This window comes from Geobacillus proteiniphilus, from assembly GCF_001908025.1.
In the GTDB taxonomy this organism is placed as follows: Bacteria; Bacillota; Bacilli; order Bacillales; family Anoxybacillaceae; genus Geobacillus; species Geobacillus proteiniphilus.
Genome location: NZ_MQMG01000006.1, coordinates 1 through 56,812 on the forward strand (window position 1 = coordinate 1; position 56,812 = coordinate 56,812).

General features: G+C 52.8%; 57 protein-coding genes and 2 pseudogenes. 21 read left to right on the forward strand and 38 right to left on the reverse strand.

All coding sequences use genetic code 11. The features are described from left to right. Positions 1 to 411: hypothetical protein (locus tag BRO54_RS20235; protein WP_204378352.1), on the forward strand; the 411-nt coding region annotated here is incomplete at its 5' end. 169 nt (positions 412 to 580) lie between these two features. On the opposite strand, the gene BRO54_RS03415 is transcribed toward BRO54_RS20235, so the two are convergent. Next, complete coding sequence (locus BRO54_RS03415) at positions 581 to 1,459, reverse strand: nucleotidyltransferase-like protein (RefSeq protein WP_074043151.1); 879 nt, start codon at positions 1,457 to 1,459, stop codon at positions 581 to 583. Positions 1,460 to 1,833: 374 nt separating this feature from the next. Between BRO54_RS03415 and BRO54_RS03420 the strand changes: the two genes are divergently transcribed. Beyond that, positions 1,834 to 2,187, forward strand: a complete 354-nt coding sequence (locus BRO54_RS03420) for a YgzB family protein (RefSeq protein ID WP_074043152.1) — start codon at positions 1,834 to 1,836, stop codon at positions 2,185 to 2,187. Between the two features lie 25 nt (positions 2,188 to 2,212). Here the strand turns inward: BRO54_RS03420 and perR are convergent, their stop codons facing one another. The 7 genes from perR to BRO54_RS03455 all read right to left on the reverse strand — a co-directional run bounded on the left by perR (position 2,213) and on the right by BRO54_RS03455 (position 7,687). Next, a complete protein-coding gene (gene perR / locus BRO54_RS03425; RefSeq protein ID WP_020279379.1) occupies positions 2,213 to 2,671 on the reverse strand; it encodes a peroxide-responsive transcriptional repressor PerR in 459 nt (152 codons plus the stop codon). A 224-nt stretch (positions 2,672 to 2,895) separates the two neighbouring features. After that, positions 2,896 to 3,372, reverse strand: coding sequence for a thioredoxin-dependent thiol peroxidase (bcp, locus tag BRO54_RS03430; protein ID WP_074043176.1), 477 nt, complete (start codon positions 3,370 to 3,372; stop codon positions 2,896 to 2,898). Between the two features lie 65 nt (positions 3,373 to 3,437). Next, positions 3,438 to 3,842: a potassium channel family protein gene (locus tag BRO54_RS03435; protein ID WP_074043153.1), complete on the reverse strand. Its 405-nt coding sequence runs from the start codon at positions 3,840 to 3,842 to the stop codon at positions 3,438 to 3,440. Positions 3,843 to 4,011: 169 nt separating this feature from the next. Then, positions 4,012 to 4,965 carry an L-lactate dehydrogenase gene (locus BRO54_RS03440; RefSeq protein ID WP_074043154.1) on the reverse strand — a complete coding sequence of 318 codons (954 nt, stop codon included), beginning with the start codon at positions 4,963 to 4,965 and terminating at the stop codon, positions 4,012 to 4,014. Between the two features lie 144 nt (positions 4,966 to 5,109). After that, complete coding sequence (locus tag BRO54_RS03445) at positions 5,110 to 5,895, reverse strand: ABC transporter permease (protein ID WP_033024738.1); 786 nt, start codon at positions 5,893 to 5,895, stop codon at positions 5,110 to 5,112. A gap of 3 nt (positions 5,896 to 5,898) precedes the next feature. Continuing rightward, a complete protein-coding gene (locus BRO54_RS03450; RefSeq protein ID WP_074043155.1) occupies positions 5,899 to 6,690 on the reverse strand; it encodes an ABC transporter permease in 792 nt (263 codons plus the stop codon). After that, positions 6,683 to 7,687, reverse strand: coding sequence for an ABC transporter ATP-binding protein (locus BRO54_RS03455; RefSeq protein ID WP_074043156.1), 1,005 nt, complete (start codon positions 7,685 to 7,687; stop codon positions 6,683 to 6,685). Before BRO54_RS03455 ends, BRO54_RS03450 begins: the two co-directional genes overlap by 8 nt. A gap of 366 nt (positions 7,688 to 8,053) precedes the next feature. Between BRO54_RS03455 and BRO54_RS03465 the strand changes: the two genes are divergently transcribed. The 3 genes and pseudogenes from BRO54_RS03465 (at position 8,054) to BRO54_RS19120 (ending at position 11,607) form a co-directional block, all read left to right on the forward strand. After that, complete coding sequence (locus tag BRO54_RS03465; protein WP_074043157.1) at positions 8,054 to 9,340, forward strand: glutamate-1-semialdehyde 2,1-aminomutase; 1,287 nt, start codon at positions 8,054 to 8,056, stop codon at positions 9,338 to 9,340. A 126-nt stretch (positions 9,341 to 9,466) separates the two neighbouring features. Further along, on the forward strand, positions 9,467 to 10,546 hold the full coding sequence (locus BRO54_RS03470) for an FUSC family protein (protein WP_074043158.1): 1,080 nt from the start codon (positions 9,467 to 9,469) through the stop codon (positions 10,544 to 10,546). 178 nt (positions 10,547 to 10,724) lie between these two features. Further along, positions 10,725 to 11,607 (forward strand): annotated as a pseudogene (locus BRO54_RS19120) (IS982 family transposase). A gap of 178 nt (positions 11,608 to 11,785) precedes the next feature. On the opposite strand, the gene ntdP reads toward BRO54_RS19120, so the two are convergent. From ntdP to fabL, 4 genes are all read right to left on the reverse strand, one after another. Then, the gene (gene ntdP, locus BRO54_RS03485; RefSeq protein ID WP_013146310.1) at positions 11,786 to 12,319 is read right to left on the reverse strand and encodes a nucleoside tri-diphosphate phosphatase; all 534 of its coding nucleotides are present in this window, start codon (positions 12,317 to 12,319) and stop codon (positions 11,786 to 11,788) included. A 134-nt stretch (positions 12,320 to 12,453) separates the two neighbouring features. After that, positions 12,454 to 12,663 (reverse strand): YgaB family protein, encoded by a 210-nt coding sequence (locus tag BRO54_RS03490; protein ID WP_013146311.1) that lies wholly within the window; start codon positions 12,661 to 12,663, stop codon positions 12,454 to 12,456. A gap of 227 nt (positions 12,664 to 12,890) precedes the next feature. Further along, positions 12,891 to 13,082, reverse strand: a complete 192-nt coding sequence (locus BRO54_RS03495; protein WP_011229970.1) for a gamma-type small acid-soluble spore protein — start codon at positions 13,080 to 13,082, stop codon at positions 12,891 to 12,893. Positions 13,083 to 13,140: 58 nt separating this feature from the next. Further along, the gene (fabL, locus tag BRO54_RS03500) at positions 13,141 to 13,890 is read right to left on the reverse strand and encodes an enoyl-[acyl-carrier-protein] reductase FabL (protein WP_033024732.1); all 750 of its coding nucleotides are present in this window, start codon (positions 13,888 to 13,890) and stop codon (positions 13,141 to 13,143) included. A gap of 60 nt (positions 13,891 to 13,950) precedes the next feature. On the opposite strand from fabL, the gene BRO54_RS03505 reads away from it, so the two are divergent. Next, positions 13,951 to 14,175, forward strand: coding sequence for a hypothetical protein (locus tag BRO54_RS03505; protein ID WP_033024730.1), 225 nt, complete (start codon positions 13,951 to 13,953; stop codon positions 14,173 to 14,175). Here the strand turns inward: BRO54_RS03505 and mutY are convergent. From mutY to BRO54_RS03525, 5 genes are all read right to left on the reverse strand, one after another. Next, positions 14,172 to 15,272, reverse strand: a complete 1,101-nt coding sequence (gene mutY, locus BRO54_RS03510) for an A/G-specific adenine glycosylase (protein ID WP_074043159.1) — start codon at positions 15,270 to 15,272, stop codon at positions 14,172 to 14,174. The two genes, BRO54_RS03505 and mutY, sit on opposite strands and share 4 nt — an antisense overlap. A gap of 105 nt (positions 15,273 to 15,377) precedes the next feature. Further along, positions 15,378 to 16,643 carry an L-lactate MFS transporter gene (locus BRO54_RS03515; RefSeq protein WP_014194917.1) on the reverse strand — a complete coding sequence of 422 codons (1,266 nt, stop codon included), beginning with the start codon at positions 16,641 to 16,643 and terminating at the stop codon, positions 15,378 to 15,380. A 16-nt stretch (positions 16,644 to 16,659) separates the two neighbouring features. Then, positions 16,660 to 17,451, reverse strand: a complete 792-nt coding sequence (gene fdhD / locus BRO54_RS03520; protein WP_020755981.1) for a formate dehydrogenase accessory sulfurtransferase FdhD — start codon at positions 17,449 to 17,451, stop codon at positions 16,660 to 16,662. Further along, positions 17,390 to 17,644, reverse strand: a complete 255-nt coding sequence (locus BRO54_RS19775; RefSeq protein WP_020755982.1) for a hypothetical protein — start codon at positions 17,642 to 17,644, stop codon at positions 17,390 to 17,392. Before BRO54_RS19775 ends, fdhD begins: the two co-directional genes overlap by 62 nt. A gap of 67 nt (positions 17,645 to 17,711) precedes the next feature. Next, on the reverse strand, positions 17,712 to 18,059 hold the full coding sequence (locus BRO54_RS03525) for a Na-translocating system protein MpsC family protein (RefSeq protein WP_011229964.1): 348 nt from the start codon (positions 18,057 to 18,059) through the stop codon (positions 17,712 to 17,714). 266 nt (positions 18,060 to 18,325) lie between these two features. Here BRO54_RS03525 and fdhF point away from each other — a divergent pair, with 266 nt between their 5' ends. The 5 genes from fdhF (at position 18,326) to BRO54_RS03550 (ending at position 23,766) form a co-directional block, all read left to right on the forward strand. Then, positions 18,326 to 21,289: a formate dehydrogenase subunit alpha gene (gene fdhF / locus BRO54_RS03530; RefSeq protein WP_074043160.1), complete on the forward strand. Its 2,964-nt coding sequence runs from the start codon at positions 18,326 to 18,328 to the stop codon at positions 21,287 to 21,289. Then, positions 21,282 to 21,770, forward strand: coding sequence for a helical membrane plugin domain-containing protein (locus tag BRO54_RS03535; RefSeq protein ID WP_074043161.1), 489 nt, complete (start codon positions 21,282 to 21,284; stop codon positions 21,768 to 21,770). The genes fdhF and BRO54_RS03535 overlap by 8 nt, the downstream gene beginning before the upstream one ends. A gap of 514 nt (positions 21,771 to 22,284) precedes the next feature. Beyond that, positions 22,285 to 23,268: a metal-dependent hydrolase gene (locus BRO54_RS03540; protein WP_074043177.1), complete on the forward strand. Its 984-nt coding sequence runs from the start codon at positions 22,285 to 22,287 to the stop codon at positions 23,266 to 23,268. Positions 23,269 to 23,375: 107 nt separating this feature from the next. Next, on the forward strand, positions 23,376 to 23,537 hold the full coding sequence (locus BRO54_RS03545; RefSeq protein WP_031405636.1) for a small, acid-soluble spore protein K: 162 nt from the start codon (positions 23,376 to 23,378) through the stop codon (positions 23,535 to 23,537). 67 nt (positions 23,538 to 23,604) lie between these two features. Then, entirely contained in the window at positions 23,605 to 23,766 is a 162-nt protein-coding gene (locus BRO54_RS03550; RefSeq protein ID WP_074043162.1) for a YpzG family protein, read from the forward strand. Between the two features lie 75 nt (positions 23,767 to 23,841). On the opposite strand, the gene BRO54_RS03555 is transcribed toward BRO54_RS03550, so the two are convergent. Together BRO54_RS03555 and recX are read right to left on the reverse strand one after the other, a co-directional pair. Further along, entirely contained in the window at positions 23,842 to 24,183 is a 342-nt protein-coding gene (locus BRO54_RS03555) for a YfhH family protein (protein ID WP_011229957.1), read from the reverse strand. A gap of 169 nt (positions 24,184 to 24,352) precedes the next feature. Then, a complete protein-coding gene (gene recX, locus BRO54_RS03560; RefSeq protein WP_074043163.1) occupies positions 24,353 to 25,162 on the reverse strand; it encodes a recombination regulator RecX in 810 nt (269 codons plus the stop codon). A 93-nt stretch (positions 25,163 to 25,255) separates the two neighbouring features. Here recX and BRO54_RS03565 point away from each other — a divergent pair, with 93 nt between their 5' ends. From BRO54_RS03565 to BRO54_RS03580, 4 genes are all read left to right on the forward strand, one after another. Beyond that, positions 25,256 to 26,173 carry a TIGR01777 family oxidoreductase gene (locus BRO54_RS03565; protein WP_074043164.1) on the forward strand — a complete coding sequence of 306 codons (918 nt, stop codon included), beginning with the start codon at positions 25,256 to 25,258 and terminating at the stop codon, positions 26,171 to 26,173. Between the two features lie 244 nt (positions 26,174 to 26,417). Then, positions 26,418 to 26,972, forward strand: a complete 555-nt coding sequence (locus BRO54_RS03570; protein WP_011229954.1) for a GNAT family N-acetyltransferase — start codon at positions 26,418 to 26,420, stop codon at positions 26,970 to 26,972. 130 nt (positions 26,973 to 27,102) lie between these two features. Then, complete coding sequence (locus BRO54_RS03575) at positions 27,103 to 27,231, forward strand: YfhE family protein (RefSeq protein WP_013146323.1); 129 nt, start codon at positions 27,103 to 27,105, stop codon at positions 27,229 to 27,231. A gap of 89 nt (positions 27,232 to 27,320) precedes the next feature. Then, positions 27,321 to 27,506, forward strand: a complete 186-nt coding sequence (locus BRO54_RS03580) for a YfhD family protein (protein ID WP_011229952.1) — start codon at positions 27,321 to 27,323, stop codon at positions 27,504 to 27,506. 109 nt (positions 27,507 to 27,615) lie between these two features. Here the strand turns inward: BRO54_RS03580 and BRO54_RS03585 are convergent, their stop codons facing one another. Continuing rightward, positions 27,616 to 28,446, reverse strand: a complete 831-nt coding sequence (locus BRO54_RS03585; RefSeq protein ID WP_011229951.1) for a glycosyltransferase family 8 protein — start codon at positions 28,444 to 28,446, stop codon at positions 27,616 to 27,618. Between the two features lie 491 nt (positions 28,447 to 28,937). On the opposite strand from BRO54_RS03585, the gene BRO54_RS03590 reads away from it, so the two are divergent. Then, on the forward strand, positions 28,938 to 30,122 hold the full coding sequence (locus BRO54_RS03590) for a CaiB/BaiF CoA transferase family protein (RefSeq protein WP_033024720.1): 1,185 nt from the start codon (positions 28,938 to 28,940) through the stop codon (positions 30,120 to 30,122). Positions 30,123 to 30,229: 107 nt separating this feature from the next. Further along, entirely contained in the window at positions 30,230 to 31,429 is a 1,200-nt protein-coding gene (locus BRO54_RS03595; protein WP_033024719.1) for an acyl-CoA dehydrogenase family protein, read from the forward strand. Positions 31,430 to 31,513: 84 nt separating this feature from the next. On the opposite strand, the gene BRO54_RS03600 is transcribed toward BRO54_RS03595, so the two are convergent. The 9 genes and pseudogenes from BRO54_RS03600 to BRO54_RS03645 all read right to left on the reverse strand — a co-directional run bounded on the left by BRO54_RS03600 (position 31,514) and on the right by BRO54_RS03645 (position 43,205). Continuing rightward, on the reverse strand, positions 31,514 to 31,831 hold the full coding sequence (locus BRO54_RS03600; protein ID WP_033024718.1) for a DUF3870 domain-containing protein: 318 nt from the start codon (positions 31,829 to 31,831) through the stop codon (positions 31,514 to 31,516). Positions 31,832 to 31,982: 151 nt separating this feature from the next. After that, a complete protein-coding gene (locus BRO54_RS03605) occupies positions 31,983 to 34,595 on the reverse strand; it encodes a DUF2309 domain-containing protein (protein ID WP_074043165.1) in 2,613 nt (870 codons plus the stop codon). Continuing rightward, the gene (locus tag BRO54_RS03610) at positions 34,588 to 36,093 is read right to left on the reverse strand and encodes an NADH dehydrogenase subunit 5 (protein WP_074043166.1); all 1,506 of its coding nucleotides are present in this window, start codon (positions 36,091 to 36,093) and stop codon (positions 34,588 to 34,590) included. Before BRO54_RS03610 ends, BRO54_RS03605 begins: the two co-directional genes overlap by 8 nt. 333 nt (positions 36,094 to 36,426) lie before the next feature. Then, positions 36,427 to 36,795, reverse strand: a complete 369-nt coding sequence (locus BRO54_RS03615; protein WP_074043167.1) for a Na-translocating system protein MpsC family protein — start codon at positions 36,793 to 36,795, stop codon at positions 36,427 to 36,429. A 424-nt stretch (positions 36,796 to 37,219) separates the two neighbouring features. After that, positions 37,220 to 38,926 carry an ABC-ATPase domain-containing protein gene (locus BRO54_RS03625; RefSeq protein ID WP_074043168.1) on the reverse strand — a complete coding sequence of 569 codons (1,707 nt, stop codon included), beginning with the start codon at positions 38,924 to 38,926 and terminating at the stop codon, positions 37,220 to 37,222. An 85-nt stretch (positions 38,927 to 39,011) separates the two neighbouring features. Then, the gene (locus BRO54_RS03630; RefSeq protein WP_033024745.1) at positions 39,012 to 40,706 is read right to left on the reverse strand and encodes a putative bifunctional diguanylate cyclase/phosphodiesterase; all 1,695 of its coding nucleotides are present in this window, start codon (positions 40,704 to 40,706) and stop codon (positions 39,012 to 39,014) included. 312 nt (positions 40,707 to 41,018) lie between these two features. Next, a pseudogene (locus BRO54_RS03635) lies at positions 41,019 to 41,223 on the reverse strand (MerR family transcriptional regulator); the annotation flags it as partial. Positions 41,224 to 41,342: 119 nt separating this feature from the next. Continuing rightward, on the reverse strand, positions 41,343 to 41,633 hold the full coding sequence (locus tag BRO54_RS03640) for a hypothetical protein (RefSeq protein WP_033024711.1): 291 nt from the start codon (positions 41,631 to 41,633) through the stop codon (positions 41,343 to 41,345). A gap of 108 nt (positions 41,634 to 41,741) precedes the next feature. Beyond that, on the reverse strand, positions 41,742 to 43,205 hold the full coding sequence (locus BRO54_RS03645) for a protein adenylyltransferase SelO (RefSeq protein WP_176202396.1): 1,464 nt from the start codon (positions 43,203 to 43,205) through the stop codon (positions 41,742 to 41,744). Positions 43,206 to 43,391: 186 nt separating this feature from the next. Here BRO54_RS03645 and BRO54_RS03650 point away from each other — a divergent pair, with 186 nt between their 5' ends. Next, positions 43,392 to 43,793, forward strand: coding sequence for a hypothetical protein (locus BRO54_RS03650; RefSeq protein ID WP_033024710.1), 402 nt, complete (start codon positions 43,392 to 43,394; stop codon positions 43,791 to 43,793). A gap of 230 nt (positions 43,794 to 44,023) precedes the next feature. Here the strand turns inward: BRO54_RS03650 and BRO54_RS03655 are convergent, their stop codons facing one another. The 5 genes from BRO54_RS03655 to BRO54_RS03675 form a co-directional block, all read right to left on the reverse strand. Next, on the reverse strand, positions 44,024 to 44,383 hold the full coding sequence (locus BRO54_RS03655) for a lmo0954 family membrane protein (RefSeq protein WP_033024709.1): 360 nt from the start codon (positions 44,381 to 44,383) through the stop codon (positions 44,024 to 44,026). A 522-nt stretch (positions 44,384 to 44,905) separates the two neighbouring features. After that, complete coding sequence (gene rlmD, locus BRO54_RS03660; protein WP_074043169.1) at positions 44,906 to 46,309, reverse strand: 23S rRNA (uracil(1939)-C(5))-methyltransferase RlmD; 1,404 nt, start codon at positions 46,307 to 46,309, stop codon at positions 44,906 to 44,908. Further along, a complete protein-coding gene (locus BRO54_RS03665) occupies positions 46,306 to 47,172 on the reverse strand; it encodes a DNA-3-methyladenine glycosylase family protein (protein WP_074043170.1) in 867 nt (288 codons plus the stop codon). Before BRO54_RS03665 ends, rlmD begins: the two co-directional genes overlap by 4 nt. A gap of 178 nt (positions 47,173 to 47,350) precedes the next feature. Continuing rightward, positions 47,351 to 48,142, reverse strand: coding sequence for a delta-lactam-biosynthetic de-N-acetylase (gene pdaA / locus BRO54_RS03670; RefSeq protein ID WP_033024706.1), 792 nt, complete (start codon positions 48,140 to 48,142; stop codon positions 47,351 to 47,353). A gap of 180 nt (positions 48,143 to 48,322) precedes the next feature. After that, a complete protein-coding gene (locus BRO54_RS03675; protein ID WP_033024705.1) occupies positions 48,323 to 49,870 on the reverse strand; it encodes a fumarate hydratase in 1,548 nt (515 codons plus the stop codon). A gap of 230 nt (positions 49,871 to 50,100) precedes the next feature. On the opposite strand from BRO54_RS03675, the gene yfkAB reads away from it, so the two are divergent. Continuing rightward, the gene (gene yfkAB / locus BRO54_RS03680) at positions 50,101 to 51,225 is read left to right on the forward strand and encodes a radical SAM/CxCxxxxC motif protein YfkAB (RefSeq protein ID WP_033024704.1); all 1,125 of its coding nucleotides are present in this window, start codon (positions 50,101 to 50,103) and stop codon (positions 51,223 to 51,225) included. Positions 51,226 to 51,254: 29 nt separating this feature from the next. Here the strand turns inward: yfkAB and BRO54_RS03685 are convergent, their stop codons facing one another. Further along, complete coding sequence (locus tag BRO54_RS03685; RefSeq protein ID WP_033024703.1) at positions 51,255 to 52,043, reverse strand: YfkD famly protein; 789 nt, start codon at positions 52,041 to 52,043, stop codon at positions 51,255 to 51,257. Between the two features lie 155 nt (positions 52,044 to 52,198). Continuing rightward, positions 52,199 to 53,251 carry a calcium/proton exchanger gene (gene cax / locus BRO54_RS03690; protein ID WP_033024702.1) on the reverse strand — a complete coding sequence of 351 codons (1,053 nt, stop codon included), beginning with the start codon at positions 53,249 to 53,251 and terminating at the stop codon, positions 52,199 to 52,201. A 146-nt stretch (positions 53,252 to 53,397) separates the two neighbouring features. Between cax and BRO54_RS03695 the strand changes: the two genes are divergently transcribed. Both BRO54_RS03695 and BRO54_RS03700 read left to right on the forward strand, forming a co-directional pair. Then, on the forward strand, positions 53,398 to 54,531 hold the full coding sequence (locus BRO54_RS03695) for an MFS transporter (RefSeq protein ID WP_033024701.1): 1,134 nt from the start codon (positions 53,398 to 53,400) through the stop codon (positions 54,529 to 54,531). A gap of 125 nt (positions 54,532 to 54,656) precedes the next feature. Next, a complete protein-coding gene (locus tag BRO54_RS03700; protein ID WP_011229925.1) occupies positions 54,657 to 54,803 on the forward strand; it encodes a BH0509 family protein in 147 nt (48 codons plus the stop codon). Between the two features lie 333 nt (positions 54,804 to 55,136). Here the strand turns inward: BRO54_RS03700 and BRO54_RS03705 are convergent, their stop codons facing one another. Next, positions 55,137 to 55,970, reverse strand: coding sequence for a YihY/virulence factor BrkB family protein (locus tag BRO54_RS03705; RefSeq protein ID WP_033024700.1), 834 nt, complete (start codon positions 55,968 to 55,970; stop codon positions 55,137 to 55,139). A gap of 51 nt (positions 55,971 to 56,021) precedes the next feature. Beyond that, on the reverse strand, positions 56,022 to 56,510 hold the full coding sequence (locus BRO54_RS03710) for a low molecular weight protein-tyrosine-phosphatase (RefSeq protein ID WP_033024743.1): 489 nt from the start codon (positions 56,508 to 56,510) through the stop codon (positions 56,022 to 56,024). Positions 56,511 to 56,812: the final 302 nt, after the last annotated feature.

A 56,812-nucleotide genomic window follows, 5' to 3' on the forward strand; every position in this document is an offset into this window, starting at 1 on the left:
AAAGTTGATCAACTTTTCAGCTTCGGCTCGCCGCCGCTCAAGGTCAAATCACCTTCACCTTCGGGATGTGAACATCCCTCCAGGCGAAGAACATTTGCCCTTCGCGATCGCCAGGATGGCGATATTTCGCCGTCGCCCGCAGGACGCGGGCTGCCTTTAGGCGAAATTACGGCGCCTCCGCTTTTCGTTTGCGCTTCGTTTCGTTCAGTTTTCAAGGAACGAGGCTGCTGCCTAGACTTACTCCCTTGCAATCTTGCGTCGAGGAATCCAACTCCTCTGGACTCCCTCAAACGCAAATTTGTTTTCCGCTTCCTAAAGCGGCCCTTACATCATAGCATTTTTATTGTTCGTTGTCAACAGCCTTTTATTCATACCGCTCCGCAACATTTTCCCGCCGCGGCAGCGATTTAAAATATATCATCGTTCGACAAGGAAGTCAAGAGCTTTTTTCGGCCGGGCTGCCTCCTTCCTTCAATGATCTTGGCAACTGACATTTGTATAAACACAATGAAATTCCTAATAGCATCCATCCTCTCACCGGCTCCCTTCCACTTTTTTTGGGAGCAGCGGAAGGGGACCGTCAAAATTCTTTTTTTTGCAACGTGTAATACCGTTCGAGCATTGTATTTCCTTTTGTCGGCATTTCCACGACGGTTAGCACTTTCCTTTCGACAAGATACTCAAGCATGATGACAAGATCAACCGAGTAAGGCGCAAACTGCGGATGACCGGTCATTTCCTCAATGCTCCAAGCACCATTTTTTTCTTTCAGCGCTTCGCATAAATGAGAGGAACCTGGTTCTACGTAAGAATGAATCAAAAATTCACTGGCCAGCAACAAAAGTTCCAGCCGTTTCGGAAGCGGTTCTTCACTTCCGACGAGTTCTTCATACAGTTTATAAATCCTTCCATCCATTCGCTTGACTTGATTCCATACGGTCACTTCCGGGTAAAGTCCGTGCTCGATCACGGTCAATCGCGCCAAATGATGGAGGGCTTGCACCATATGGTTGTATGAGTCGAGCCAATGCCTAGCGGCAAACAGCGCCTTGCCATCCGTATAGCGGCGGATCAGCTTGGCAAACTCGAGTCCCATTTTCAATCGCCGTTCCTTAGGCGGGAATTGCTCAAGGCGCTGGCGCAACTGCTGAACATAGCCGTCGCGATCAAACACGACCTTTCCGTTGAACACCCAGTCGACCGCCTTTCGATGTGACCCGAGAACAAGCCATTCATTTAACTGCCGTTCACTGACTGCATAAAGCACCGCCTTTTTCTCGTTTAGTGAATACTGCCTGAGAAGCATCGGCTCGCTTTGCGGGTCGACAATGACGAGCAGCACGACATCAAACGTATCCGTTGTTGCTGCATGGCAAGCCGTTTTTTCAATCATTAAAATTCCGTGCGTGTTGCAGCGGTTTGCCCATTCGTGACAGATGGGATGCAGCAATTCTTTCATACCTCGCGCCCGTTGCAGAAAGCCGGCCGCGATATCCGGCGGACAAATCCCTCAGATATCCTAACATATCGATTGACAGACAACCATGCGTTCCCACTTTGAGCCGGCTGTTTTTTCTGCAACGTTTTTTCCTCCCTTCCACCGTCATCAATAATCACATTGCGTTTGTGCAGATGTTCAAACAATGCTGTCAACGCCTGTTTCATTTCAGAAAGACCGGAATGCTTGCATCCATGAAGCTGTCGTTTGTTGCCGTCATTCGTTATTCGACAAAAAACGAGGAATTCCTTTCTTTAAAACGTCGGTTTTGTTGATTTCTTCTTCGCGATGGTACCCCGTTTTATGGTATAGTGGTCTATGTAGGAGGGACGGTTATGGGCGTTAAATATTCGAGCAAAATCAACAAAATTCGCACTTTCGCCTTAAGCTTGATTTTTATCGGTGTCATTGTCATGTATCTTGGGCTGTTTTTTCGTACGTCCCCGGTCATCATGACGTTGTTTATGTTGTTTGGGATGTTGTTTCTTGTCGCCAGCGGCATTGTATACTTTTGGATCGGCACGCTCTCGACGAGAGCCGCCCAAGTTGTTTGCCCGTCGTGCGGCAAAGTGACAAAAATGCTCGGACGCGTCGATTTATGCATGTTTTGCAGCGAACCGTTGACGCTAGACCGTGAACTGGAAGGAAAAGAGTTTGACGAAAAGTACAACAAAAAAAGAAAAAGCTGATAGCCGCCTTGTGCTATCAGCTTTTTTAATGTGAATGCGCCGGCGCCCCGCTTTTTTGACAGTCAGGGCAGACTCCGTACACTTCCATGCGATGGTGGTCGACCTTAAAACCGGTGACGTGAGCGGCGAGCTGCTCGACTTCATCGAGCGCTGGATAGTGGAAATCGACAATTTTGCCGCACTCTTCACAGATGACGTGATAATGATTGGAAGTGACGAAGTCAAACCGGCTTGACGAATCGCCGTACGTCAGCTCTTTGACAAGCCCGATTTCCTTAAAGACGCGCAAGTTATTGTAGACGGTAGCTACGCTCATGTTTGGGAATTTCCCTTCCAGCGCTTTGTATATTTCATCAGCCGTCGGATGGGACATCGAGCTGATCAAATACTCCAATATCGCATGACGTTGCGGCGTGATGCGTATGCCAGTCTTTTTCAGCATGTCAAGCGCTTCCTTCAGTTGCTCGTTGTCAGACACCGTCATGCACCTCACTCTCTGTTCAAAGGTGAAAAAAATTATCACTTTATAATATTTATAATTAGTCTACAAAGAATGCATGCCATTTGTCAATATAGATGCCATTAATATATGGGTTCGGACGCCATTTTAACAAAAAAAGGAGGCGGAAATTGTTTCCGCCTCTTATGTCATTCATTTGAGGAGGTTACTATGTATCATACGCAAAACGATGTACATTGTCTGGACGCTTACCTAGATGACGCCAGTCGGGCGACTTCCGCAAGCGCCTCATCGACATGCCCCTTCACTTTTACCCCGCGCCATTCTTTGACCAACGTTCCGTCGGGGGCGATAATGAATGTCGAGCGCTCAATGCCCATATATTCCTTGCCGAAATTTTTCTTTTTCTTCCATACCCCATACAGCTCGGCCACTTCATGCCGCTCATCAGAAAGAAGCAAAAATGGCAACTCATATTTTTCGATAAACACCTCATGCCGCTTCATCGGGTCGGTGCTCACTCCTAAAATGACGGCGTTCAACTCGGCGAACTGCGCATGGCGGTCGCGAAAGTCGCACGCTTCGGCTGTGCACCCCGGGGTCATGTCTTTTGGATAAAAGTAAAGCACCACATACCGGCCGCGAAAATCAGACAGCGAAACCATTTTCCCATTGCTTGCCGGCAAGGTGAAATCTGGAGCTGGCTGGCCAATGGCAATCGTCATGTCGTTCCCCCCGTCTTCTTCGTTTTCTTTTAGCGTAGCGAAGACGAAGGGAAATTGCAACAACATCAGCGATGATCCCAGTCAAACACGGTGCGCGTCACGATGACAGCGGGCATAATGTAGCCGAGAAGCGCTTCGGCAATGGCGATCCACCGCCCGACGCCGATCGGAGTGACATCGCCGTATCCGACCGACAAAAGCGTCATGCCGCTTAAATACAGGCTGTCTTCAAGCAGCGACAAACGATCTTCCGATGCGCTATTTGGGGATGGGGTAAACACGGCATGGCCGTTCGCCTGCAAAATCATATAAATCATGGCAAAACCGAGCAACATCGTTAAATACCATTGAACGAGAACCCATAAGCTATCGAGTGACAGGCGATGCGTCGCTTGCACGCGCGCTGTCCAAAGCGAGGTGATGCTGCCGAGCAGTACGGCGGCAACAACGCCAAGGAAGGCGTAATCCATCACGTTCCCCCCATTTTTGTCCGTCGTTCATATATACGCGGACAACCGGGCGATTATACCGCATGACCCTCCGCACCCTGCTTGAATCGGCAGCACTCCTGTATTCCACCGGATCGCCCGACACGTTTGGCAAGCCGGCGTCCCGTCGGACGAAGTCAATCGTTGCGCTTTACTGCGCAAAATAGCGCGCCAATACACATTTTAACGTCGCAGCGCTACGGTGGAACCATTTTTTCTCCTCCTCGTCAAGTTCAATTTCAATCACTTCGCGGATGCCATTTCGGTTGATCACAGCAGGCACACCGATGTAGACATCGCGTTCGCCGTATGGGCCGTCCAAGTAAGCGGAAACGGTCAAAATTGCGTTTTCATTATGCAAAATGGCGCTCGTCACGCGGGCAAGCCCCATAGCAATCCCGTAGTACGTCGCTCCTTTTTTCTCAATAATTTGGTAGGCGGCATCGCGCACATTGACAAAAATGCGCTCGAGCTCTTTTTGCGCTTCTTCCCCTTTAGACTCGACTAGCTTGCGGATCGGCACGCCGCCGATATCAGCCTGGCTCCAGACCGGGAGTTCAGTGTCGCCATGTTCGCCGATAATATAGGCGTGCACGTTCGTCGGGGCGACGGCGAAATAGTCGCCCAACAAAAAGCGGAACCGCGCCGTGTCCAAAATCGTACCCGATCCGATTACCCGCTCTTGCGGCAGGCCGCTGAATTTCCACGTCGCGTACGTTAAAATGTCGACCGGATTGGTGGCGACGAGAAACAGTCCTTGAAATCCGGATGCCATGACCGACTCAACGATCGAGCGGAAAATGGCAATGTTTTTGTCTACAAGATCAAGCCGCGTCTCGCCCGGTTTTTGGTTGGCACCGGCGCAAATGACAACCAAATCGGCATCGCGGCAATCATCGTAATCGCCGTGCCAAATGTCAGCCGGCTTCGGCGCAAATACTTTCCCATGGTTTAAGTCCATCGCATCGCCCTCAGCCTTGTTTTCATTTGCATCGATGAGCACGATCTCATCGGCAATCCCTTGATTCATTAAGGCAAACGCATAACTGGCGCCGACAAACCCGGTGCCGACGACCGCTACCCGATTTCCTCTCCCGTTTTTCATCACTGTTCACCCCTTCTTCCTTTTGTGAATATATTCACAAGTTATTTTACGCCATAACATGCTAACGATACAGACAAGATTGTGTCGATTGCTTGACCATTGTTTGTCATTTTGATGGCAAACGAACAAAAGCGGGCCGGGCGCCTAGCTCCCCGTCCCGCGATATCGTCTCACCCCGGCGTTCCAAAGCATGACCGAGACGGCGAAACAGACGGCACCGACCACCGGAGTGAAAAAGACATAGCCATACCATTCCTCTTTGTCAAGAAAATAGGAGGCTGGATAAACGCCGACAAAGGCAAACGGCAGCACCCACGTTAAAATATAGCGGATGACGCGATGATAAATATCGATCGGGTAGCGGCCATAGCTGCTGATGTTGTACATCATCGGCATGATTGATGTTCGGGCGTCGGCAAAAAAACTGATCGTCGCCAGCGAAATGAAAATGCCGGCATAAATCAACACACCGCCAATCACAAGCAAAATAAACACGAAGACATCATACCAATGAAACGAAAGAGACAAGCGGCTGCCGGCATACAGCATAATGATCAGCCCGGGCACAGCGCCAAGCAGCGATTCAAGCTCCATCCGCTCCAAAACAATTTGAAACAGGCTGTTTAGCGGGCGCGTCAACACGCGGTCCATTTCCCCCTGCACAATATATCGTTCATTAAAATCCCATAGGTTAAAAAAGGCGCCAAATACGGCATACGGGACAAGAAAAAAACCGTAAATAAACAAAATCTCATCGCGCGACCAGCCGTGAAGCAGCGTCGTATGGCCGAACACAACCAGCAAAAATACCAAGTTGACCGCCTGAGCCATAAAGTCAGACAGCCACTCCACGAACAAATCGGCTCGATATTGCAGCTTTGTCTTCATATATTGCGCCATGTATTGAAAAAAAACCGATACGTAAAACAACGTTTACCCCCCTTGCACAACGAGACGCTTTTTCGCCGCTCTCCATAACCATCCAATCGGGAAAAGCAATACGATGCACCACGTTGCCTGCAGAAGCAGGCCATCACGGACAGCAGCACCTTTAAAACTTTCTGTAATGATCATGCTTGGGATGTAGCTGATGGCTTGAAACGGGAAATACATCATCGCCCGTTGCGCCCAATCGGGATAAAAGGAAAGCGGCAAAATGAGCCCAGAAAACAAGTCGATGATAAACCGCTTCGCCCGCAGCAACCCTTCATTTCGGAACGTAAAGAACGTCACAACCCCCGCAAGCAAGTTCAGCTCCGAAAAAATGATAAAGCTGAATAGAAGCGACAAGCCGAAAGACAGCCACGTTTTGGCGTGTCCCGGAAACTGAAGCGGCAAAAAAAGCGATACGACCAAAAGCCCAGGCAGCGATAAAAAGAAAAGGCGAAACAACCCTTCGCCAAGCCCTTGCACAGCTTTCATCCCTAAATAGCTGTACGGGCGGATGAGTTCGACCGCCACTTTTCCATCGCGGATTTCCATGGCGATTTCACGGTCAAGATTGTTAAAATAAAACGCCCGCGCCAGCCACGAAATGGCGACATACGTCGTCATTTGCCCAAGCGACATCCCTTGCATCGATGATTTGCCGCCATAAATGGCTGACCAAAGGAAGTAATACGCTGCGATGTTAATGGCGTAAATCAAAATGCCAGTGTAATAGTTTGTCCGGTAGGCGAGCATCATTAAAAAGCGGATGCGGACCATTTCGACATACTTACCCATGAACCGCACCTTCCTCATAAATATTGCGGATGATCTCCTCCGTCGGCACTTCGTGAATATGGATGTCGTTTAACGCACAACGGGCGGCGACGCGACTGACAACTTCCGGCACGCCTCCCGGCGGGACGTGCGCGACCCAAACGTTTGGCTGCTCGCCTTTTTTCCAAACAACATTCAACCCTTCGGTCAACTGCCGCAAAAAAGCGGCCGTCACCGCTTCGGCGAACGTAAAGGCGACCCGTTTTCCTTGCCCCCATCTTTCTTTCAGGCGCTCAAGCGACCCATCGTAAATGATTTTCCCTTCATCGAGCATAATGACCCGCTCGCAAAGCGCTTCAATGTCTGACATGTCGTGCGTCGTCAGCAGGATCGTCGTGCCATACCGTTCATTCAACTGCTTTAAAAACTGACGGATGTTGAGTTTGACAAGCACATCAAGGCCGATCGTCGGTTCATCCAAAAACAACAGCGGCGGGTTGTGAATGAGCGCAGCGGCGAGCTCGCAGCGCATCCGTTGGCCAAGCGACAGCTTGCGCACCGGCTTATCAAGCAGCGGGCCGATCTCAAGCATCTCGATCACCTCGCCCATATGGCGTCGGTATTGCTCGTCCGAGACGCGGTACACTTTTTTCAACAGCCGGAACGACTCTTGAACGGCGATGTCCCACCATAATTGCGAACGCTGACCGAACACGACGCCGATGGTGCGCACGAATTTTTCCCGCTCTTTATGCGGATTCATCCCGTTGACGACAATGCGCCCAGACGTTGGCGTTAAAATGCCGGTCAACATTTTGATCGTCGTGGATTTGCCGGCGCCGTTTTCGCCGATATAGCCGACGATTTCCCCTTGCTTGACGGCAAACGAAATGTCATCGACCGCTCGAACGATCGTATAACGGCGCGTCCATAAATCGCGAAACGCTCCGACAAGGCCGGAGCGGCTGGCATGCACTTTAAATTCTTTGCGCAAACGTTCTACTTCAATCGCATTCATCGTTCTCCTCCTGATCTCTCCTTGGCGTCAAACGAAAAAGGCGGCTTGCGCCTTTCTCCTATGTTGCATTATACATGAATCGCCGCCATTTTCACCTTTTTTGTTTTCCAGTCCGTTGACGCCATTGCGTTAGGCGCCGCATCCGATTTAAATCAATGCCCACTCGCCGATCGACCGTCGGCAACAGTTGGATGTCGGTTTCCACCCATACGGAAACAAAATATTTCCCTGTCGGATTTTTTCGAATCAGCACGTCAATGATGGGAGAAACCGATCCATCTCCCGCCTACGCCTATAGCATTGAAGTTTGAGTCTTCTCGGTTTACTATATAAAGAGGCAGTCAGCGGAAACAGGAGGATCAAACAATGCAGTGGACCAAATCAGAACAATTATATGAAGAAGCGCTCCAGCACATTGTCGGCGGGGTGAACAGCCCGTCCCGCTCATACAAAGCGGTCGGCGGCGGCGCTCCAGTCGTGATGGTGCGAGCGCAAGGGGCGTATTTTTGGGATGTGGACGGAAACAAGTACATCGACTATTTGGCCGCTTACGGACCGATCATCGCCGGGCACGCCCATCCGCACATCGCGGAAGCCATCCGACGCGCTGCGGAAACCGGGGTGCTGTACGGCACGCCGACGCCGCATGAGATCACGTTTGCCAAAATGTTAAAAGAGGCGATCCCGTCGCTCGAGAAAGTGCGGTTTGTCAACTCGGGAACAGAGGCGGTGATGACCACGATCCGCGTCGCCCGCGCCTACACCGGACGAAGCAAAATCGTGAAATTCGCCGGTTGCTACCATGGCCATTCAGATCTTGTGCTCGTCGCCGCCGGCTCGGGGCCGTCGACGTTGGGGACGCCGGACTCAGCCGGCGTGCCGCCAAGCATCGCCCAAGAGGTCATTACCGTGCCATACAATGATGTCGAATCGTTCCGTGAAGCGATGGACGTTTGGGGCGAGCAAGTCGCAGCGGTCCTCGTTGAGCCGATCGTGGGCAACTTCGGCATCGTCCTGCCAAAACCAGGCTTTTTAGAAGCGATCAATGAAATTGCCCACAAGGAAGGGGCGCTCGTCATTTACGATGAAGTGATCACCGCCTTCCGCTTTATGTACGGCGGAGCGCAAAACTTGCTCGGTGTGGAGCCCGACTTGACGGCGATGGGGAAAATCATCGGCGGCGGCTTGCCGATTGGGGCATATGGCGGACGCCAAGACATTATGGAACAAGTCGCTCCGCTCGGACCGGCGTACCAGGCCGGGACGATGGCCGGCAACCCGGCGTCGATGCTCGCTGGCATCGCCTGCCTTGAAGTGTTGAAACAAGAGGGCGTCTATGAGCATCTCGACCGGTTAGGGGCGATGTTGGAAGAAGGCATCCTTGCCCATGCCCGCCAATGCGGCCTGCCGGTGACCGTCAACCGCTTAAAAGGCGCGCTCACCGTTTTCTTCACCGACGAAAAAGTGGAAAACTACGAGCAAGCCCAGCGCAGCGACGGCGAGTTGTTTGCAAAATTTTTCAAGCTCATGCTCAAACAAGGAATCAATCTTGCACCGTCAAAATACGAGGCTTGGTTTATCACCCTCGCCCATACGGAAGACGACATCGCCTACACGATCGATGCAGTTGGCAAGGCGTTCCGGCAGCTTTGAATAACAGCAATTTCCCAACGCCCCGCCTTCATCGTCGGGGCGTTATATTTTCCTTGCGCACATAGGATAAAACTGTGTATAGTACTGAATGGTTCACCAAAACAAAAAGGAGAGTTTTGATCATAGATGAAACTCGGTGCCCGCATCTTTAAAACGGGGATCGCAGTGGCGCTCGCCTTGTTCTTAGCAGCGCTCTTCCAGTTTCCATCGCCGGCGTTCGCCGGCATTTCCGCTGTGTTCGCCATGCAGCCGACCATTTACCGTTCGTATTTGTCGCTGATCGAGCAAGTGCAAGCGAATGTGATCGGCGCCTTGTTCGCGATCGCGGCGGTTCTCGTCCTTGGGCGCGATCCGTTGATCGTCGGTTTGACGCTGATGATCGTCATCGCCATTTGCCTGAAAATGCGCCTTGAATCATCGACGATTTCCGTAGCGCTTGTCACAGTCATTGCGATTATGGAATATACAGACCGCCAGTTCATCGAATTTGCGGCCATCCGCTTTTTAACGATTATGCTTGGCATTTTCGCCGCCTTTGTCGTCAATTTGATTTTCTTGCCGCCCAAGTATGAAAAAAAGTTATATGAAAAAATCAGCGAAGAAACAGAGGCCATTTTAAAATGGATCCGCCTGCATAAACAGCAGGCAGCCGACCATCATCATTTAAAAGAAGAAATTGAAACGCGGCACGAAGAAATGACCAAACTTGAGCACCTATATTTTATGTACAAAGAAGAGCGCACGTATTTTCGGCGCCAACGCTTCCAAAAATCGCGCAAGCTCGTGTTGTACCGGCAAATGATAGCAGCGGCCGATCGGGCTTTATCGGTCTTAAAATGGCTGCACCGGCTCGAAAACGAGTTCAGCCGCTTGCCCGCCGAGCTTCGTCAAGCCATCTGCCTGCACCTTGGTTGCTTGCTTGACTACCATGAGCAGCTGTTGCTGAAATTTATCCATAAGGCAAAGCCGCTCCCTCACAGCAGACGGGCCGAGGAAATTCATCATCAGCGCGAGCGGCTCACTTCCGCCTTTTATTCGGACGGCCAGCCGCCGGGCGATTATCGGTTGTTTTCTTTAATCGGAGCGATCATTGACTATGGGGATCGCCTCGAACATTTAGACAAGCTTATCGATAGTTTCCACCATTACCATTACGATGACACGCTGGAAAAAGAGCTGGAAAAGTCAGCAGGCGGCCGCTCATAGCGGACCGCCTGCTTCAATTTTTCATCCAAAAAGCGGCTTTACATGCAATAAACCCGCTTTTTCCAATAATAATATTACCCGTGGTGCTAGATAAAATCGAGTAAGCATAAAAATAGCCCTTGCCTGCGGATCTCCTGTAGAATGAAAGTACCACCCAACATTCGAAAGGAGAATCCCCATGCAAGAGCACTTTCATTTTACTACAGATCAAGCGAAAATTCAAAAACAATATGCAGCCATTTTCTTCTTTGTTTCTGCCCAACTACCATCTATTCAAATGTATTTGCAACGCCGCAATCGTCATTTGATGAAGCAAGAAGACGCTGTCATCATTGCCATTCATTATTTTAGGGAAGTTATTTGGCTTTTCTTCCGAACGCGCATGGCACCGCTTTGTGATGGGAAACTTGTTCACCAATGGACAGTTTATTGAACGTTCTCGATACAATCGCCGTTGTCGAGCGTTGCGTGTTGCAATCAAGTGGATTCGTCATGAGTTGGGAAAACGTGGTCAACACCATGCCTATGCGGTCGTAGACAGTATGCGGATCGAGTTGTGTCATCACGCAAGAATGTATCGCGTCCAACGATTCCAAGGAATGGCCGACATCGGATATTGTGCTTCGAAAAAGCAGTGGTATTAACGGGTTTAAGTTTCATCTTCAAGTGACCGATCAAGGACTGCCGATGGGATACGCGGTGACCGAAGCGTCCTGTCACGATATCGAACCGCAGCAGAAACCGTCATGACTCAAATTCCTCATCCCTTTAATTTGGGCGACAAGGGATTTATCAGTAGCGAATTGCAAAAAAAGTTGTATGAAGCGTACCAAATCGCCTTTTGGACTCCATCTCGCAAAAACCAGAAACATCGCCCATCGGCATCATGGGAGAGATGGCTCAAACAAAAACGTAAAGTGATTGAAACGGTGTTCTCTATCCTCATTGACCAGTATCGTATCACAGAAATTCGTGCGAATTCGATTGCGGGGGTTGAAGTAGCACTAGATGGTATATTGTTGGCGTATTCACTTGTAACACTTGGGCTAGTTGAGCGCTAGCGCTCAACTAGCACCACGGGTTAATATTATTTTCTGCAATTACTGTAGCTGTTGAATGATTAAGCAATTGAATAGCAACCCCCCCGCCTCACCATCAGCTCTTCATGCGTGCCGCTTTCGACAAAAAAGCAGAAAAAACCTGCCAGCGATGCCGAACAGGCTTTTTTCATGCCGCTATTTACGTTTGGTACGCCTGAAACACTCCGTACCATTTGTCGATGAACTCGGGCGCAAACGGCCCTTTCCGCTCCTTAATCCAGCCGATCAGTTTTTGAACGTTGTTTTTTAAAATGCGGTCGATCACATCGGGATAGTGCATTTCGCGGCGATGCCGCTCATACTCATCTTCATCCAGCAGCATGTACGTCATATCGGGAAACACTTTAATATCCAAATCATAATCGATGTACTTCAGCGCTTCTTCATCCCAAACGAACGGCGAGCTTAAATTGCAATAGTAGTATACCCCGTCCTCACGAATCATGGCGATAATGTTAAACCAATGCTTAGCATGAAAAAAACAAATCGCCGGTTCGCGCGTCACCCACGTCCGGCCGTCCGCTTCCATGACGAGTGTTTTGTTATTGCCGCCGATCACATACGATGGCGTCCCTTTTAATACGACCGTTTCCTGCCAAATGCGGTGAATCGTCCCATTATGTTTGTAGCTATGGATTTGAATGATTTTCCCTTCCCGAGGGTAAGCTGGCATCATTCTTCCCTACTTTCCGATGGGAGCTTCTTCGTTATATTATACCCTGTTCCTTTTGCAAAAGGAAAGAAAAGCAGGCCGCCTTACTGAGGAAAAGGCAACTGGCGCGTTGGCTCAAGGACGCAGCCTGTCCGTCAGACACCGGATGCCATCTGCCCTAAAAATGCGCGGCGGATGGCTTCCACCTCCCGTTTCATTTGCCGCACTTCCTCGCGCAAGGCGGCGGTCGGCGCTTCACGTTCGAGTTCATCCAACTGGCGGGTGATCTCCTCGCAACGCTCCATCTCCTGTTGCAAAAACAGCGCCTCGTCGCCTACATTCGTCCATGCGTGCTCCATCGCCATTCCGTTCTCCCTTCCCCTTTGCCGTGTGATTTCCTTTCATCATTTCGCGGCCGCATCCACAAATTCCTTTCACTAATCTCGTAAAGAGAGGACAGCTTTTGTCGACAAAAAAAGCAGAGGCGCGCCGCCCCTGCTTTTGCCTTCCATCTTCGGCCTATCGCCTGCGCTCTTGTAGCAACATACGCCGTCGTCACAACCGCCAGGCGTCAGCCATGGATGATCGTTGGTTATTGATTGACATTTTGCGCTTTGCGGGCTTCCGCTTGCGCATTTTGTTGTTTTACGTGTTGCACATTCGTCTCAGCCGCAAATTCCGTCGCAAATTGGCCAGCTTGAGCGGCTTGAGCCGATTGGGCATTTTGTTGTCTTACTTCTTGAATGTTTGTGCCAGCTGCTGTTTTGTTCGGTTGTTTGGCCATTGTTCTCACCTCCACGTGCTTTACTATGCCCCGGGGGTGATCGTTCTATCCGCTGACGTTACAAAAGTAAAGATCTTCCACCATCGACAATGATCGTCTGCCCGCGAATCATCTCGGCTGCATCCGAGAGCAAAAACAAAACCGCGTTGACGATATCATCGGGTTTGACCGGGCGGCCAGCCGGCGTGTTCGCAGCCGCGTCGGCGAGCAGCTCTTCACGGTTCGGGAAGTGCTTCAGCGCATCGGTATCGACCGCCCCGCCGGAGACGGCGTTGACGGCGATGTTTTTCGGCGCCAGCTCGACAGCCAAGTAGCGGGTCAACGCTTCAAGCGCGGCCTTCGAGACGCCGACCGCCGTATAGTTTTCCAAATAGCGGATCGACCCGAGCGAGCTGATGCTCACAATTTTCCCGCCGCCGACCCGCTCCATTCTTTTGGCCGCTTCCTGGGCGCAAAACAAAAGCGCTTTGCTGTTGATGTTCATCGTCCAGTTCCAATGCGTTTCTTCCAATTCCACCGCCGGGCGCAAGACGCCGGATGCGGCGTTGTTCACGAGCACGTCGACCCGCCCGAACACCTCATCGATTTGGGCAAACATGGCGTGAATTTTCTCAACGTCGCCGACGTTCGCTTTGACGACGAGCGCTTTTCTCCCGAGCGCTTCAATTTCGCGCGCCGTTTCTTCGGCGGCTGTTTTGCTGCGGGCGTAATTGACGACAATATCATATCCTTCCTTGGCCAGCCGCAAAGCGATCGCTTTGCCAATGCCGCGGCTGCTTCCAGTCACCACCGCTACTTTTCCACTCATGTTTTTCTGCTCCTTTACATATAATATAGCCGAATTCCGCAAACGAGGGAGGCGCTGCCTATGTACGTCGGCCGCGATATGACTGAGCTGTCCATGATTCCGAAAACGGAATGGACCGATGACGAGCTCTCTTATTTTCATCATTCGTTCCAACAAATCGCTCCGTATTTAAACTCCGAAGGACAGACGATCCACCGTGAAATCATCGAGGAAATCGAAGCGCGCGGCGGCCTTGGGCGCCGTGAAGCAACGTATACACACGGCACGATGCCGGTGCCTGATTAATCGGGGCGGCGTACTCCGCCCGCCCATTCTTTATATTCGCGCCAAACACGTTGATGGGACACCGGAAAGGCGTACGCTTCGAGCTCATCTTCAGACACAAGCCGAAAAGGCTCCTTGGTGGACTCGCTGCTGATCAGGCGGCCGGGAAACACCGTCAACTGCCAGACTAAATGGGAAAACGCATGCTCAAACGAAGCAATCGGTTCTGTAAGCTCCACTTGCAAACCGTATTGCTCCCCAAACATTTTCTCGAGTTTCTCTTTTCCATCTGCGCCGTCCATTTCGCAGCTGGGGAACTCCCATAAGTTCGCAAGCAAACCGGTGCTGTCGCGCTTGCGGATGAGAATGCGGCCTTCATGGTCGGCCAGCACAGCGACAGCGAGCGGCACTTGTTTGACCGCTGTTTTTTTCGTTTTCACCGGCAGCTCTTCCGCCACCCCTTCGGCGAACGCTTGGCAGTAGGCTTGCACCGGACAAAGAAGGCACGACGGGCGGCGTGGCGTGCAAACAAGGGCGCCGAGCTCAATCAGCGCCTCGTTAAACGCTCCCGGGTTTTCGTACGCCATAATTTCGCGGACGATTTGTTCAAATCGTTTTCGCGTCGACGGTTTGGCAATATCGTCTGTCACGAGAAACAGACGCGACAAGACACGCATCACGTTGCCGTCAACAGCCGGCTCCGGCACGCCATAAGCGAGGCTCAACACCGCCCCGACCGTATACGGTCCGACTCCTTTCAGCTTAGAAAATTTATCCGGATCGTCCGGCACTTTGCCGCCATAGCTCGTTTTCACTTCTTTCACCGCCGCGTGCAAGTTGCGCACGCGCGAGTAATAGCCGAGCCCTTCCCACGCCTTCAGCACCTCGTCCTCATCAGCGTCAGCGAGCACCTCCAGCGTCGGAAATTGCTCGATAAACTGTTCAAAATACGGAATGACCGTCTCGACGCGCGTTTGCTGCAGCATCACTTCCGACACCCATACTTTATATGGGTCGCGGCCTTTCCGCCACGGCAGGTCGCGGCGCTCGCGGGCGAACCAGTCAAGCAAATCGCGCTGAAACTCGCGCGCTGGAAATCGCTCTGTTTCTCTTGTCATTCAACGTTTCCCCCATGATGCCTATGATCCATATCCACCTTATTATATCAAAAAACCCCCGGCGTGGCTTGCCGCACGCCGAGGGAAGACGGAAGGAAATCGTTCTCAACTTTCCTTAGCCGCCGAAACATAGGCGATTTGTTCATGCTGGGCGCGCAATCGGCGAATATCGATGCGCACGAGCAACGAGATGATGAAAGCGATGACAAACAATCCGCCAAAAAAGGCCAAACTTCCTTCATAAGAACCGGTCGTGTCTTTAATATACGCAGCAAACATCGGTCCGACGAGACCAGCCGCGGCCCAAGCGGTCAAAATATAACCATGGATGGCGCCAAGCTGCTTCGTGCCGAACAAATCGCCGATATACGCCGGGATACAGGCGAATCCGCCGCCGTAGCACGTATACACAATCGTCAGCATCACAACAAACAGCCATTTGATGGACACGTTCGGCAACAGGAAGAAAATCAAGATTTGCAAAACGAAAAACGTCGTATACGTATTCGGCCGCCCAATATAATCAGAAGCCGATGCCCAACCGATGCGCCCTAACCCGTTAAACACCCCAATGGCGCCAACTAATGCCGCCGCGGCCGTTTGGCTGATGCCGATGCTTTCCACCGCCAACGGTTTGGCCACCGCTAAAACGGCAATGCCGCACGTCACGTTAATAAACAACATGAACCATAAATACCAAAAACGTCTTGTTTTAACCGCCTCATTGGCCGTCAACTGCGCCAAATCAAGCGAAGGTTTGGCTTTTCCGGCCTTCACTTTTTCCTGAAATCCTTCCGGCAGCCATCCTTCTGGCGGTTTTTCTAAATAAAGAGAAGATAACGTCATAATGACAAAATACGTAATGCCTAAAATGAAAAACGTATTTTGGACGCCGACGGAGGCAATCAAACTGTTCATCACCGGACTCGCGATCGCTGCGGCAAAACCGAATCCCATAATCGCCAGCCCTGTAGCCAACCCGCGCCGGTCTGGAAACCATTTGACAAGCGTTGACACTGGCGCAATATACCCGACGCCGAGCCCGATCCCACCTAAAACGCCATAAAACAGATAAAGCAGATACTTGGAACCGAGAGCAACAGCTAATCCAGAACCAGTCACCCCGAGGCCAAAGAAGATGGCGGCCAATAGTCCGGATTTCCGCGGTCCGTGCTTTTCAACAAAATGGCCAAGGAACGCAGCCGACAATCCTAAAAACAAGATCGCAATGCTGAACGTGAGCGCTACTTCCTGATCGGACCATCCAAACAATTGTTTTAATGGATTGGTAAAATTGCTCCACGCATAAACAGACCCAATCGAAATATGAATGCCGACGGCCGATAGCGCAATGAGCCAACGGTTTTTCACAGACTCTCCTCCCCTTTCATCCGATTATGATCCGACTCTCATGCGTATACACGTTAAACGCTTGCCCGCGCAAAAAGCCAACCACTGTTATGCCGAGTTCATCCGCCAAATCCAAGGCCAGCGTCGTCGGCGCCGATTTCGAGAGCAGGACGCTCACTCCCATTTTCGCCGCCTTTAACAGCACTTCCGACGAGACGCGGCCGCTGAATACAATCAGCTTGTCTTTCATCGCCACTTGATGGCGCAGGCAGTAGCCGTACAACTTATCAAGCGCGTTGTGACGCCCGATGTCAGAACGAATCACGACCATCCCATCCGGTGTGGCGAGCGCGGCGTTGTGAAGACCACCCGTCGCCGCAAAGTCCGTCGACTGCTCGTGCAGCGCTTCCATGAGGCGAATGCAGTCATCCGCCTTCACGGCGATGCCGCCGACGATCGTTTTCGCCGTCTTCATGTCATTGTAAAAATAAAATTGCCGGCTTTTTCCGCAACACGAGCCGATGAACCGCTTGGCATAAAACTGTTTGGCCGGCAGTCCGCCTGCGGCGAGTTCGACATAAGCAAAGCCCCGCTCACCATCAATGGTCATCCCTTTGATGTCGCTGCACGTCCGAATGGCTCCTTCCGAAGCCAAAAATCCGATTACCAATTCATCTAGATGCGCCGGCGTGCAAACGATCGTCGCAAACTCCTCGCCATTGACCGTTATGGTCAACGGAAACTCGAGCGCGATCTCGTCCTCTTCCTCAACAAAGCGCCCGTTCCGGTATTTCGCAATCGGTCGCCGTTTCGCCGCAAACCCGCTCACCTTGCCATTCCCCCTTTCCATGCAAAATAAAACCGCCGCCTTCCGGACAAGAGGACAAACTCGCCCCTGTCAGCGAAAAGCGGCGGTAGTTTGCGCCCAGCACTTCTGCAGCGAAACCAACGCACATCCGTTTCCGAAACCTGCCTGCCAAGCGGCGAAACCGTTTAGCCGGCAAGGCTTCTACTATTTTCATCGTGCTAACTATTCATAAGCATACCACGAACAGTAACGAAAAACAATTGTTTCTGTTCACAAAATCGTCACAATTCAATCGGTTTTTCAAACACGAACACCGATACGGCCATATCTTCTTCCACTTTAATGTCGCTGAACAAATAAAGAAGCTTCGAACCGATGAGCTCTTCCATGCCGTCCGGCACATGTTGGGCGTACACGTCTTGGATCATTTTCGTTCTCGCTGCATGCACCATCTCTCGGCCTTCCGGCGTGCGGGCGATAAATTTTTCTGTCGGCGTCAAATTGCCATGCAAAATCGTAATCGCCAAGTTGTCGACAAAATACGTTTTAATCCGCTCCGGCCCTTTGCCAAACAGCTGTTTGCGCACTTTGCGCACAATATCGTTGAAAGCGGCTTCTTTTTTGGACATTTTTCTTCCCCCTTTCCGAAAGCCACCAGAAAAAGTTCCAGCCCATCCGTTGTGTTCTTCGTTTTGCCGTACTATAATAAACTATAGCAAATGTATACATAGTGGAAAAATAATAAGGCAAGAAGCGGCCTTGTTATTTTTCTACTAAATATAAAAAGTTTGGATTGGTTGTTTAGTATCGTTATGCTAAAGAACTACTCCACCCACGATGAAGCATTCGTCTCGTCGCTGGTGGAGTTTTTTATTTTGACAAAGGGGGAGCGACGATGGAAGCGCAAATGGTGACGGTAACCATCAACGGGCGTGCCTACCGCGCCAAGCCCGGGATGACGATTTTGGAAGTCGTCAATGAACACGGTCTTCCGCATCCGCAAGTTTGTTATACGCCGGAGCTTGGCGCCATTCAGACATGCGACACGTGCATCGCTGAAGTCAACGGAACGCTGCTTCGTGCCTGTGCGACGCCGGTTGAGGATGGCATGGTCGTCGAACTCGGCTCGCCGCGGGCAAAGGCAGCGCAAAAAGAAGCGATGGACCGCCTGTTGGAAAATCATCTATTGTACTGTACGGTGTGCGATAACAACAACGGCAACTGCAAGCTGCACAACACGGCGGAAATGATGCAAATTGAACATCAAACATATCCGTACCGGCCGAAAGTCGACCCGTCCGAGGTGGACATGTCGCATCCGTTCTACCGCTACGACCCGAATCAATGCATCGCCTGCGGGCAATGCGTCGAGGCCTGCCAAAACTTGCAAGTGAACGAAACGCTTTCGATCGATTGGGAAGCGGAACGGCCGCGCGTCGTTTGGGACGGCGGGGTGCCGATCAACGAATCGTCGTGCGTCAGCTGCGGGCATTGCGTCACCGTCTGTCCGTGCAACGCGTTAATGGAAAAATCGATGCTTGGCGAAGCCGGCTTTCTGACTGGCTTGGACAAACAAGTGCTCAACCCGATGATCGACTTTGTCAAGGAAGTCGAGCCAAACTATACGAGCATTTTCGCCATTTCTGAAATCGAGGCAGCCATGCGCGAACAACGGATCAAAAAGACGAAAACGGTTTGCACGTTCTGCGGCGTCGGCTGTTCGTTTGAAGTGTGGACGAAAGGGCGGAAAATTTTAAAAATCCAGCCTGTATCCGAAGCGCCGGTCAACGCCATTTCCACATGCGTCAAAGGAAAATTCGGCTGGGATTTCGTCAACAGCGAAGAGCGCCTAACGAAACCGCTCATTCGCAAAGGCGACGTGTTCGTCGAGTCGACATGGGAAGAAGCGCTCGACTTGGTCGCGGAAAAGCTCGGGGCGATCAAGCGGCAATACGGCGGCAACGCCATCGGTTTTATTTCATCGTCGAAAATTTCCAATGAAGAAAACTATTTAATGCAAAAGCTCGCACGGCAAGTATTTGAAACGAACAATGTCGACAACTGTTCGCGCTACTGCCAGTCGCCGGCGACCGATGGCCTGTTCCGCACGGTCGGCATGGGCGGCGATTCCGGCACGATTCATGACATCGCTTCAGCCGGCCTTGTCATCATCATCGGCGCCAACCCGGCCGAGGGGCATCCGGTCATCGCCACCCGCGTCAAACGGGCGCATAAACTGTTTGGCCAAAAACTCATTGTCGCTGACTTGCGCCGAAATGAAATGGCCGAGCGGGCTGACCTGTTCATCCGCCCGAAACAAGGCACCGACCAAGTATGGCTGATGGCCGTGACAAAATACATCATCGACCAAGGCTGGCACGATGAGGCGTTCATTCGCGAGCGCGTCCATTTCTTTGAAGAGTTTAAGCAATTGCTGGAAAAATATACGCTTGATTATGCCGAACAAGTCACTGGCGTCGCCAAAGCTGACCTCATCCGCATCGCCGAGATGATCCATGAAGCAGACGGCACGTGCGTCCTCTGGGGCATGGGTGTGACGCAAAACACGGGCGGCAGCGATACATCGGCGGCGATTTCCAACTTGCTTTTGGCAACCGGCAACTACGGGCGCCCAGGCGCCGGCGCGTTCCCGCTCCGCGGCCATAACAACGTCCAAGGCGCCTGCGACATGGGTTCGCTTCCCGCTTGGCTGCCTGGCTACCAACATGTCACCGATGATGAGGCGCGAGCGAAGTTTGAAAAAGCGTACGGCGTCCGCATCGATGCGAAACCAGGCCTTGACAACATCCAAATGCTCGAAGCGGCCGAGCGCGGCGAGCTGAAAGCGATGTATATCATCGGCGAAGATATGGCGCTGGTCGACTGCAACGCCAACCATGTGCAAGAGACGTTGGCGAAGCTTGACTTTGTTGTCGTTCAAGACATTTTCTTGTCAAAAACGGCGCAATTTGCTGATGTCATCTTGCCAGCAGCGCCAAGTTTGGAAAAAGAAGGAACATTCACGAATACGGAGCGCCGCATCCAACGGTTTTACCAAGCGCTGGAGCCTCTTGGCGACTCCAAGCCAGACTGGTGGATCATTCAAGAAATCGCGAAGCGGCTTGGCGCCGATTGGAATTACGCCGGTCCGAAAGAAATCATGGATGAAATCGCCAGCCTCGCTCCACTGTACTCACAAGCGCATTACGACCGGCTTGAGGGCTGGAACAGCCTTTGCTGGGGCAGCCACGACGGCGCCGATACGCCGCTGTTGTACAAAGAGCGGTTCAACTTCCCGGACGGCAAAGCCCGCTTTGCGTTAGCCGATTGGGTCGAACCGGTGCAATATCCGGAAGAGTACGATTTTCTCGTCAACAACGGCCGGCTGCTTGAGCATTTCCATGAAGGGAACTTGACGTACAAATCCAAAGGCATCGAGCATAAATTCCCAGAAGTGTTCGTCGAAGTATCCCCTGAACTCGCCAAAGAGCGCGGCATTGAAGATGGGGCGCTCGTCCGGCTCATCTCGCCGTACGGCCGCGTCAAAGTGCGCGTGCTCGTCACCGATCGAGTCAGAGGCAATGAACTGTTCTTGCCGATGCACTCCACAGCCAATGAGAGCGCCATTAACATGCTGACCGGCCCGCAGACCGACCATCGCACGAACACGCCGGCTTACAAACAAGCCCGCGTGCGCATGGAAGTCATTGAACGATCCGGCAAGACGCCGCTGCCGCGCACAAATCCGCGCTTTAAAAAGCGGCATCCGCAAAACGGCGTCGAGGTGGAGCGGAAGTGGCGGCGAAGCGACTACGTGCCGCTCACCGAGGAAAACAAGGGGGTGACGATCGGTGGCTAAGCCGATTACCACCATTCAAAAGCGCCAAATGACTGAGGAAGAAAAACGAGCTGAAGCGCTGGCCAAGCTAAAAGCCGCTGTCGGCGACAGTGAAGAGGCGGTCCGCGAGCTCTTGGAGTTCATCGAGCAGCTCCATGAAAGCGGCCTGCTCGAAGCGGCCAACGCCTTGTTAAAAGCGCGGGAAGACGTGGCGAAAATCGTCGTCGGCCAGCTCAACCAAAAACCGGTGACAACAATGATCAACCACGCATTCGCCATAGCTGGCCTTGCTGCTTCACTTGATCCGGAGAAAACGGCGAAACTGCTTGAGCACATCGCCGCCGGCGCGCTGGAGGCGTACGAACAAAACTCCGCCGAAACAAAAAAAATCGGGTTGTTTGATTTGCTTAAAGCGCTCAATGACCCGGACATCAACCGCGCGATCCGCTTTTTCCTGTCCGCTCTCAAAGCGATCGGCAAACGGCTCAGAAATGACGGCTAATCGATCGGCTGGCAGAGAAAAGGACGGTTGACCAATGAGCCGCCGAAAGGACGGACGGCGAACCGATCTTCCAGCAGAATTGAATGTTCCCCCACTTACACCTATATAAGCGTTGAAGTGGGGAGCTTCTCCGTTCGAGATGATCAACGAAGCGTCCCGCCTCATGCGGGGCGCTTTTCGTTGTTTGGCTGAAGCGCTTCCCTTTTCGTCTGACGAATGGCTTTCTTCCTGTTTCCTTTTCTCACTCCACTGTCTATCAATCGTTTCCTTTTTTGAAACTTTGTGAAATTGGTCGTTCCGCCTCTCGCCAACGATTGTCACCGTATGATACACTAGCCATAACCTTGTTTGTCTCTCGCCTCCTTTCGGCCAATGCCTCAAACGGTTATTGGCTGAACACAAGGTGGGGCATACTAATAGTTGCATGAAAAAGAAAGATGTGCTCCGGCCGAGAGACAACAGACAGTTTCCATCCGAACATGCAACGATGCTGCAAGAAGGAGGCGCCTTCACGTTGGATACAGGCACACATGTTTTGATGGGGGTGGCGCTCGGCAGTCTTGCTTCACTTGACCCTGCGATCGCCCACGATCCGCTCTTATCCCACGCCGTGTTGATCGGCGCGCTCGCTGGCTCGCAAGCGCCGGATATCGATACGATTTTCAAATTGCGCAACAACGCCAAATATATTCGCAACCATCGCGGCATCACCCATTCGATTCCCGCCGTCGTTCTTTGGCCGCTGCTCATCGTCAGCGTGATGGCCGCCATCTATCCGAAAACGGATTGGCTTCGCGTTTGGCTTTGGACGTTTGTTGCCGTCGCCTTGCACGTGTTTGTTGACATTTTTAACTCTTACGGAACCCAGGCGTTGCGCCCGTTTACAAAAAAATGGATCGCCCTTGGCGTGATTCATACGTTTGATCCGGTCATTTTTGGGCTTCATTTGGTTGGCGTCGGCGGCTTGTTTCTCGGCGCCCATCCAGGTTATACGTTTCTTGTCGTCTACGTGCTTATCGCTGCGTATTATGGGCTTCGCTTCCGCCAGCAGGCCAACATCAAACGGCTCGTGCGCGCCTCGATCGCCGGGGTGACCGAGATCATCACCGTACCGACATGGCGGCCGCGCGAATGGCATTTAGCCATTTCAACCTGCGACGAATTTTACGTCGCCCGCGTCAAACGCGGCGAGCTCATCATCCTTGACCGCTTCCAAAAGCGTGCGCTTCCCGACCATCCGGTGATGAACGCCGCCAAACGCGACGAAAATATCGCCGCTTTCTTATCTTTTTCCCCGGTTTACCGTTGGGAAATGAACGAATACGATGATTACTACGAAGTGCGCTTTACTGATTTACGCTATCGAAGCAAAGGGTATTACCCGTTTGTCGCTGTCGTCCAGCTCGACCGCGATCTCAATATTGTCAGCTCATACACCGGCTGGATTTTCAGCGAAGGCAAACTGCGCAAAAAGCTCGAACTTGCTCCAAACGGCTGATGGGCTCCGCCCCAATCATTGCCACACATAAGCGCTACAGGGTGTCCCATAATAAAAATACGTGTTGGCCATCCAACACGAGCACGCCGTTAAGGAGGGAATGTGCCGTGCGGAACAAAGCGCACAACTTCCCGAACCAAAACAACAACAAGTTCGAAGGCGAACCGCGCGCCAAGGCCGAGTACGCCTCGAAGCGGGCCGACGGCACGACCAACACCCACCCGCAAGAACGGATGCGCGCCTCCGGCGAACGAAGCGATTTCTTTTAACATGAAGGGGGAGCACGGCATCGTTCGCCGCACTCCCCCGGCACATTCCGCAGCGAGGTGAACAATCATGGGTCACCATCGGCGCAAAAAATTTTATGACAACTTTTACTCCAATCCGTTCGGGCAGCCGTGGGCCAATCCAAAACACGCCCACTCGCAAGTAAACGGCGAAACGCAACAAACGCTTGACCTCATCATTTTAGAGCGGCAGACGCGCAAGCAGTCGTAGCGAAACAACCTAGGGAGACACCCTCCCTAGGTTTTTAGGCTCTCTTTCCGTCCGACTGTGAACTTGTCCCGCCCATCATGATTGAGGCAAATTCGGTTTACGAAGTAGTGAAATCGGCAGCGCCTCCTCCTCACCATTTCCTTTCAGCCGCCATCCCCAGGCGAACACTCCTTTTAAATAGCGGACTTTGAAATATTCCCCAGGCGCCCCTTCAATTTCATAAATCTCCCCAGGATGAAAATCAGCTGGATTAAGCATATACGCCTTCGCCATGGCGATTTTCCGCTCGTAGACGGCGTATTCGTTCACCATCCCCATCTGCTCCGCCTTGCGTGCCTTTTCCGTCAACATGGCGATTTCTTGTTGCAGTTCTTCTTTCGTCATTTCGCTGTACCGTTTTTGTTCTCCTTTGATCATAGGCAAGCCTCCTTTTTGAGCATTCCGGATGGATCGTTTTCATCCACATGGAACTCGGCAAAAGGTTCAGAACATCTCTTGATTTATGGAACTGGAACGATTTTGTGATCAACATTCAACGACAAAACTGATAATATCCCCTAATTTTTTCAAATCCTTTCATTCGAGATCACTCGTCATTACCGTGCATGCGCAGCCATTCATTGATCAAGTCAAGTGCGAATCCTTTTCGGTACAGGGCTTGGCGCATCTTTTGCTCATAAAGCGGCCGCGGGTGGTGCGCATAACGGCGGTGCGCTTTCTCCGCCTGAACACTGAGCGCCTCCCGTTCTTCTTGTTCAGTATGAGCGCCGCCATCCGCCAAAACGGCGGCAATCACCTCATGCGGAAACCCTTTGCGCATCAGCTGCTGCCGCACCCGTTCCAAAAACGCGCGAGCCGATTCAGCCCGGCGCTGTTTTTTCGCTTTTTCGTAAAGCGAGCGGGCGATGGCCATCTGTTCATCCAACGTATACTCCGCCAAACTCTGCTCGATCAAGCAGCCCAAAACACCGAGCCGTTCCAGTTCGGCGCGGATGAGAAGCGGCCCTTTCGCCGCCGTCTTTTTTTGCGTGCGTACGTAAGCGGCGGCAAACGCCTCGTCATCGACATACCGCTCGGCGCGAAGTTTTTTGAGCACTTCATCAATCACCGAATCCGGAGCGCCTTTTTTTCGCAAGTGTGCGGCGACCTCATGCTCCGAACGCATCCGGCGCGCCAAAAAGTAAAGCGCCTGTTGATACGCCTTTTTCACCTCATCGGCATACACAATATGTTGAAGCAGGTCGTCGCTGATCTCCATCCCTTTTTTCAAGCGGAATTGAAGCAATACATCTTGATCAACTGTCAATCTCAACGACGGTGCGCCGTCACGGTGCACGACAATCCAAAATCGTTCAGCATTTTGTTCGGTTACGACAATGTCGGCAATCGTTCCCATTGTTTGTCCCCCTTATCTTTTATCGTATCATAAGCAGGAACTTCTGACACCAAAAGCGAAGTCATAAAATAAACCAATGGAAGGGGAATCAAGATGCGTATCGCCATCAACGGCGGCACTGGGCTGATCGGCCAGGCGCTCGCCCGCCATTTTTCCAAGCAAGGACATGAGATTTACATTTTCACCCGCTCTCCCAAACCTTCCGAAGGCAACATTCATTACCTTTCCTTCGACGACCACCGAAAGCCTGAAGCTGTCGATGTCGCCATTAATTTAGCCGGGGAGTCGCTCAACCGAAAACGTTGGACATCGAAGCAAAAAGAGATCATCCTTGGCAGCCGTCTTCGCGCCACCGAAGCGATGGGCCGCTACATCGATTCACTGTCCCGTCCCCCGTCGTTGTTTATCAACGCCAGCGCCATCGGCATTTACGGCACTTCGGACTCCGCAACATTTACCGAGCAAACGACCGATTACGGCGGGGACTTTCTCGCCCAGACCGTCCAAGCATGGGAAGCGTCGGTCCGTCCGATCGAGCAGCTTGGCGTCCGCACCGTCTACGCTCGCTTTGGCGTCGTGTTTGCCCGACATGGCGGCGCGTTGCCGATGATGATCAAGCCGTATCGGTTGTTTGTCGGCGGCCCAATCGGCAGCGGGCGGCAATGGCTGTCGTGGATTCATCTTGAGGACGTCGTGCGCGCGGTCTCGTACATCATCGAACACGAGGAGTTGTCCGGCCCCATCAATTTCACCGCGCCCCATCCAGTGCAAATGGACGAGTTCGGCCGCACGGTCTCCCGCCTTCTTCGCCGCCCGCATTGGCTTCCGGTTCCCGTTTGGGCGCTTCGCCTTCTCCTTGGCGAAATGAGCATGCTCGTCACCGAAGGGCAGCACGTCATTCCAGAGAAGCTATTGCAAGCCGGCTTCCGCTTTTCGTTTCCAACGTTGGAAGGCTGTCTCACCGATTTGCTTTTGCCCCATGACCGACAAAAAATATCCAAAAAAAATTAACAAAAAAACAATTCCCTTTTTGCCTCCGATCGTGTATGATAAAGGAGACCTTAGGCTAGTTGTCGTCATAATCGCATACGGACAGGAACAAGGGGAAGGCAAATGGTGCGCCACCAGCGCTCGCGCTGGTCCTAGTGGGTTCGATTCCCACCCCGAAATTTTTTTAATGAAGTTTTAATAAAAAAATTTCGAGGGTGGGTTCCCGCTGGGAGGCTGCCCTCGGCATCCAAAGGAGGGATTGGCCATGTTGAAAAAACGCGAGCTGCAAGACTGCCATGCGCTGTACGAGCTGATGGTGCATCCGGACGTCTTCCCTTTCGTGCGCCAAAAAGCCAGCTCGTACGAAGAGTTTTTATTCATGACAAAACAGCTCATGGAGGCGGAAGAACGTGGCGAATTGATTTCGCGCACGATTTTGGACGAATGGGGAAACCCGATCGGCACAATCAGCCTCTTTGATATCCAAGATGGCGCCGGCTTTTTAGGCACGTGGCTCGGCAAGCCGTATCACGGGCTCGGTTACAATCGGCGCGCCAAAGAAGCGTTTTTCCATGAGCTGTTTTATGAGCTGTCGATCGAAACAGTGTTTTTGCGCATTCGCAAAGTCAACGTCCGCTCGATCAAAGCGGCGGAAAAACTGCCGTACGTCACGCCGGCCAATGAAACGCGGCGGGCGTTGCTCGAGCAAATCGGCGCGGATGTATACAATTTGTACGAAATTACAAAAGACAACTACACGCTCTATACAATGCGCCATCCCTCCTTTGCCCACAATGAAGAACAGCGCAAAGAGGCATAAGCCGCGGGAGAGCGCATCTGATGCAAAAAGAGGCTGTCCAAACGGACATCCTCTTTTTTACGCATAAAAACGGCTGATTTCGCGCAAAATGGAACTAAAGGAATATTGATGCAAAGCGAGGGAACAAGCGATGGCGGAAAAACGAAAACGCGAAAAAGCGAAGCATACGCTGACAAGCGCCCAAGAAGTAAGCTATGCCCGCGATTTTAAAATGGCGGACCAAGCGGGCGGCTATACGGCCAAAAAAGCGCGTCATTAGAAACGATTGCTATTTATACGCTGGCGCCGTCCATGCCATCCTAATGAATGAATCGTACGATTCACACTTTTGGATAGGGGGCATGGATGATGGGCCGTTCTCGCGGACAACGGACGCGCGACAAAAACAAGGCGACTTTGCCGCAAGTGCCGAAACAGTTGAAATCTGACGGCATCGATGTGGAATACTCGGCAGAATTTGCCGACCATGAAGACCTTGAAGCACAGGCACGCGCTGCGGCAGCCGGCATCCGCCGGCAAGAGCGCAAACAGTAATCGAACATGGCGCCCGCTTTGATGGGGCGCCTTTTTCCTGTGAACCGCTTCCACTTCGCTTTGCTTGAAGTGAGAGACTTTCTTTGTTAAACGCGTCTCCCAAGCCGCGCTACACCGTCGCCTCGCCCTCTAGCTCCAACACTTGGCTGTACCGTTTGTAAAACCGCCCCAACTCCCCTTTGTAATTGTCTTTCCACGGTTTTTCCTTGCCGCAATAATGGATAAAAACGGTGTTTTCCTCAATCCAAGCTAAATCGTGTTTCGGGTTGGGCAAAAGCTGCAAAAAGTCATAATAGCGCGCGTCGTAGTTGTAGCGGTAGCAGTCGACCGGTTTAATTTTGTCCCAGTACAACCCGTTTAACACGTCTTGGTCAGGAAGAACAAGCTTGAACCGGTTGTCGCGAATGAACTGGTAAATGTCCGCAAGCCGAACGTGTTCGCGCATCATCGCAATGTTCATCATCATCACACCCGTGTTGAAATACCCTTTCGCGTTCGGCGTTTTTAACCGCAACTTGTTGAACAAGTTTGCCACCTTCGTCGAATGGGTATGCTCAGCCGCAATGAACAAGTTCCCTTCAAAATCCATGTCATACAGCTCATCCATCGGGTTGATCGCCACAATATCCGGATCAAGGTACAAGACACGGTCGACGTCTGGCGGCAAAAACAAATGCGCCGCCAGACGGTAATACATCTCCACCGTATAGTGGCGGAAAACAGGCGCATCATGAAACAGTTGCGGATCAACGTAAATAGGCACCAGCTCATGCCCCTGCCGGCGAACAAACTCGCCAAGCGCCTGAATCTCTTCCTCGGCAATGCGCGAGTAAAGCAAGTAAAACGTAAACGGGCGCCGGTTGTTGCAAAACAGCGAATGCATCAAGACTCTCAGCGGCGGAAGATAATTGGCGTCTGTCGTCACTAACACATGGAACATGCACCATCACTTCCTTTTTTGCGTCATCGATTCCCCTTTCTCTACAATTATATAGAAATTTAGGTGAATGTTGCGCTCTTTTCATGCCAAATTGTCCGACCGCGCGATCGATTTCTTTTCATTCATTTGTATCGAAGAGCTATTCACGCGGCTACGTGCATCTTCTCCTCGCCGGCCGGCTTTGGCGGGCGAATTTTTATCGAACTATTTACAATTATCAAACAAAAATCTATAATAAAATTATCGAGCAGCCGTCTCCTGCCAGCTTGGCCGCTTGTGCAGACCGGACGGCCTCTACCGTCTGTCCAATAGCCCCGTTGCTTGACAGGCAGCATCAACCGTTTGCTTTCATGCACTGACCGCAAAAAGAACTGTGCGGCCTGACGGCATCTCCGCGCCGGAATGCCTTCTCAGTCCGTTCAAGCCGGTTCCTATCTTGCACGCTGTATAGGAACCGGCTTTTTGTATGTGAAACGAAAGGAGGGGAATCGATGCCAGGAGCGCTCGATGGCGTGCGTGTGCTCGACTTGTCGCGCGTGTTGGCCGGCCCGTATGCGACGATGATTTTAGGCGATTTAGGGGCTGATGTCATTAAAATCGAAGCGCCGGGCGGATCGGATGACACCCGGTTTTGGGGGCCGCCGTTCCAAAACGGCATGAGCGCCTACTATACGGCCGTCAATCGCAACAAACGAAGCATGACCGTTAATTTGAAATCCGAGGAAGGACGGGAAACGATTCGCCGCCTCGCAGAAACGGCCGATGTCCTCATCCACAATTTCAAAACCGGAACGATGGATCAATGGGGGCTTGGCTATGAAGCGTTGTCGCTCCTCAACCCACGCCTCATCTACTGTTCCATCACCGGGTTTGGCGAAACAGGACCGCTCGCTCCATTGGCCGGCTACGACTATATCATTCAGGCAATGAGCGGCTGGATGAGCATCAATGGCACCGTGGATACCGGCCCGCTCAAAGTCGGCGTCGCCGTCACGGATGTGTTCACCGGCCTGTATGCCGCCATCGCGATCGAAGCAGCGCTTTTGGCCCGCGAGAAAACGGGGCGCGGGCAAAAAATTGATCTCGCACTGTTTGACTGCGCCGTGAGTGCGCTTGTCAATGTCGCCGCCAATTATTTGTTATCCGGCGACGTCCCGAAGCCGCTCGGCAATGAACACCCGAACATCGTGCCGTACTCAACGTACATGGCAAGCGACGGTCCGATCGTCATCGCCGTCGGCAATGACCGGCAGTTTCAAGCACTTTGCACGCTGCTATCCGACCGCTCGATCGGATCCGACCCGCGTTTTCAGACAAACCCAGGCCGCGTCGCCCATCGCGATGAACTGAACCAGCGGCTGAACGAAGAAATCAAGCGGCGGACGCGGGCGGAGTGGCAGCGCCTTCTCGCTGAAAAAGGCATCCCGTGCGGGCCGGTGCAGACGCTCGATGAACTGTTCCGCCATCCGCAAACGGCGGCGCGCGAGATGACAGTCACGGTGCACCATCCAATCGTCGGTCCGTTAAAGCTTGTCGCCAGCCCGCTGAAACTGTCTGACACGCCGGTGTCTTATCGGCTGCCGCCGCCGCTGGCCGGCGAGCATAACGGCGAGGTCGAAGCTGGATGGCAAGGCAACCCGGCCGCTGAAAACGGTCCGCACGACAAAAGCCAATGAATAAACCGTTGTTCTCCTCAACCGCTTCAGCGCCCGCTGAAACAAGGGAAACGAACGTTGACACGAAAACCATTAAAAACAAACAGTTGCATAGGGGGATGGAAACGATGATGAACTTCGACTTTACACCCGAACAAGAAATGCTGCGGCAAACGGTGCGCAAATTCGTCGATAAAGAAATTATGCCTTATATCAAAGAATGGGATGAGTGCGGCGAATTTGACCGCAACATTTTCAAGCGGCTCGCTGAGCTCAATTTAATGGGCGTCTGCATTCCCGAAGAATATGGCGGCATGGGCATGGATTACAACTCGCTTGCCATCGTCTGCGAAGAGCTCGAACGCGGCGATACGGCGTTTCGCACCGCCGTATCGGTTCACACCGGGCTGAACAGTTTGACGCTGTTGCAATGGGGGACGGAAGAGCAAAAACAAAAATACCTTGTCCCGCAAGCACGCGGGGAAAAAATCGGCGCGTTCGGCCTGACCGAACCGAATGCCGGCTCGGACGTCGCTTCCATCCAAACGACAGCCGTCCGCGACGGAGATGACTACATTTTAAACGGGCAAAAAACATGGATTTCCCTCGCTGACATCGCCGACCATTTTCTCGTATTCGCCTATACGGACAAATCGAAAAAGCATCGCGGCATTTCCGCCTTTATCGTCGAACGGACGATGCCCGGCTTTTCGTCGCGCCCGATTAAAGGGAAGCTTGGCATCCGCTCCGGCAACACAGGGGAGCTGTTTTTTGACAACGTCCGCGTTCCGAAAGAAAACTTGCTCGGCGAAGAAGGGGAAGGATTCAAAATCGCCATGTCGGCGCTTGACAACGGCCGCTTCACTGTCGCCGCCGGCGCGGTCGGCCTCATTATGGCATGTCTTGAGGCGAGCGTCAAATACTGCCACGAGCGAAAAACATTCGGCAAAGAAATCGGACGCCATCAGCTCGTCCAGCAAATGATCGCCCGCATGGAAGCTGGTTTGCAAATCAGCCGCCTGCTCGTTTACAAAGTCGGCTTTCTCAAAAACGAAGGCCGGCGTTGCACGAGAGAAACATCGCTTGCCAAATGGATCGCCTGCGACTACGCGAACCAGGCGGCCGACGATGCCGTGCAAATCCATGGCGCCTACGGCTATTCGAACGAATATCCGGTCGAGCGCTACTTGCGCAACTCGAAAGCGCCGGTCATTTACGAAGGAACGCGGGAAATTCATACGATCATGCAGGCCGAATATGTGCTCGGCTACCGCCAAGACAAACCGCTGCGCAAAACGCTGCCGGCATGGCGGCCGGCTGAAAACTGAAGCACCGACGAAATCATGGGCGGCCAAACCGCTGACCCGCACAAAAACGCAGCTGCCCCCCATCAACCGATGTGGGGCAGCTGCTTATGACTCTTTCTCCTCCATTTTGCAATATTGTTTGTACAAATCTTTTAGCGCCGCACACAGAGCAGAATGGGCTTTCCCTAAATACCCTTCGTCAAGCTCGGCGAGCAGACCGTCGATGCCATCGCGCAGCGAATGGCCGCGAAGCAGGCGGGCCACGTAATCGCGCCCATGTTCGGTGGCGAGCGTGCACGACGCCTCTACGATCACCCCGTATTTTTTATCAATTTCCGCCGTAATCGTCAGCGTATCGTAAAGGCTTTTCGCCGCCATTCCGGCCGGAAGCCGCGCATGACCAGCGATAAACTGCGTTTTCATCCGCTTTCCCTCTTTCCTCGTCTTTCCTGCTGCTGTTACACCAGCTGCTATCTTATTTCGCGGCGTGCATCCATTTTCCCTGCCTCGTTTGGCGGTCAGCGAAAAAAAGCCGCCTGCCAAACAAACCCGGCAAGCGGCATATCGTTTCTTTTTAGCGTTGCTGTACCGACGCAAGGCGTCCTGCCTCCCAGCTCACCCACGCCCCGCTGTCTGGGTCAATCGAGGCGAGACGGAGCCAGCCGTTTTGGACTTTGCGCCGAAATTCGCTGTTTTCATTGAGCAGTCGCTCGATATAGGAAGATGGCGCTTCAATAATAACAAGCAACCGAAGCGGAGAGTGGAACCACTCACGGTCAGACGCGGCGACGGACTGCCACGGCAAGCCGGCTAGCAAGTCGCTTCCGTTCCCTTGCATGACGCCGATGCCGCCGGTCACCGTCTGGATCGTTTTGTCGCCGCTTCCGTAATGATGCGGCGCCACTGTCGAAGCATAATATTGCAAGTTGATCCACTGCCCAACCGTGGCCGGCCCAGCGATGATGCCGGCCAGCGCCTCACCGGTCGGATCTTCGCGCCAATCGTAGCTGTGCAAAAACACCCGGCCGTCTAAATGAACGCCCTTTGTCAACGCCCGCCGGCCAATCAGGAAAGCGGCGTTCCCCGCCAACCCCCATTCCGGACGAATTTCACTCCAGTCAACGGCGCGGCGTCGGGCTTCGACGACCGGATCGCGCGGCATGACGCCGACATGCGGCAGCTTCGCCATCCGCTCAGCATTGGCTTGGCGGCTGACGCCGGCAAGCGCCTGTTTCAGCTGCTCAAACGACTGTTTCGCTGCTTCGGATAACGGCGGCACTTCCACCCAACGCAGCTCGTCAACGGTTGTGATATGTTCAGCAGCGACGAACACTGTCTCATCCGGTATGACGATTCCCTCTTTCGCCAACCTATCCCGCACGTGCGGCAAGTTGGCCAACGCGGCGAATACGCGGGCGTTGAACGCCCCGGCCGCGCCGCCGCACGCCCCGCAATCGAGCGCCGAGGCATACGGGTTGTTTGTCGTCTCGCTCTCATGGCCGCAGACGACGACAAGCGGGGCAAATGAGGACGTCAAGCCAATGTTGACGAGGAGTTGTTTTACGTATTGCACTTGCTCTTCTTTTGTCAACCCGATCGGCAGCCCAGTCGTTTCGTCATGCCCTTGGCGATCGAGCGACAGCGTCGTCTTCGGTTTTTGTTGCGCCGACATTTCCGCCTGATGAATGGCTTGCCCGGCCCAAGCCGGCGCCGCGCTGCGGGCGATCGTATGCAAACCGAGCCACGGCCCGCTCATTTCCGGAAGCAGCAAACCAGCCAGCAGATGCTGCTTGATTTTTTTAAACGTCCGGCCGACAAAGCGGAACAGATCGCGCCGCCGGCGGTACGGCGCCGCCGTTTCGGGAGAAGCGGTTTCGTTGATTTCGTGCTGCGGCGCGACGATCGCCGGGCAAGACGGATGGGCGTCATCGCCGTCAAGCACGCGCGTTTGAATCGGCAAGCCGAAAAAGCCAGCGCAGCCGTACGTTTCAAACGGGCCGGCCGCCTCTACATGACGGCGGAACGGCTCGGAGCGCACATCAATGCAAAACAATAGCTGCGCTGCCGCCTGCTCTTTTGGCTCCTCAGGTTGACGGGTGAGAACCGCTTCTTTCAGCTTCGCTTCATACGTATCTTCCCACGCCTCAAGCCAAAGATGGCGGCGGCCAATCCGCCAGAACCGATCAGCGAACACCAGACGAGCTTGACGGTCTTTTAGCGACAGGCGCCGCCAGTCGTCCAACGTCATGCCGCCCCAGTGGATCCAGGCGGCCAACAGCGGCCCAACCGCACGATCGTCTTCGTTTTCTTCCTCCTTCAGCGGCAGATGCGGCGCTGTGAACACCCACTCCAGCGACAAACGAACCGCCAAGTAATCAATCAATCCGCCCATTTCGTCACCTGCCTGGCGCGATTGCCAGACCATCATCCCCGCCCAGCCGGGCAGAGCTAATAAATGCGCTTCTAAATAGACCACGGCTTCCTCATCCTGCACTCCGAGCTGTTCAAGCGCCCGTTGCAGCGCCTCCTCTGGATGGTGAGGCCAATCGAAAAGCCGTTTCCGCTCCTCCTTGGACAAGGACGGATCAAGAGGCGCCAACCGGCGCCATGCCCCGTAAAAGCCGCGCTCGCGGTGCGGCAGCGCCCACGCCGCCTCCCCCGGATCGTAAAACAGCTTGCACCATTTGATCATTTGTTGATCCAACCGCTTTTCCAAACCAAGGCACACAGACCGCGTGCGGATGGAAACAGAGCGCAGCGGCATAGCGGCGGCCAACTCGATCAGTTCCGGCACCTGAAGCGCTTCTTCGGGCACCGCATCGTTCCAAAGGAGGGCGCGGCATAGCCGTTCCGCTTCATGGCGCGGCGCAGGAAGCGGCTCGTCATCCAACCATCGTTGCAGACGCCGCTCGATGAAGGAAACGTCAATCTCCCCTTTGGATAGCGCCGCATGAAAAACGGCCATTGGCGGATACAAGTCGATGCCGTAAGCTTCTTGCAGTCGGTCAGCCGCGTCGACAAACGACTTGTCTTCCATCCCCATCCACGGATGGCGGGCGATAAACGCGGAAATCGGCCAAAGCGGAGCGATCACCTTCGCCGCTTCGCTGACGATCGCCTCGAGCGGACAAGCGGCTGCTTTTTTTGCCTCCGTTGACCGTTCAAGTGATATGACGCTTCTACTCATGAACCATCCCCTCCTTTAGATAGGACGCCAAATAACGCGGGTGTGCTTCGGTCGCCGCCGGACGCGGTTCACCAAGGTGAACAAGCCACATGTACAGATGAATGGCAAGCATGGAGCTGCGCCGGTTCGCGATCCATACAGCAACCAGCGCCGCGGCAACAAACAGAGCGCAGACAAGCCATTCGAACGAAGCGGGCGGCAAAAAAGCGGACGGCATCCCGTTATGAAGCAGCGCCATAAATTGATGGCGCACCGTTTCGGACACCAACGCCAAAGCAACGACAACCGCAAAGCCCAGCCAACGGCCTTCGCGAAAATCCGTAAGCCGTCCCCAGGCAACCGTTGCCGAGGCCGCAAGCAAAAGCGCGCTCAACAGCCGGGCCGGTTCGTGCGGAGCCGCCTGCCAAAAGGCCCACCCAAGCAGCACGCCGAGGATGATGCCGCCCGGCCACGAACTGCCTGTTTTTCGCAATCCTGCCCGACCGACTCGCGGCACGACGGACCCGGACTGCAAAAAGAGCGTCGCTTTAAACAACCCGTGCAACACTAAATGCACTACTGCGGCCCCGTAAGCGCCCAGGGCGCATTGCACAAGCATGACGCCCATTTGCGCCATCGTCGAACCGACGAGCTGACGCTTATAGTCAACATGAACAAAGCTAACGCCCGTGCCAATCAAAATCGAGGCAAAAGCGATCAGAAACAGCGCCACATGCGCCCACGTTTCGTTAAAGAGCGGATAAAAGCGCCAAAACAAGAGCCCCCCAGCGTTGACAAGACCGGCATGCATCACCGCTGACACCGGCGTCGGCGTCACGGCTGATTCCATCAGCCAGCGATGAAACGGCCATTGCCCAGCTGGAATGACGGCAGCCAACATGAGCAATCCGCTCATCACCGCCCTTTCCCATAGAGCGAGACGAGCTAAACGTTCCGCCGACAACGCCGAGACGAGCGTCCATTCACCGACTCTCGCCCCAAGCCAAACAGCGGTGAGGGCCACAGCAATCCAACTTGCCAAAAACAGCATGCCCATCTGCCGGGCAACGAACTGAGCCGGCTCCCATTCTTTTTTCAACGCGGTCAACGCCACAAGCCCCACAAGCGGCAGCCCCCAGCACACTGCGATCAACCGCAAGTCGCCGGCCGCCCACGTGAGCGAAGCGGCAAATGACGTCCATGTCAAGAGCGAGAAATACAGCCGATAGCGGCGGTCGCCGTGCAAATAGCGAACGGCAAACCGTTGAATCGCCCAGCTTAGAAGCGAAATATAAACGGCGGACAGCCAGCTCGTCGCATCAAACCGCCACGGGCCGATGTCGACCGCGCCGCCGGCGCCGATCCATCCGAATAGCGCCGCCGCCCCCGGCAACAGCAACAGCCAAACGTGCACATGCACATATCGTTCCGACACGCGCGGAAACAGCCACACGATCGCGCTTAGGAAAACGACCGCAATCGCCGCCAGCCATCCCCATGCGAACCATTCGTTCCCCATTGCCATCTCCTCCCCTCATCTGCTTGCACATCGTTCGAGAGAAAAAAGAAAAAACCGGCTATGTCAATCAGGCAAAACGGCCGAAAAAGGCCGTTCCATTGCCTATCGATTGCCCATAGCCGGTTTACCTTCAACCAATCATCGCTCGATTGTTTGAAGATCTCCCGTTCGTTGTCGCGCGGCAGGCGACGGTCGGTTTCCCTTCAACGAACCTAAGCCCACGTAGGTTTTTTGAAGGGCTCCCGACAGCATCGTCCACTATTTTATTCTATACTTACTATACAAAAGTTGTTTCAATTATACAATAACTTTGTTGATTTGTCATGGAAAAATTTATTTTGTCAACTGTTTCTCCAAATCGTTGAACAGCTTAAAGACAATAATCCGCTCACCCGTTTGGGTGCTTAAATCGGTATGAAAGCTTTTTACTTTTTCACCCGTGATTTCCAAAATCATCTTCTTCAAATCATCGACGCCCGATTCCACCAAACTCGTCCGCGACCGTTTCACCGCCAGCATCCCTTCCTTCGATTCACAAAGAGCGTACTCAGCAGGTGTCAAGATGCCATGCAGGGAAACGATAATCATATCGCGCAAAATATCGGTTTTCACCGACACCGAGCCGCGGCCGAGAAAATCTTTTTCCCATTTCGTCAACGCTTTGCTGATTTCCGATTCCATCCAACCTTTTGACTTGTTCATGCCCTGATCCCCCTAACCAACCCGCGGCTTCCCGCCGCCATCCGCCACGTTGCACTGATAAACATTATTATAGCCATAATCGATGGATGGCGCTAGAGCAAAATCGGCAAGGCGTCGACAGAAAACGGTTTCATTCGTGTTTTGCCGGGGCATGAGGCATCGTCTATAGGAACAAGAGCAGCGGCCCCGCACCGGTCGCGCCTAAGCCGACACCGGCATGCGGCCGCCCCTGTTGAAACAAGAGCGTCCGTTGTTCCGTTGGCTAGCAGGGAAAACAAACGTCCTTGCCGCACATCCTGCGCCCCTATTTTTTGTTGCGGTTGGGAAAAACCAAGCCATTTCTCCTCCCAAATAACACCGTAATCCAACCTGCGCGGAAACGTCGCCAAGAACAAGCAAACCGGCTTTCTCCTTTCCAAGATGGCTACTGCTGGGTACACCGGAGCGTCCGCAGCCGGTTCAGCGCCGCCGCCAGCTCGAATCGGCGCGGGCGGGCAAGTTCACCCGGATGCCCTTTTCGGAACGAAACGGAGCCCAAGCCTTGGCGATCCCATTGTTCTTCGATCGCATCGAGCAGTTGGCGGACGGTTTTCTTTCCGTCGAACCATCCTTTTCGTTCCATATACAGCAGCGCCGCGGCAATCGCCCGCGTTTGGCTGTCATCGACCAGCTGCTCAAGCGCATAAAGCAATAGATCGGTTTGCCCGTATTGAATGACGTGCCGTCCGCGCGCGACCGCTTTTTCTTTTTTTCCTTTTTGGCTGTTTAAACTCCCAGGCAGCGGAATGCGCTCATGAATGCAGCCGAACGACTCGCCGCCTTCCGCTTTCCGTCCCGACGGCATCTGCAAGGCGATTTGTTTTGCCTCTGCCGTCACATCAAACGGGACGTACTGCTCCATTTTGATCACGCAATCCGCGATATCCAAGTAATCCCCCAATCCGCCGACGACAAGAACGGTCGAAATGCCGTAATCGCGAAATAGTTGACGCGCCTTGTCGATATACGGCGTGATAGGTTCGGCATCTTTCGCCACGAGCGCCTGCATGCGTCCATCTCGGATGAGCAAATTCGTCGCGCTCGTATCTTCATCAATCAAAAACGCCGATGCCCCCGCTTCAATCATTTCGATCATGCTCGCGGCCTGTGAGGTGCTGCCGCTCGCGTTTTCCGTCGAAAACTGTTTCGTCTCTTTTCCATACGGCAGCGTGCCAATGAGCGGGGAAATGTCAACACTGGCGACGCTCCGGCCGTCTTCGGCGCGAATTTTCACCGCCCCGCTGTCTGTGATGACAAACTCCCGCCCGTCGCCGGCGATATGGTCATACACGCCGTGCTCTAACGCCTGAAGCAAGGTCGATTTGCCGTGATACCCGCCACCGACAATAAGCGTAACGCCTTTTCGGATGCCCATGCCTTTCACTGGCTCGGCGCGGTGCGGGACAGGGATCGCGATCTCCAGCTCCGGCGGGCTTTGAAACGGCACCGCCCCGCGTTGCATCGGCTTGTCACTCACTCCGCTTTCGCGCGGCAAAATCGCGCCGTTTTTGACAAACGCCACCAAACCATGCTCACGCAAATAGCGGCGAATGGCGTGCTGCTGATCGGCAAGCTCGACCGCCGCACGAATGTCCTCTTCCCGAAGGCCGTACACCGCCCGCTCGATGACGGATGGAATTTGCTCGAAAAAGATGGTCTCGGCTTCTTTCGCCAAAATGCGCCGCCCATTCGCCGGCAACCCGACCGACAAACAAACCGTAATCGTCTCGTCAGCCACTTGCACCGCCGTCCGTTCGAACACTTTTTGCCCCGGGGCATCAATCAAGACGAGTCCGCTTTTTCCCGACCCGCGCGCCCGCAGCGGCCATTGCCGCAATTCACGGTGGACGCGGCGCAAAAGCAAATCCTCACAGCGAATGCGGCGCGGTTTCGTATCGGTCCACTCCGCCGCCAGCGCCGTTTTCACCCGCGGCACGATCACCCGCACCTTGGACGGTTCGGCGAACGGATCGCCTTGCACATGGTCAATTGCGAGCGTAAACGTTGGGAACCGATACGTGCCTTCGAGCGCTTTATATGCCTTATAGCTTTTTTGGTCCATGGATCGCAGCCGTTGTCTGAGCGTTTCCATGAAACCAGCTCCTTTCCCTCTTCATTTGTTGCCTCAACATGCCCGAGTATGGCGAGACAACCTCTATATTGCCATTTTGAACTGTTCACTCATTGCATTGCAACAACGATCCAATCTCCGCTTCTGACACAGGCTGCCTCCAAAAATACCCTTGCCCTCCGTTGCACCCCATTTCCTTTAATATTTGAATTTGTTTCTCATTTTCAATTCCTTCTGCAACGACATCCATCGACAATTGATGAGCCATCGTGATCACAGCAGCCACAATGGCTTGGTCATCAGCGGATTGCGGTAAGTTTTTGATAAACGAACGATCGATTTTTAAACGGTCCACTTTTAACTTCTTTATATATCCTAATGAACTATACCCTACGCCAAAATCATCAATCGCCAGTTTAACGCCCGCCTCTTTTAACTGGCTTACGTTTTCGTACACGACTGCACTATCCTGCATCATAATATGTTCCGTCACTTCAAATTCCCATCGACATGGATCATCTCCATTGCTTTCAATAATGGAAAGGAGCCGTTTAGCCATGCCTGGTATTTGGAAATGGGAAGCAGACAGGTTGATGGATAAATCCACTTCGAATCCCCCTCTTTGTTTCCACATTTTCCTATGCCGGCATGCCGTAGACAGCACCCACTCATCGAGTTTTGGCATCAATCCTATTTTTTCAGCTAAAGGAATAAACTGATCAGGACGAACCCATCCAAGTTCTGAATTATACCAACGAATCAGCGCTTCTAGGCGGATCAGTTTCCCAGTAGACAGATCGTACTGCGGCTGATAATAGAGCATTAGTTCGTCTCTTTCGATGGCCCGATGCAAATGGCTTTCTAACACCGTTTCCCTAACTAGTCGCTGATTGATCGTCTGATGATAAAATTGATAAAATTTACCTTTCTCTTTCGCATGATACATGGCCATGTCCGCATTGCCGAGCAACGTATTCAAATCTTGCCCGTCAAAAGGAAAGACGCTGATTCCGATATTGGCGGAAAGAACGAACTCTCTTCCTTCAATCATCAAAGGCCGAGCTAACGTTTGTTGAATTGTCCGCAAATATGCAAGGATAGACTGATAATTCACTCGCGGCGCCACAGCGACAAACTCATCACCGCCCACGCGAGTCAAAAACAGCTTTTGATCTAATGCTGTTCGAAAACGAGCAGCCATTTGTCTCAACACTTCGTCTCCCACAGAATGCCCCAATGAATCATTAATGTTTTTAAACCGCGCTAAATCAATAAAATAAACGGCCAGCAGTCGTTCCTCCTCTTTCGTCTCTTTCAGCAACTTAGGAAACTGCTCTCTTAAAAAACGGCGATTGGGGAGACCTGTCAAATCATCATGGTTGACCATATGTTTGATTTGTTCTTCGTACTGCTTCAGGCGAGTAATATCCGTTCGAATCGACACGTATTGATACGGCTTTCCTCGTTCATCCAAAAAGGGGACAATAGTAGACTGAACCCAGTAGTAACTCCCGTCTTTCGCTTTATTTTTGATCTCTCCCCTCCATACCTTCCCTTTCCCAATGGTTTTCCACATATGTTTAAAAAATTCTCGGCTATGGTATCCTGAATTGACAATGCGATGAGTGTTTCCAATCAGTTCCTCACGGCTATATTGAGAGATGCGGCAGAAAGCCTCATTCACATATGTAATTTTTCCCGTGTGGTCGGTAATCGCAACAATCGTTGATTCATCCAACGCTTTTTGAATTGACTCGAATTCTCTTAATGTATGTAACAATTTTGACTCTAGATCTTTCAACTCTCCAGAGAAAGGAAACATAACATTCACCTCATTCTATTTTGCATCTTTATGCCCTCAATTGTAATGACAACGTATAACAATTGCAATGGCATATCGCTGGATTACGTCATCGTCCCAATTGTGTTGCATGAAGCGTTTCTGTATTGAAAACACGGCTTTCTAACCGTTGACGAGATGCCGCACAGAAAGGATTCGATGGTGCAATCTTGAGGAAGAGGCAATATTATCAAGGGCAGGCATACAAAAACACTCAGCCTGCCTTCGAACAAGGCAAGCAGCCGATCGATTAGCTGTTTTTCACCCTGCAAAATCAACCCCGAGCTCGCAGTAAAAGAGGATTTGCTGCAAAAGATCGACTTCACCGCGGCCCGTACAGCCGATACCCGGCTTCGCTCAACCGCGCCGGTTTCAACAAACCAATCTCATCATAATACCGGAGCGTCCGGCTCGTTATCCTCGCCAGTTTCGCCAGCTCATGCACCGTATATTCCATGTTCCTCACCTCCCTATTCATGACGATACACCTTGACGCAACGCGAAAGTAAAGAGGAAAAAGAAAAAAGGGGCTCCTGCCCAGCCCCTTTTCCCCTGCCGCATGATCGATTTTCGGTTGTGGAAAACCATGCACGCCAATCAAGGCACCTTCATTGCGTCGACATGTGGCATTTTCGTGATTACGACCGGATCGCCCAAATCGACGTTAGGCAACGGTTGCGGCTCTCTGTTTGTTTCCATCGCCCCTGCTTGTTTCACACTAGGCAAAAGCGGCTCATCGGCCGAATTGCGGATGATGATGTGCTGGTGAAACGATGTGGATGCCTTTGGCTCTCTCGTTTTGTCTGGCTCAAACGGCTTGAGATGCAGGATGGCGGCACACACAAACAGCATCCCCGCCGCGGCGAAAAGCAGAACATTTCGCTTCATTGGCAACACCTCTATGGAAATTAGGCGATGCAAAGGAGGATTCGTTTCACCTTTGCCGCTAAACCAAAGCGCCCCAGTAAAAAAGGAGCCGCAAATCCCCCCTCTTCATCACGTCCCGCAAAACGTCCGGTACGGGCGGTCAGACGGTGGCGGCAGCTCGGCGTATTTCTCTTGCTCCGGCGAGTAGGCGTACGGGTCGGCCAACGCTTCAAGGAAACGCTCCATCACGCTGTAATCGCCGCAGTTGACCGCAGCAGCAAGCGCCTCTTCGACCCGATGGTTGCGTGGGATCACAGCCGGATTATGGCGGCGCATCCGCTCATACGCTTCTTTCTTTGACACCGGTTCGTGGCTGAGCCTTGTTTGCCAGCGCTCGTGCCACTCGCGGAACTCAGAGGAATCAAACAGCGCCATCCCCGTATACTCACCTAACGTCAACGCCCGGAACGTGTTCGTATAGTCAGCGCGGTGCACCTCCATCAGCCGCAATAAATCCGCAATAAGCTCCTGATCCCCCTCCTGCTCTTCGGCAAAGCCAAGTTTCGCTCTCATCCCGTCAAGCCAATGGCGGTGGTACCGCTTCGGATATTGGTCAAGCGCCCCTTGGGCAAGCGCGATCGCTTTTTCTTCATTCTCATCAAGCAGCGGCAACAAGCTTTCCGCAAACCTTGCCAAATTCCAGCCCCCGATGTACGGCTGGTTTCCGTACGCATACCGCCCTTCCGTATCAATCGAACTGAACACCGTCGCCAGGCTATACGTGTCCATAAACGCGCACGGCCCATAGTCGATCGTTTCCCCGCTGATCGTCATATTGTCGGTGTTCATCACCCCGTGGACAAAGCCGACAAGCTGCCATTTCGCGATCAATTCCGCTTGGCGTTCGATCACTTGTTCAAGCAAAAACAAATAGCGGTTTTCGGCCTCCTCAAAGCCAGGAAAATGGCGCCAGAGCGCATAATCGGCCAGAGCGCGCAACTCCTCTATCGTCCCCCATTGCGCCGCGTATTGAAACGTCCCGACGCGCAGATGGCTCGAGGCGACGCGGGTTAAAATCGCCCCAGGCAGCTCGGTTTCGCGCATAATGGTCTCTCCCGTTGTGACGACCGCAAGACTTCGCGTTGTCGGGATGCCAAGCGCGTGCATCGCCTCGCTCACAATGTACTCCCTCAGCATCGGCCCAAGCGCCGCCCGCCCATCGCCGCCGCGCGAATACGGCGTCCGGCCCGATCCTTTCAGCTGGATGTCCACCCGCTCGCCGCTTGGGGTGACGTGCTCGCCAAGCAACACCGCCCGTCCGTCGCCAAGCATCGTAAAATAACCGAACTGATGCCCTGCATACGCCTGCGCCAGCGGCTCAGCTCCGTCTGGAATTTGGTTTCCAGCGAACACAGCCACCCCATCTTCACTTCGCAACGCTTCCTCATTCAACCCAAGCTTGACAGCCAACGAACGATTGAACACCGCAAGCTTCGGCGCGCGCACCGGCGTGGGGAGGACTTCGCTGAAAAAGCGCTCCGGCAGCCTTGCATAACTGTTGTCGAACTTCCATCCTGCATCCAATATCGTCATCTCCTTTGCGGCCAAAACAGCCTTTTTATATGAGTTTATTGTACAGCAAAGCGGGCGACATGATAAACCGAAAACGCGCGATCCTAAACCAAAAACGAACCGTCAACGTTCGACGAAAACCACCATATTTTCTCTTTCTTTCTCGCCCCGTTTCTTTGTATAATACTTGTGAGGAGGTGAGAAAAAGTGGAAGAGAAAACAATCATTCAAGCGGTGCTTCAAGCGCTCGAACAGCATTCTGACAAAATTAGCTCGAAAATGCAGGAAATGGAGCAACGACTGCACCATGAAATGCAAGAGATGGGACAACAGCTCCGCAACGAGATGCAAGAAATGGGACAACAACTCCGCAGCGAGATGCAAGAAATGGGGCAACAGCTCCGGGCAGAAATCCGCGCTGTTGAGACCCGGCTTGAGGCCAAAATCGACTCCCTTCGTGAGGAAATGCAACAGATGAACAGACAACTGAACGAACGAATCGATCACCTTGAAGAAGAACTAGCAGACACTCAAGCCTCGGTCGAAGTGTTGACAACAAAAGTGCTCCACCACGACCGAAAACTTCGCCAACTGACCAAGCAAGCGTAACCCCTCTCAGTTAGCCAGCCATTTTCCCTGTCCACCGCACGTCAAAAACCGCTTCCGTTTCATCTTCCATGTTCATCTTGATGAAACGGAGCGGTTTTGGTGTTCACAGAACACCTACTCCCTATCAAAAAATGAATCGCGTTCGACATAGCACACTCTCAATGCATAGCGCTTGTACCAATCCGTTGAGAGAACACACTCATCATCGATTCGCTCCTTTTCCATTGATTTCATGAATAATGCTTTTGCAGCTCAGCCCACTGTTTTTCAAAGTTGACAAACGGGTCGTCTGCTTCTGGAACGGCGCGCTCGTCTTTCACCCCATTCCATTTTTTATACACGACATACAACACATACGCCGCGACAAGCGCGATGAGCGCCGGCACATTCGAAGCGCTGACAACTAACGCTGCACAGCCAATCAATGCCCACACGATTTTCCCGAACGTCGATGGGGCTTTCAAGTATTTCTTGAACGCATAGTACAATACCGCCAGCGTGATCGCTAGCCCGACAAGCGGCCCAAGATGAAACAGCAAAACAAGCGCAGCAATGGCTCCGGCGAGCAGCATCCCGATTTTTTTTCCCATCCTTTTTGCCTCCTTTCGTCTTCCATCGTACCGCAGACAACCTGCTTTCCTTCATGTTCTGTAGATATATTTTGTCTACGACTGGAGGCGTATTTTTGACCAAGATATCATGACCCAGCTTCCCTTGTGCTAAATCAGAAGCGACCAGCGTTCTATTTTTTCAATAAAAAATCCCTTCTAACGGCGAGCCCCTGTTAGAAGGGATTCTTATTTAGTAATGGGCTAGGCAAACGTTTCACTTGATGAGTACGATCGTCCTCTCTCAACAACCCCAACTTTATTTCGATTCCTGAAAAAAGGAAGAACGGATGATTTCTCCCGCTTCTTCCCTTTTATTTGTTCCCCATTCCTATTCGATTTTCCTTGATATTTCAATGATTTCACTGCTTTTTCTCTCCCACTTCTTTTCCCATAAGGAGCGGGGGATGGCCGATGTTTTTTTCCAGTAAAAATCATCCAAAGTTCAACTTTATTTTTCTTCATGAACGAGTATTTTCTGAGTGGAACGAGTTTATTTTGGGTTTACACACTCAGCCACAACTTCGCCACCGCTTCCACATGCGCCGTGTGCGGAAACATGTCCACCGGTTGGATGTAATCGACGCGGTATTGTGCGGCCAAGGCATCGAGATCGCGGGCGAGGCTGGACGGGTTGCATGAGACGTAGACGACCGTTTTCGGGCGGACGCGGAGAATCGTTTCAAGCAGCGCCCGGTCGCAGCCGACGCGGGGCGGGTCGACGATGATGACGTCCGGCTTCCAGCCTTCTTTCACCCATTTTGGCAGCCAATATTCGGCTTTGCCGACGACATAGTGCGTGTTGGTGAAACCATGCTTTTTGGCGTTGTTTTGTGCGTCTTCGATCGCTTCCGGAATCGTGTCCATGCCGCGCACTTCTTTGGCATCGCGAGCAAGCCACAAACCGATCGTGCCGACGCCGCAGTAAGCGTCAACGATCCGCTCCGTTCCGGTGAGGGCGGCCGCTTTTTTCACTTCGTCGTACAATTTCACCGTCTGCAACGGGTTGAGCTGGAAAAAGGCGCGCGCCGACAGTTCAAACGACAAATCGCCGAGCGTTTCTTGAATGTATTCGTCGCCGGCGAGCACTTCTGTCTCGTCGCCGAAAATGAGCGATGTTTTTTCGCCATTGATGTTTTGCACGATCGATTTCACTTCTGGAAGACGGCGGCGGATTTCCTCGATCAACAGCTCTTTGCGCGGAATGTCTTTTGTCGCCGTCACAAGCACAAGCTGAATGTCGCCCGTATGGAAGCCGGCGCGGACGACGATCGTCCGCACGACGCCCGTTCTTGTCCGCTCGTTGTAAATCGGGATGCGCAAGTCTTGCAAAATCGTTTTCACGATGTTCGTGACGCGCGTCGTTTGCGGATGCTGGATGCGGCATTCCGATAAATCGATGAGCCGGTGGGAGTTGATGCCGTACAGCCCGGCGAGCACCTTCCCTTCCTTCATTCCAACTTGAAACTGGCTTTTGTTTCGGTAATGCCACGGGTTGTCCATGCCGATCGTCGGGCGGATGTCAAGCTTGTCGACATCGAGGCGCCGAGCATGGCGGCGGAGCGCCTGGATGACAATGTCGCGCTTCGCCTCGAGCTGCGCCTCGTACGCCAAGTGCTGCAACTGGCAGCCGCCGCACTGGTCATAGAGCGGGCATGGCGGCTTGATGCGGTTTGGCGAGCGCTTGCGGATCCGTTTGATTTTCGCCTCGGCGTAGGTTGGGTGGATGTCCGTCGCCTCAACGATGACTTCTTCACCCGGCAAGGCGCCGGGGACGAAGACGACTTGTTTTTGGAAATAACCGACCCCTTCGCCGTTAATGCCGATCCGTTGAATCGTCACGGGAAATTGCTTGCCTTTTTTGATTTTGATGTTCGTTTGTTGCTTTGCCATATCAGTCCCTCTCATTCAATGCTTCGCCATAAATAAAGCGCCGCATAGCTGGCGTACGGCTTCCACCGCTCGCTAAGCGCCGCCATCTCTTTTGTGGTCGGCCGCTTCGGAAGCCCGAACCATTTTTCGACCGCCCGCTGCAAGCCGATATCCGCCGGCGGGAAGACGTTTGGGCGGCCGAGGCCGAAGAGGAGGAAATTTTGCACCGTCCACGGACCAATGCCGCGCACGGCGGTCAGCCTCTCCATCACCTCGCCATCTTCCATCTGCCCGAGTTCGTCAAGCCGCAGCTCCCCCTCGGCAATGAGGCGCGACACATCGACGATATATTCGGCTTTCCGCCCGCTCAGCTGCAAGGCGCGCAAGTCATCGTACGAACGGGCGGCCACCTCTTCCGGGCGCGGGTAAAACCAAACGCCGTCCCGCTCCTCACCGAACGTTTTCACAAACCGTTCCGTCAGCCGATAGCCGACTTTTAAATGCAGCTGCTGGTGGATCAAACATTTCATTAGGCAAAAATACAAGTCAAAATCGAGCACAAGCGGCAGCCCCTCATACTCGGCAAACAGCGGCGCCAGCTCGGTCGCGCGAAAATGATCATACACCGGAGCGAGCGGCGTCCGCCATTGAAATAAATGAGAGACGCGCTCGATGATGTCTTCCTGCCGCTCCGGATGCGGTGCGGAGACGACAAAGCGAGGATCATCTTTTGTGCCGATGCTTTCAATCACGACCGGCACCTTTAAACCATCGAGATGAAGCGGCACGGTGATGCGCCGCTGCTTCAAATCAACTGACAGGAGCGGATCCAGCGCAAGCCGTTCAAGCGCGTGGGCGAAATCATACGGCGCCGGCACGGTGATCGTTCGTTTCCACATCGTTCTCACCTTTCTCATTTGTCCGTGCCCCTATTATAACGAAAAACGCCCCGTCGAACCAACTTGTTGGCAGGACGAGGCAGCGGCATATGGTTCGGTTGACAGAACGAGGCGGGTTTTCGAATGGTCCAACACACAACGTTTCGTACCGCTTTTGTGCTCAAGTGATGAAAGCGGCTTATGGGCGAAACAGCCACGGATGAAGGCCGGTCTTTTTAGCCATAAGGTCATCAAGGCTGGCGAACGTGTACCCTTGTTTGCGTAAATCGTCGATCACTTTCGGCAGCGCTTCGGCATTGTCTTTGGACACGGAATGCAACAGCAAAATCGCCCCCGGATGGATTTGTTTCATGATTTGGTCGTAAGCATATTGCCAGCCGCGCTGGCGGTCGGTTTGCCAGTCGACGAACGCAAGCGACCAAAAGACGTGATAATAGCCAAGGTCGCGGGCGAGAGATAACGTCCGTTCGCTGAAAATGCCGCGCGGCGGGCGAAGGTACATCATTCCTTTTTGTCCAGTCAGCTCTTTTGTCTTTTCCCTTACCTTTTCCAGCTCTTCCCGCAGCCGTTCATCGCTCACCACCGTCAAATCGGGATGGTGCCATGAATGGTTGCCGATGATGTGCCCTTCCGCTGCCATCCGCTTGACTAAATCGGGGGCCGTTTGCAAATAATGACCAGTGACAAAAAAGGCGGCTGGCACATGTTTTTCCTTTAACACGTCCAAAATTTGCGCCGTATAGCCGTTTTCATACCCGTTGTCAAATGTTAAATAGATCGTTTTTTTACTCGTGTCGCCTAAATAAAAGGCGTCATATTTGGCGAGCAGCTCATCGAGCTTTTTTCCCGCCGATGGGGGTTCGTGATTTTCGCTTCGCTTAAATCCCCAATGGATCGGCGCATTGCTTATGGCAAAAGCAGGGGCGGGAAAAAGCGCGAGCGCTAAAACGAGAGAAATGAGCCATCTCATGCCTAGTTCCTCCTTAGCCGCCATCTTTTCCTCTTTCTTATTGTTTTCACCCCTGACCGCTTTACGCGCGCCATTTTTTGCAAAAAAAAGCCCCAAAAGCGAGCGCTTTGGGGACAGAGAAGAAAACGGGATCAGCTTGTGAATACCAATAGCCATGTGCTTGAAATTCAGCTCTCCCTCTTACTTGAACACCGGCTCTTTGAACTGGGCCAGCTTTTCAAGCGACGATTTTTCCACATCTTCATGCAAGCTGTTGCCGTGCGAATCCATCGTGACAACAGCAGTGAAGTTTTCGACGCGCAAATGCCACATCGCTTCGGGGATGCCAAACTCCAGCAAATCAACGCCTTCCACGGATTTGATGCAATCGGCGTAATATTGCGCTGCGCCGCCGATGGCGTTTAGGTACACGCCGCCGTGTTCTTTTAACGCTTGCAGCGTCTTCGCGCCCATGCCGCCTTTGCCGATGACAGCACGGACGCCGAATTTTTTCATGATGTCGCCTTGGTACGGCTCTTCACGGATGCTTGTCGTCGGGCCGGCTGCTTTGGCGTGCCAGCGGCCTTCTTCATCTTTTAACATGACCGGACCGCAATGATAAATGATTTGCCCGTTCAAGTCGACCGGCGCGTCATGGTCCATCAAATATTTATGAATGGCATCGCGGCCGGTGTAAATGACGCCGCTGATGCGGACGACGTCGCCGACGCGAAGCTGGCGCACTTGTTCTTCCGACAGCGGCGGAACAAGGTCGATGACGCGTGTGTCGCCTTGTTCAAGCGCCGCGGCTGCTTCCGCTTTTTCCAACTCTTTTGCAAAATCGACGTCTTCGCCGTCTTGGTACAGCCATTCGATGATCTCACCAGTCGCCGGATCGATTTTCACGCCCATGCGCCGGAACGCCCAGCAGTTGTAGGCGACCGAAACGAAGAAGCTCGCCGGGATGCGGTGCATAACGCCGATTTTACAGCCAAGCAGCGTCGATTCGCCGCCAAACCCCATCGTGCCGATGCCAAGTTTGTTGGCGTTTTCCATAATGTATTCTTCGAGTTGGCGCAATTCTTCAATCGGATTGACATCATCGACCGGACGGAACAGCTGCTCTTTCGCCAACTCATAGCCAGACGAGCGGTCGCCGCCGATGCCGACGCCGATAAAGCCGGCGCTGCACCCTTGCCCTTGCGCTTGGTACACCGCGTGCAAAATGCATTTGCGGATGCCGTCCAAATCGCGGCCGGCGCGGCCGAGCCCTTCGAGTTCGCACGGCAGGCTGTACTGAATGTTTTTGTTTTCACAGCCGCCGCCTTTTAAAATGAGGCGAACGTCAATGTAATCGTTTTCCCATTGTTCAAATTTGATGACCGGCACACCTTCTCCCAAGTTGTCGCCGCTGTTTTTGCCGGTGAGCGAATCGACCGAGTTCGGGCGCAGTTTGCCGTTTTTCGTCGCTTCGGCAATGGCGGCCCGAATCGCTTTTTTCATTTCGATTTGGTTGACGCCGACCGGCACTTTGATTTTAAACGTCGGCAAGCCGGTGTCTTGGCAAATGGGAGACACGTTTTCATCCGCCATCTGAATGTTCTCGACGATCGTATTGAGCGCCATGGCCGCCCGCGTGCCAGCGTTTTCGCGCACTTTCGCCCGAGCGATCGCTCGACGGACATCCTTTGGCAGCTTCGTAGATGTTTCCACAATCAAGTCATACATGCTTTGCTGGAATTTTTCCATTTGTGCAAACGCCCCTTCCCCTGTTTATCGTCCAGATGCGGTTGTCCCATCTTTTTCTATTATACTCCGTTTTCCAGCGTTGTGTAAAAAATCTTTCTTTTTGACCTCATCATGGTTTTATTCTCATCATACGAATAGGGTAGATGCAAAGCAGCTAAAACGATTGACAAGCGTTGCTAAGGCGGCTAATAATGAACCATAGGACTTTGTCATGGAGAGAGGAGAAAGCGATGCGTTCATCCACCATGCCAGCCATTACGCCGGCGTATGACCCTTGGGAAGCGTACGTCGATATTGAAGAATATGGAAAACTACAACTAACGAATATTGAGTTTACCACAACGACGCTTTGCAATATGCGCTGCGAGCATTGTGCTGTTGGCTATACGTTGACAATGAAAGATCCCGAGGCGCTGCCGCTTGACATGTTGCTCCGCCGGCTCGAGGAAATTCCGCATTTGCGGTCATTAAGCATCACCGGCGGCGAGCCGATGCTGTCATTAAAATCCGTCGAACAATACGTCGTTCCCCTTCTCCGCTACGCGCACGAGCGCGGGGTGCGGACGCAGCTTAATTCGAACTTGACGTTGGATTTGTCTCGCTATGAACCAGTCATTCCGTATTTGGATGTGCTCCATATCTCGCACAACTGGGGGACGGTCGACGACTTTGTCGAAGGTGGTTTTGCCATGATGGAGCGGAAGCCGACGCGCACCCAACGCGAGAAATACTTCCAGCGCATGCTTGACAATGCAAAAGCGCTGGCAAATGCCGGCGTGATGGTATCCGCGGAAACGATGTTAAACAAACGGACCGTCCGCCATTTGGAAACAATCCACCGCCAAGTTGTCGAGGAAATGGGCTGCCGGCGCCATGAAATCCATCCGATGTATCCGAGCGATTTTGCCAGCGCTTTAGAGACATTGAGCTTGGACGAATTGCGCGAAGCGATTCACCATTTGCTTGACATTCGCGACGAAAACGTCTGGATGCTGTTTGGCACGCTGCCGTTTTACCCGTGCAGCGACAACGAAGAAGATGTGCGCCTATTGAAGCGGCTGTATGAAAGCAAAAACGTCACCGTGCGCAACGATCCGGACGGACGTTCACGGCTCAATGTCAATATTTTCACCGGCGATGTCATCGTCACCGATTTCGGTGATGAACCGCCGCTTGGCAACATCATTCACGATTCGCTGCCAGACGTGTATGACAAATGGCGGCGCTCAAAGCTTGCTAGGGAGCTTCTTTGCCACTGCCCGTCGGCACGCTGCCTCGGACCGAACGTCCTTGTGAAGCAGACGTATTACCGCGGCGTCGATTTTACGAAGCGGTCCGCGCGCATTGGCCGATAAAAAACGTCAAGGAGCTTTTCCTTGACGTTTTATCTTGGCTGTTCACTCACCACATACGACATGTACAGGCGATCCTGCACCGGAATCCACGCCCCAACCCCTCTTGTCGTCACGTTTTTGACGACAATTTTCTTTTTGTTTCCTTTGAGCACGACGTACACTTCCCCGTATGTTACTTTCCCTTTTTCATTCACCGCCGGAGCGTACGCGTACAAATAACCTATTTTTTTCGCCGGTACGTTGTACGGTTGGTCTTTTTTCGTGCCAAGGCCGACGACCGTGCTGAAAGAGAGCGGCAAGTTCGTCTTTTCCATCGCTTTGTTTAACATCATCCGCTTAACCGCGTCTTCATTCGGCACTTTCACCGTCAACCCGCCGCGGACGTATTTTTGCATTTCTTGTTTATAGTACAACTTTTGCGCCGTATCGCCGCCGCGGTTATCAAGGAAATTCGTGTTGACCTTTTGATATTCCCAGTTCGTCGACGTTTCGATCGACTGATAATTGAGCGGCCATTGGCCTAAATAAATCGTCGCCCTGAAGCCAACGGCCCATGGCGTGTCGGTCGCCGAAGATTCATTAAAGAGATGGATCAATTCGGGATTCTCAATTTTCACATTCGCCGATCTTAACAGCTGTTTTGTAAACGAGCTTGGTTCCAAATGCGGCAAATCTTGCGTCGGGTTCGGATACGTATTTTCTTTCGATATATCAATCACCGCACCGGGCGCCGGTTTGCCGGCAGCCGCCAGCGCCGAAAACGCCGCCGCATAAAGAAGAAGCACGCTCACGAACAGCGAAACAGCCCACTTTTTCATCGTCTTCACTCCTTTCTTCCCACGTTATTCACTGTTAGTTTCTTTCAAAATGCGCCGTTTATCCGCGGCGGCGAAAATTTTCCCCGTTTGGCGCTCCATTTCCCGCGCCCGCAAAAAAAAAAGCACCCGGACGGCGAACGCCCGGATGCAGTCACTTACAGCAAGTAAAAACCGATGCCCATGATCGTATAGGCAGCGAGCAACGTCGCCCCTTCAAACCAGTTCGTATCACCATCATTTGACAGCACGATCATCAAAAGCACGGAAGCAGCCATCGCCACCAGCTCAGGAAGTGAAAAGACAAGCGGCATTTTTTCCGGAAACAAAAGCGAAACGAGCACAAGCACCGGCGCAACGAACATGGCGATTTGCAATGTCGAGCCGACGGCAATTTCCACCGCGACATTCATTTTGTTTTTGTACGCCATAATAACCGCGGAAGCGTGCTCCGCCGCATTGCCGACGATGGCCACGATGATGATCCCGATAAACAGCTCGCTCCAGCCGAATGACTCGGCGACCGTTTCAAACGTGTGAACGAGCCGTTCCGATAAATAGGCGACCGCAACCGTCGCCAGCGCCAAAATGGCGGTCGCTTTCCCTTTGCCCCATTCGGGCTCTTCATCTTCTTCCACTTCTTCTGATTTATGCTGATATACGCCGCGATGGGTGACAAGCCGGAAATAAAGGGCGGCGGCGTAAAGCAAGATCATGATGATCGAAATGCCAACGCTCAACGCAACTTGTTCGCTGTGATTCATATGCATGGTAAACACTTCCGGAATGACAAAGGCGATGAAGATGGCAAAAGTCAGCAGCCCGGCATTATGACGAGCATCATAAATGTTGAATTCTTGCCGCTTATATTTTAGTCCGCCGACAAAAAACGATAGCCCAGCCACCAAAAGCAAGTTCCCGAGCACCGAACCGGTTAAGGAAGCGAGCACGACGTCAACGAGTCCAGCCTGCAAGGCAAAAATGGAAATGATCAGCTCGACCGCGTTGCCAAACGTCGCGTTCAACAGCCCGCCAATGCGCGGTCCGGCGACGATCGCCAAGCTTTCCGTCGCTCGCCCCATATAGCTGGCGAGCGCAATGATCGTCAAACAGTACAGCACAAACATCAAGACAGTCGGCCAATGAAGAAACCCGCCGATGACCGACACCGGCACGCCGATCCATGTCATCCAAGCAAACACCTTGTTCATTTCTCTTCCACCTTTCCTCTTGATTGTTTTCGTTGCATTGACCGCCGTTTCTATGTACGATGGATAAGGGCATTCATTCGCCCTGGGAAACATCCGGCCTCGCTTGTTTGATCGGCCGGCGATTTCAACTGAAATGGGGATGCACGATGCGTTTTGCCATCTTAACCGGGATTGTCGCCGTCTCTGGTCTGTCGCAAGGGATGTTGCTGCCGCTTTTGGCGATGCTTCTTGATGAAAACGGCGTCTCTTCGTCCGTTAACGGGGCGCACGCCGCCGCCCTGTATATCGGCGTCTTGGCCATTTCGCCATTTTTGGAACGGCCGCTGAGACGCTATGGCTATCGGCTCCTCATTCTCCTTGGTGGTTTCATTGTAATATGTTCGCTTATTCTTTTTCCACTTTTTCCTTCACTTTTCTTTTGGCTTGTTCTTCGCTTTGCCATCGGCATCGGCGATCATATGCTTCATTTTGCGACACAAACGTGGATTACTGACTTTTCGCCGCCGGCTGAGCGCGGACGGCGATTGTCGCTGTATGGATGGGCGTTCGGCCTCGGCTTCACCATCGGCCCGCTGTTAGCTTCACTCGCTTCGGTCGAGAAGGCGCTTCCGTTTTATTTAGCCGCTCTCCTTAGTTTCGCCGGTTGGATCGGCGTCTTTTGGCTGCCGAACGAAAAACCAAAGCCGCTTGAACGTTCTTCGTCGACGGCCGGTCGGTTTATTGGCGCTTGGAAACAGGCGTGGCCAGCGCTTTTGTTGCCGTTTACCTACGGTTTTTTGGAAGCGGCCGTTCATTCCATCTTTCCGTTGTACGCCTTGCGCGAGGGGATGAGCGCAGAACAAATCGCCTTCATTTTGCCTTGTTTCTCATTCGGCGGCATCATCTTTCAGCTTCCGCTCGGAGCGCTCAGCGATCGGTTCGGGCGGCGCGAGATCATCACCGGTGCACTCTTGGCCGGCGCCGGTTGTTTTTTGATTGCCCTCACTGTCGGTGCGTCCACGGTTGGGTTGGCTGCCTGTTTGTTCACCGCTGGCATGTTTACCGGCTCGCTCTTCTCGCTCGGCATCGCCTATATGACCGACCTGTTGCCGAAAGAGCTGCTTCCCGCCGGCAATCTGTTGTGCGGGATGCTATACAGTCTCGGCAGCATGACAGGCCCGCCGCTTTCCGGCAGCGTGGTTGATCTCTCTGCTCACGCCTTTTTCCTTGCGGTCAGCGCTGTCCTCCTCGTTCCGGCCATTTGCCTCGTCAGCCGCCGGGAACAGGAAACAGCAGCTTGACCGTTTTCTTGTTTTTTATTTTTTATTTTTTTCAAAAAAATCGTTGACCATTTTGTTCTTTCTGTTATATAATAAGATCAAGATATCAAGTTTCTGTTTTAAAACAGTATAAAGGAGTGGCGATCATGAGCAGAACGGAACGGAAAAATATGATTGAGTTTATCGAAAAAGTGCGGGGATTGTCGCGCGAGGAACTCGCCTATATGACCGATGCAGAAATTGAATACATTTATGAGCGCTATTACCACCATCACGAAGAAATCGTTGAATAAAGCGGCGGCGGCTCGATGTGCCTGCGTTTGCATGAAAGAAGGTGTCCCCAAAGGGGAGGGACACCTTTTTTGATTGCCGTATATACGCATTAAAACAACTGCCGGAACACGATATGTTGTGCTATGTTGAACGAAGAACCACCTTTTGAGACAGTTTCTTTCAATGATAGCCGTTTTGGCCGTTGGCGCTGCCACTCGTCTTATGCTTTGGTCTGTTTTTTCCTTTTTGCTTCGTGCCCCCGTCTTTTTTCGTATGTTTCGTCACCTTGATCCCCCCTATGCCAAGATCCCCTGCATTGTTACGATATCCCGTCTCGGCACCGTTTATGCATGCTAACGCTGCCATCTTTTCCCTTCGCGCTCACAGTCAAACATGGCGTTGAGTTCCCCCCCTAAGACAAGAATCATGCCGGACAAATAAAACCAAACCATCAACACGATCATCCCGCCAAGGCTGCCATACATCGCCGTGTAGTTGGCAAAGTTGTTGACATAATACGCGAACGCCAGCGACGTCGCAATCCAGCCGGCAGTGGCAAACAGCGCGCCGCGCACGACGTTGACGCAGCGAAGCTGTTTGTTCGGCGCGAAATAATAAAGGGCAGTAAAGACGGCAAACAGTAACAGCGAACTCGTCACCCAGCGGAACGCATTCCAAACATCCAAAAACTGTTGCGACAACCCGAGAGCAGAGAACAAAAACAGTCCGATCATCCGCCCGAAGACCGGAAGCACGAGGGCGACAACAATAACGACGATCATGCCGAGCGTCAACACGACCGACAAGCTGCGGGCCACCCAAAATGGGCGGTCTTCCTCCACATCATAGGCACGGTTGAACGCCCGCATAATGGCGCTCATGCCGTTGGAGGCCGACCAGATGGCGCCGATGATGCTTAACGACAGCAACTCCCCGTTTTGCTCGTCCATGAGGCGGCGAACGTTCGCCTCAATCAGGTGAAGCGCCTCTTTCGGCGCATATTGTCGCACAACTTCGAGAACATCTTCGTGCGGAATCGGCAAATACGCTAATAGCGTCATTAAAAACAGCAAAAACGGAAAGAGCGACAGAAGAAAGTAATACGCCAATTCCGCCGACAAGCGCGGGATTTCATCTTCCGTAAAACGGCGGGCCAACTCACGGATGAACGCCAAATTTACGACCATCGGCCGCCCTCCTTCCCCGTTTTTCCCAAGACAGGTGCACCGCCCTCAAAGTCATTTTGTTTCCTCCGCACCAAGCCGATGGTCGCGGATGATCCTCTCAAGCAAATACTCGCACCCCGAGCGGACGAGGCGATACACTTCGGCAAAATTCCCGGTATAATACGGATCAGGCACATCGTCTTTTTCCCGGTCGGGAACAAAGTCAAGCAACCGGGCGAGCACCGCTTTCGAACGGGAGCCAGCCAATCGGCGCAAATCGTTCAAGTTGGCTGCGTCCATGGCGATGATGTAATCAAATTCTTCCAAGTCACGGTGGTTCACTTGCCGGGCGCGGATGCCGGAGTAGTCGATCTTGTTTTCAGTCAAAACCCTTCTTGTCCCCACATGCGGCGGCTCACCGACATGCCAGCTGCCTGTTCCCGCCGAATCAACGACAATCAGCCCGTCAAGCCCCCGCTCTTTCACCAAATGGCGGAAGACCGCTTCCGCCATCGGCGATCGGCAAATGTTTCCAAGACAAACAAACAGCACTTTAATCATCCAAACAGCCACCCCTCTCGCTATGTCCACGGTGCTTTCCACCGTTAGTTTTCCTTCTTTCCTTTTCATCTAGCCCCTTTTTGGCCCTAGAAGGAAGGTCGGTGATGTAACGAAAAAACACTCCAGGGGGGAGCTTTCGCGAATGGATCAACAACTCTTCCGCGCGTTCACGACAACCATTTTGAAGAAAACGCGGTGTTTCACCAACCTTCTACACTGGCACTATGCATGTGCACCTACATTTTACCACATCATCCGTTTTTCATCAGAAAAGCAAGCCATGCAATCTCTCCCCATTCTTC

Excerpts from the sequence above, each read along its gene's own strand:
- BRO54_RS03415 (WP_074043151.1), bottom strand. The coding sequence starts at position 1,459 with ATGAAAGAATTGCTGCATCCCATCTGTCACGAATGGGCAAACCGCTGC.
- BRO54_RS03420 (WP_074043152.1), top strand. The coding sequence starts at position 1,834 with ATGGGCGTTAAATATTCGAGCAAAATCAACAAAATTCGCACTTTCGCC.
- perR (WP_020279379.1), bottom strand. The coding sequence starts at position 2,671 with ATGACGGTGTCTGACAACGAGCAACTGAAGGAAGCGCTTGACATGCTG.
- bcp (WP_074043176.1), bottom strand. The coding sequence starts at position 3,372 with ATGACGATTGCCATTGGCCAGCCAGCTCCAGATTTCACCTTGCCGGCA.
- BRO54_RS03435 (WP_074043153.1), bottom strand. The coding sequence starts at position 3,842 with ATGGATTACGCCTTCCTTGGCGTTGTTGCCGCCGTACTGCTCGGCAGC.
- BRO54_RS03440 (WP_074043154.1), bottom strand. The coding sequence starts at position 4,965 with ATGAAAAACGGGAGAGGAAATCGGGTAGCGGTCGTCGGCACCGGGTTT.
- BRO54_RS03450 (WP_074043155.1), bottom strand. The coding sequence starts at position 6,690 with ATGGGTAAGTATGTCGAAATGGTCCGCATCCGCTTTTTAATGATGCTC.
- BRO54_RS03455 (WP_074043156.1), bottom strand. The coding sequence starts at position 7,687 with ATGAATGCGATTGAAGTAGAACGTTTGCGCAAAGAATTTAAAGTGCAT.
- BRO54_RS03465 (WP_074043157.1), top strand. The coding sequence starts at position 8,054 with ATGCAGTGGACCAAATCAGAACAATTATATGAAGAAGCGCTCCAGCAC.
- BRO54_RS03470 (WP_074043158.1), top strand. The coding sequence starts at position 9,467 with ATGAAACTCGGTGCCCGCATCTTTAAAACGGGGATCGCAGTGGCGCTC.
- ntdP (WP_013146310.1), bottom strand. The coding sequence starts at position 12,319 with ATGCCAGCTTACCCTCGGGAAGGGAAAATCATTCAAATCCATAGCTAC.
- BRO54_RS03490 (WP_013146311.1), bottom strand. The coding sequence starts at position 12,663 with ATGGCGATGGAGCACGCATGGACGAATGTAGGCGACGAGGCGCTGTTT.
- BRO54_RS03495 (WP_011229970.1), bottom strand. The coding sequence starts at position 13,082 with ATGGCCAAACAACCGAACAAAACAGCAGCTGGCACAAACATTCAAGAA.
- fabL (WP_033024732.1), bottom strand. The coding sequence starts at position 13,890 with ATGAGTGGAAAAGTAGCGGTGGTGACTGGAAGCAGCCGCGGCATTGGC.
- BRO54_RS03505 (WP_033024730.1), top strand. The coding sequence starts at position 13,951 with ATGTACGTCGGCCGCGATATGACTGAGCTGTCCATGATTCCGAAAACG.
- mutY (WP_074043159.1), bottom strand. The coding sequence starts at position 15,272 with ATGACAAGAGAAACAGAGCGATTTCCAGCGCGCGAGTTTCAGCGCGAT.
- BRO54_RS19775 (WP_020755982.1), bottom strand. The coding sequence starts at position 17,644 with ATGAAAATAGTAGAAGCCTTGCCGGCTAAACGGTTTCGCCGCTTGGCA.
- BRO54_RS03525 (WP_011229964.1), bottom strand. The coding sequence starts at position 18,059 with ATGTCCAAAAAAGAAGCCGCTTTCAACGATATTGTGCGCAAAGTGCGC.
- fdhF (WP_074043160.1), top strand. The coding sequence starts at position 18,326 with ATGGAAGCGCAAATGGTGACGGTAACCATCAACGGGCGTGCCTACCGC.
- BRO54_RS03550 (WP_074043162.1), top strand. The coding sequence starts at position 23,605 with ATGGGTCACCATCGGCGCAAAAAATTTTATGACAACTTTTACTCCAAT.
- BRO54_RS03555 (WP_011229957.1), bottom strand. The coding sequence starts at position 24,183 with ATGATCAAAGGAGAACAAAAACGGTACAGCGAAATGACGAAAGAAGAA.
- recX (WP_074043163.1), bottom strand. The coding sequence starts at position 25,162 with ATGGGAACGATTGCCGACATTGTCGTAACCGAACAAAATGCTGAACGA.
- BRO54_RS03565 (WP_074043164.1), top strand. The coding sequence starts at position 25,256 with ATGCGTATCGCCATCAACGGCGGCACTGGGCTGATCGGCCAGGCGCTC.
- BRO54_RS03570 (WP_011229954.1), top strand. The coding sequence starts at position 26,418 with ATGTTGAAAAAACGCGAGCTGCAAGACTGCCATGCGCTGTACGAGCTG.
- BRO54_RS03575 (WP_013146323.1), top strand. The coding sequence starts at position 27,103 with ATGGCGGAAAAACGAAAACGCGAAAAAGCGAAGCATACGCTGACAAGC.
- BRO54_RS03580 (WP_011229952.1), top strand. The coding sequence starts at position 27,321 with ATGGGCCGTTCTCGCGGACAACGGACGCGCGACAAAAACAAGGCGACT.
- BRO54_RS03585 (WP_011229951.1), bottom strand. The coding sequence starts at position 28,446 with ATGTTCCATGTGTTAGTGACGACAGACGCCAATTATCTTCCGCCGCTG.
- BRO54_RS03590 (WP_033024720.1), top strand. The coding sequence starts at position 28,938 with ATGCCAGGAGCGCTCGATGGCGTGCGTGTGCTCGACTTGTCGCGCGTG.
- BRO54_RS03595 (WP_033024719.1), top strand. The coding sequence starts at position 30,230 with ATGATGAACTTCGACTTTACACCCGAACAAGAAATGCTGCGGCAAACG.
- BRO54_RS03600 (WP_033024718.1), bottom strand. The coding sequence starts at position 31,831 with ATGAAAACGCAGTTTATCGCTGGTCATGCGCGGCTTCCGGCCGGAATG.
- BRO54_RS03605 (WP_074043165.1), bottom strand. The coding sequence starts at position 34,595 with ATGAGTAGAAGCGTCATATCACTTGAACGGTCAACGGAGGCAAAAAAA.
- BRO54_RS03610 (WP_074043166.1), bottom strand. The coding sequence starts at position 36,093 with ATGGGGAACGAATGGTTCGCATGGGGATGGCTGGCGGCGATTGCGGTC.
- BRO54_RS03615 (WP_074043167.1), bottom strand. The coding sequence starts at position 36,795 with ATGAACAAGTCAAAAGGTTGGATGGAATCGGAAATCAGCAAAGCGTTG.
- BRO54_RS03625 (WP_074043168.1), bottom strand. The coding sequence starts at position 38,926 with ATGGAAACGCTCAGACAACGGCTGCGATCCATGGACCAAAAAAGCTAT.
- BRO54_RS03640 (WP_033024711.1), bottom strand. The coding sequence starts at position 41,633 with ATGAAGCGAAATGTTCTGCTTTTCGCCGCGGCGGGGATGCTGTTTGTG.
- BRO54_RS03645 (WP_176202396.1), bottom strand. The coding sequence starts at position 43,205 with ATGACGATATTGGATGCAGGATGGAAGTTCGACAACAGTTATGCAAGG.
- BRO54_RS03655 (WP_033024709.1), bottom strand. The coding sequence starts at position 44,383 with ATGGGAAAAAAAATCGGGATGCTGCTCGCCGGAGCCATTGCTGCGCTT.
- rlmD (WP_074043169.1), bottom strand. The coding sequence starts at position 46,309 with ATGAGAGGGACTGATATGGCAAAGCAACAAACGAACATCAAAATCAAA.
- BRO54_RS03665 (WP_074043170.1), bottom strand. The coding sequence starts at position 47,172 with ATGTGGAAACGAACGATCACCGTGCCGGCGCCGTATGATTTCGCCCAC.
- pdaA (WP_033024706.1), bottom strand. The coding sequence starts at position 48,142 with ATGAGATGGCTCATTTCTCTCGTTTTAGCGCTCGCGCTTTTTCCCGCC.
- BRO54_RS03675 (WP_033024705.1), bottom strand. The coding sequence starts at position 49,870 with ATGGAAAAATTCCAGCAAAGCATGTATGACTTGATTGTGGAAACATCT.
- yfkAB (WP_033024704.1), top strand. The coding sequence starts at position 50,101 with ATGCGTTCATCCACCATGCCAGCCATTACGCCGGCGTATGACCCTTGG.
- BRO54_RS03685 (WP_033024703.1), bottom strand. The coding sequence starts at position 52,043 with ATGAAAAAGTGGGCTGTTTCGCTGTTCGTGAGCGTGCTTCTTCTTTAT.
- cax (WP_033024702.1), bottom strand. The coding sequence starts at position 53,251 with ATGAACAAGGTGTTTGCTTGGATGACATGGATCGGCGTGCCGGTGTCG.
- BRO54_RS03695 (WP_033024701.1), top strand. The coding sequence starts at position 53,398 with ATGCGTTTTGCCATCTTAACCGGGATTGTCGCCGTCTCTGGTCTGTCG.
- BRO54_RS03700 (WP_011229925.1), top strand. The coding sequence starts at position 54,657 with ATGAGCAGAACGGAACGGAAAAATATGATTGAGTTTATCGAAAAAGTG.
- BRO54_RS03705 (WP_033024700.1), bottom strand. The coding sequence starts at position 55,970 with ATGGTCGTAAATTTGGCGTTCATCCGTGAGTTGGCCCGCCGTTTTACG.
- BRO54_RS03710 (WP_033024743.1), bottom strand. The coding sequence starts at position 56,510 with ATGATTAAAGTGCTGTTTGTTTGTCTTGGAAACATTTGCCGATCGCCG.